This is a genomic window from Marinobacterium ramblicola, assembly GCF_019084545.1.
Taxonomy (GTDB): Bacteria; Pseudomonadota; Gammaproteobacteria; order Pseudomonadales; family Balneatricaceae; genus Marinobacterium_D; species Marinobacterium_D ramblicola.
The window spans coordinates 172,779-223,464 of record NZ_JAHREP010000005.1 but is presented as its reverse complement, the minus strand read 5'-3'; the positions used below and the strand labels follow the sequence as shown (position 1 = coordinate 223,464).

The following is a 50,686-nucleotide window of genomic DNA, read 5'->3' as shown; positions in this document are numbered from 1 at the left end:
AAGTCGGTTTATTGATGCCTCGGTGGAGGGGACATCTCAAGTTGCGATTTTGGGGACTTTAGCAACCGGCACTGACACCAGGTGTTCCAGCTACTCGACAGCGCCCAGTCCGGACGTTCGATATGGCAGTTGGGCAGCCGGTAATGAAAGGTCGGGCGGGATTTGATGCGCGGATCATCGACCACCGACCGGACCCGCTGCTCGTCGATGTGGGCCAGCAGCGGCAGCAGATCGAGCGCCCGGTTGCGGGTGGCATTGTGCTGCAGATAGTCAGCGAAGATCCGTTCCATATCCGGCGCCTTCCTATCCAGCACCCACTCTACGTAGGCCTCCGGATAGAGGTCGATATAGGGGCTGATCTTGCGTGCCAGATTGACCTCATGGTGCTCCACCAGCCACCACTGCAACAGGCAGAATGCACGCAGGTAGGCACTGAGCACGGGCGCATCGAGGGCCGGCAGCTCAGGGTTAATATGCACACCATAGGCCGCCAGCAGCGACTCTTCGGTACCCTGAGCGCCCGCCGCACGCAGCGCACTCACTAGCGGATCCAGCCGATCCAGCTCCGCGACGGAGATAGGGGGGCAAACAACCTCCACCGGCACCAGCACCTCGGCGGCCTGGCTCAGCGGCTGCACCCAGTCCGGCCCCGACTCGGTGGACTGTTCAGCAGCGACCCGTTTAAGAAACGCCCAGTCCAGCTCGACCTGAAACTCGCCCAGGTCAGGGACCTCGATCCTCTGCTGCGCCGCCGTGCCCTCGCCGGGCGTCGCCTTCAGCGCCTGGCAGATGGCGGATACCGTCTGCTCCAGACCTATCCCGGAGAACTCCAGCTCAAACCCGACCCGGCGCCAGCCGCCATCGGATCGATGCGTCAACGCCGGTAATCGATAACCTGAACGGCTAACCATTGTCGCTTGCTCGCGTCATTCGAACCTGTCCGTAGAGCCTTAGAGGGTAAAAAGCCACCACCGGTCCGCCACGGCCTGCAGCCAAGTCTGGAGACCATACATGGGGTGCTCTTCCTTGCTCGCGGAACCCGTTCGTGCAGCCTCCAGGTGCAGACAATCAGGTATCAGTATGGTTGAGAGTCACTGCACTGTCAGACCCGGTCGCAGAGCAGAGAGGTCGGCGGTGCTGACAAGATGGCGCTAGCGGGTACACTTAGACGCATCAACGATGCCCTTGTAACAGGAGCCTGTTCGGACGTGCGCACACTCACTCTGCGCACACTCACTCCGACCCCGATTATGCCGATTATGACGCCCTCAGAGACACCCACGCTGCCCTCCCCGGCCCTGATCGAGGCACTCGATCAGCTTGGCACGGCTGAATTTTACGAGCCCTTCCTGAGCTGGCTGCACGACGCTTTCGGCACCGAGCAGTGCATGGTGTTCTTCTGCCGCGACGGTCAGAATGTCTCCACGCTGCTGTACAAGGATTTCGCCCAGGATGAGTCGGCCCGCGAACTGGCGGAGCGCTACGTCAGCGAGCGCCACTATCTACAGGATCCGAACTTCGACACCCTGCGCGCCATGAAGGCCGGCGACACCGAGGTCGCCCGTCTCGACGATCTGACCACCGACATGAACCGGCGCTACCGCGAGGCTTTCTTTAAAAAACCCGGTTTTATGGACAAGCTGGCGATCATCCGCGGTACCGATAATGGCAACTTCTACATCAATCTTTACCGCCGTGCGGAGAGGCTGGATGCCCGCTTTGATGACCCGGCGTTCACCCGACAGGCGACCCGGCTGATCGCGGCGATGATCAGCAAGCATTTTCAGCTCAACGAGCAGCTGCTGCAGGAGGGACCGCTGGCGTTCCTGTCCGAGCGTGAACAGCAGGTGTGCCGCGCAGTGCTGCGGGGCAAAAAGAACGAAGCGATCGCCGCCGAGCTGGATATCGCCGTCAGCAGCGTGATCACCTATCGCAAGCGCGCCTATGACAAGCTGGGGATCTCCAGCCGCGGCCAACTGTTCGCTCTCTGCACCTGATCTGCCGCTGAGCAAAGGCAATGTCGGCCACCAATTCGGCAGCCGGGCAGCGCCTTGAGTTAATGCCTGAAGCCGACCACCAACTCATTCATCTGACCGGCAACACCACGCAGCTTGTGCATCATGTTGGACGACTCTTCAGTCTCCTTCAGGCTATGTGCCGAGATATCGGCAATACTGGTGATCTGGCGCCCGATCTCCTCTGACACATGCGCCTGCTTCTCAACGGCCGTGGCCATCTGCAGCGACATATTGGCGATATTGGCCATCATCTCCGAGATTCGGGTAAGTATCTGAGTGGTCTCTTCGACATTGCTCAGTCCCTCCTGAGCCCGGCTCTGCCCCTCTCCGGCCACCCTCACCGAGTTCTCGACGCTACCTCTCAACGCCGTCAGGATCTGGTGTATCTCAGCGGTGGAGTTCTGCGTACGCTGCGCCAGTTGCCTCACCTCGTCGGCAACAACGGCAAACCCCCGGCCATGTTCACCGGCGCGGGCGGCCTCGATCGCGGCGTTGAGCGCCAGCAGATTGGTCTGTTCAGCGATCTGCTCGATGATGCCGGCGGCGTTGGCGATCAGGTGTGTCTGCTGGGCCAGATCACTTATCGCCTGAGCGATCTCATCCACCGTGCGGCGCAGCTGGTCGATCGAGGCCCGCGCGGTCTGCGCAAACTCGTTGCCAGAACGCGCCACCTGGTTGGCGCTTTCCGCCTGGTGCGCGGTTTCCTGGACATGGCCGGAGACTTCGTTGATGGTGGCCGTCATCTGATGCACTGCGGCCGCTACCTGCTCGGTGTCATCCTGCTGGCGGCCAAGTGCAGCGTGGGAGGACTGCGACAGCTCCTGAGCCGACTTCGCCTCAATCGACACGCTGTGGGCGGCGTCTTCTATCCGGGTCAGCGCCGTTTCCAGATGGGCCAGCTCACTGAGGATCGCGACCTTGAGCTCACCTATCGCGCCTCGATTGTCGGTGTAGGTCGCCACGGCAACCGGGTGGCGGAAGGCGTTGGCAACCAGCGCCAGGGTGCCGCTCAGCGCGCGCTGGATCGAGAACTGCTGAACACCCAACGCAGTGACCGCACCCAGCGCCATCAACACAACCGCCGCCGGGTAATACTGGTTCAATGCAAGGATCAGTGTTGCAAGCAGCGTACCCCCCAGAATCCACCAATGAGGCAGCGGGAGTTTGAAGGAGAGCGCGGCCTTGCCGCGGTTCAGACGGTCGTACACGCGTTGTGCTCGCTCCACATCGGCCCGTTGCGGGCACACCCGCACCGATTCGTAGCCGACGATCTTGCCGCGCTCGGTAATCGGCGTGACATAGGCGTTCACCCAGTAGTAGTCGCCATTCTTGCAGCGGTTTTTCACCAGCCCCATCCAGGGTTTGCCCGCTTTCAGATGCTCCCACATGATCTGGAACGCGGCCGGGGGCATATCCGGGTGGCGGACCAGGTTATGCGGTTGGCCGATCAGCTCCTCCTTGGTAAAACCGCTGACCTCGATGAACGCCTGATTGCAGTGCACGATCATGCCCTTGGCGTCGGTGGTCGAGATCAGTTTCTGCTCGGGTGTAAAACGTCTCTCTTGGGCGGTAACGGGCTTATTGATACGCATCCAGACCCCTATCCCCTTCGTCTGAGAACCTTGTTATCAACTGTAGATTGCGTTTTCTGAAAAAGCTAAACGCAGTTGAACAGGTCGACTCGGTGGTGAGCGGTACCGCTCTACGGCATTGGCCGCGGCGACGCAGGAGTCGCCAGCTCGGTCAGGTACCTGAGAATATCGAGCGTGGTCACCACACCGCACAGGCTTTTGCCTTCGGTAATGAAGATACGGTGTATCCCCTTTTCACACAGGGTTTCCGCCAGCTTCATCACCGGCGTCGACAGCGGCGCGGCGATGATCGACGGAGTCATGATCTCGCTGACCCTGTGGCTCAGATGCGGGTTGCTCTCCTTGATCCCCAACTCGTCTACGCTGGTCCCCTCCAGCGCGCTGTAGTAGTAATCCGCCATCGGGTTCTCGCCGGGGCTGTGCTCCGGTTTGCCATCGAAGGTCAGAATGTCGGTCAGGCTGACTACACCGACCAGCTCTTTGTTGTCGCACAGAACCGGGGCGCCGGTGATACGGTAACGGATGAAGAAATCGATCAGCGTCTGCAGCGACCAATGCTCCTGCGCGGTGAGCAGGTCGCGGGACATGATATCGCTGGCGACGAGCGGTGAATGGGCACTCATGATCCGGCTCCTCATACTGTTATCAGGCCGGGCAACCGCCCGATAGCTCAATCCCGGCCGGGCGTTAACACTTCGCTAGTCAGTCTGGCACAAAACTGCCGATCCAGCCGTCAAACTCAAACCTCTGCGCTATCAGCATAGCGCACACTCCGGCTGAGTCAGTTTGTTCAAATGCTTGAGAATATCGAGCGTGGACACCACACCGCACAGCTGCTTGCCGTCGGTGATGAAGATCCGGTGTATCCCTTTTTCACACAGGATTACCGCCAGTTCAGTTACCGGCGTCGATGAGGGTGTCGAGATTATCGCAGGTGTCATGATCTCGCTGACCAGATGACTCAGATGGGGGTTCGACTCCTTGATGCCGAGTTCATCGATGCTGGCCCCGTCCAGCGAGGAGTAGTAGTACTGCGCCATCGGATTTTCACCGAGGCGATGTTCCGGCTTGCCATCGAAGTTGAGCAGATCGCTCAAGCTGACCACGCCGACCAGCTCCCGCTTGTCGGAGAGTACCGGCGCGCCAGTGATCTTGTGCTTGATCAAGAACTCGATCAGCGTCTGCAGCGACCAGTGCGCCTGTACGGTATGCAGGTCGCGCGACATGATATCGGCTGCAATCAGGGTCTTGGGTATCGTCATGGTATCGATCCTCTGGTTGTGGAAAGGTCGGCCCCACAGGGCTGAGTTCACACTCCCACAGCAGCTGCAGGCCAACCATATCTCGGAAGTGGTACAACGAGGTCCCGTGGGACCAATACTTGATCCAGGTTAAGTTTTTGCGTTGAAAAACCGCTTCGTCGTGCATCGTTCAGAGAACAGGAGGGCGCTTGATATCGGTCAATCAGCCTGGCGTGGCGATCGGCTAGAGTGCAGGTAAACGTCCTTTCCTTAATCTGCAGGTACCCGCATGACGCTTCTCTCCACCGACACCCTGCCCCAGGTCGAACTCGATTTTATGAACGAGGATCATGCCGAGGCCAGCGCACTGATCAACCTCCTCAATGCAGCGCTCGAGCAACTGATCAGCGGTGGCAGCCAGGACCGTACAGCGGTCACTGCGCTACTGGATCAGTTCTATGAGCACAACCGCGACCATTTCGCTCATGAGCAGGCGGAGATGGAGCGTACCGGATTTCCCGCCTACCCGGTGCACAAAGGCGAGCATGAGCGGGTACTGAAGGAGTTCAACGGCGTGATTGAGGCCTGGCGCGAGGGTATGCCCGCAGAGGCTTTGCAGAACCACCTGGCCAACAGTGTCGTGCCCTGGTTTATCAACCATATCGGCACCATGGACAGCGTCACCGCGATGTTTATCGAGCGTCAGGGGTAAAACACGTTCTCGACGACCTCAAGCACTGGCCCGGAGCTGTTCCGGGCTGTTCAGATTGAGCAGCCGAGGGGCCTGCTCATCCACCGCCAAGCGCATGACCGGATGTTGCGCATACCAGCGTCTCACCGCCTGTTGGCCCGATTCCAGCCAGAGATCCAGGCTGTCGCGGTAGCGGCAGGGGATTACCGCGTGCAGATAGTGCGGCTGCCCCTCGCTCTGCAGATGCACGATATGGTCGGGGTTGCGCCGGGCGGCATCGAGCAGACTACGCACCAGGTCGCGACTGATCAGCGGTGTATCGCAGGGCAGCACCAGCAGATGACTGATCTCGGTATCCAGCGCCGCCATCGCCGCCTGAACGCCGCTCAGCGGTCCGTTAAAGCCTGCCTGGCGATCACACACCAGCGGCACCCCCAGGCGGGCATACTCCAGCGGGTTGCGGTTGCAGCTGATCAGCACCCGGGCCACCTCCGCTTGGGCCGCGGCCAGGCTCCAGCTCACCATCGGCGCCTGACGGAAGGGCACCAGCCCCTTGTCACATCCTCCCATGCGCCGCCCCTGCCCGCCGGCCAAGATGACCGCCGCAAATGCCGACACGCTCAGCTCCTTTACGCCATCCATCGCGTCAATCCAACAGGCCGTGGAAGGGATAGAAGTTCAGCAGCTGCCCCTCTGCCACGCACTCACCGGCGGGGATCAGCAGCAGCCCCCCGGCCTGACTCGCCGAGCTCAGCACCCCGGAGCTCTGGTTATCCAGCGGCGCCGCCTGCAATCCCCCTTTGCCCTGCACCAACCGGGCACGGATAAACTCATCGCGTGGAATCGCACGTTGGCGGTTAAATCCGGCCGGCAGCTGGAAGCAGATCGGTTGCAGCGCCGTGCAGCCCTGCTGTTTCAGCAGATAGGGCCGGGCCAGCATCAGGAAGGTGACCAGCACCGCCGCCGGATTACCGGGCAGGCCGATAAATGGCGTCCTGCCGACACGCCCGTAGGCCAGCGGCTTGCCGGGCTTGATCGCCAGCCGCCAGAGACCGAGTTCGCCCAGGCTCTGCACCGCGGCCTTGACGTGGTCCTCCTCACCGACCGAGACGCCGCCGCTGCTCAGGATCAGGTCGCCCTTCTCCGCCGCCAGCGCCAGCGCATCGCGGGTGGTCTCGAACCTGTCCTCGACCACGCCGGAAAAGATCACCTCGACACCGAGCGGCTCGAGCAGGCCAAGCAGGGTGAAGTAGTTGGAGTTGTAGATCTTGCCCGGCTGGTTCGGCTGCCCCGGCATCAGCAGCTCGTCGCCGGTGTTCAGCACCACCACCCTGAGGCGGCGGTAGACCGGCACGCGATCGATACCCACCGAGGCGATCACCCCCAGGTGGCGGGCATCGAGCCGGGTACCGGCGGGTACCACGCATTGGCCGGGGCGAATATCCTGGCCGGCCGGGCGGATATGGTCGCCGGCCTGGGGTCGGCGATTGAGCTGCACATATTCACCCTGCTGTTCGCACTGCTCCTGCATGATCACCGCATCGGCACCGGGCGGAATCTCCGAGCCGGTAAAGAGGCGTGCCGCCGTGCCGGGGTGCAGCGACGCACCCTGTACACCGGCCGGTATCCGCTGGCTGACCGGCAACAGCAGGTTATCGGGCAAACTGGCCGTATTGACGGCATAGCCGTCCATGGCGCTGTTGTCCGCCGGTGGCACCGCTATCGTGGAGAGCAGATCCAGCGCCAGCACACGGCCCCGCGCCTGCTCCAGCGGCACGCTTTCGCTTTCGCACAACGGCCGGACATCCGCCAGCAGCCGCTCCAGCGCCTGACTCAGCGGCATCAGGCCACCGCTGTCGCATCCGCAGCCGCTCATGATCTTGGCCCGCAGGCGCTGGCCACATCGGGCAGCACCATCTCGACGAAGTTGCAGGGGCGGTGACGGGCATCGAGCTGCTCACGGATCACCCGCTCCCAGGCGGTACGGCACGCTTTCGGCGAGCCGGGCATGGCGAAGATGACGGTGCGGTTGGCCACCCCGGCCACAGCGCGGGACTGGATGGTGGAGGTGCCGATCTCGTCGTAGGAGAGTTGGCGGAACAGCTCACCGTAACCCTCGACCTGCTTGTCGAATAGCGGCAGCAGCGCCTCCGGCGTGTTGTCGCGCAGGGTGAAGCCGGTACCGCCGGTGACCAGGATCACCTGGATTTCGGCGTCGGCGATCCACTGCGACACCTGCGCGCGCAGCTGGTAGATATCGTCGGGGCGGATCTGGCGGTCGGCCAGGCGATGCCCGGTCTCCTCCAGCGCCGCATGCAGGGTGTCACCGGAGGTGTCGGTCTCCCGGGTGCGGGTGTCCGACACCGTGAGTACGGCGATATTGAGCGGTACAAACACCGCGTTCTCTTTGGCATGTCCCATCGTGATTACTCTCGGTTATTCAGCTCAACAGTTCTGTTCCAGGTTTAGCAGCTCGATCAGTCCCTCGACATGGGCGGTGACTTTTTCGACCTCTGCTGCGTCCGCCCTGCGCCCGATCCGCTTCCTGTAACCCTGCTCGTACAGCCGCACATGTTCATCCGCCTCGACATCGCAGTTGGCCAGGCAGGCGGCGGCACAGTGCAGCGGACAGCCGTCGATGGCGATGATCGGCCGCCCGGAGCGGGCGATCCTGACCAGCGCCGGCACCCCGCCGCCGACACCGGAGATGCAGGACATCTCCGCCTTGCCGCTGTGATCCAGTCGTACCGCCACATCGTTGGCCAGTTGCGCCACATCGGAGCAGCCGGAGCAGGCGTAGACCAGCGGCAGATCGCGTCTCCTCGTCATACCGCCCACTGTCTTAAGCCAGCCACGCTGGGTATGGTCAGCCTGCCGCCATTTACCTGCAGCAACCCCTTGTGCTTCAGTGCCGCAATCACCCGCGAGAAGGTTTCCGGCTGCATCGCCAGCCGTGCCGCGATCAGTTGCTTGGATACCGGCAGTTCGACCACCACCTGTCCGCTCTCCCCCTTGTCCACCAGGTCGAGGATGAAGCGGGCGACCCGGTGCGCCGCGTCCTGCTGGGTCAGTGTCTCGATCTCGGCCATGCTGCGCTGCAGGCGGCTGGCCATCGCCGCCATGACGCCGAAACAGCTGTCCACCGACTGCCGCAGCAGGCGCTGATAGACCTGGGCGTTAAATGCCAGCAGGCAGCTGCCCTCGATGGCGCTGGCATTGGCCGGGTAGTGCTGCTCCGACATGAACATGGCCGCTTCGGCTACCGGGTCGTTGCGGCCCAATACGCTGATCACGATCTCCCGCCCGCTGGCGGAGATACGGAAAAACTTGATCCGTCCGGCCAGCACAATGAACACCCGCTCGGCCGCTTCGCCCTGCTGGAACAGGCTCTGCCGTGGTTCCAGGTCGATCAGTCGGGCCGACGCCATCAGCTCGCTGAACTGACGTTCGCTCAGTGCCGACAGCAGGAGGTGCTGTCGCACCTGCTGGGTCCAGTTCGTTTGAAGCTCAAAATGAGTCGCTCGACATCCCATGGCTTATCCACCTGTCATGTTCATGAAACGCAGTACCTGGGGCGCATCGCGATCGGCAAAGCTGTGCCCTGCGGGCTTACGCCGTATCGCGTCGCGCACCCTGTTTTCGATCCGCCTTTCGTCGCCGGGATAGCGACGCAGAATTTCACGCAGATCCACCGAGTGCTCTTGCCCCAGGCAGAGCAACAGGCGTCCCTCGGCGGTCACCCGCAGCCGGTTGCAGCTGTCGCAGAAGTTATGGCTGTGGGGGGAGATGAAGCCGACCCGGCCCGGCAATCCGGCGATCCGGTAGTAACGGGAGGGACCGCCGGTGCGGTCGGTACAGGGCATCAGTTGATAGCGGGTTTCGATCTCCCGCTTCACATCGTCGCTGGAGCAGTAGGCCTGTCGGCGGTCGTGGCTGTTGACCCGGCCCAGCGGCATCTCCTCGATGTAGCTGATGTCGATGCCGCGCGCCTGGGCGAATGCCAGCAACGCATGGATCTCGTCATCGTTGTGGCCCTTCATGATCACGCTGTTCAGCTTGATACGGTGGAAGCCCGCCGCGACGGCGGCGTCGATGCCGGCGATCACCTGGCACAGTTTGCTGCGCCGGGTCATCGCTGCGAAACGGTCGGGCTTGAGGCTGTCCAGGCTGATATTGAGCCGTTTCAGCCCCGCCGTCTTCAACGGTTCGGCCAGGCGGTAGAGTTGGGAGCCGTTGGTGGTCATCACCACCTCGTCCAGCCCCGGCAGTGCCGCCAGCCGCGCCACCAGGTCGACGATGCCCCGGCGCATCAGCGGTTCGCCGCCGGTCAGACGGATCCTCTTGATCCCCATCGCCACGAAACTGCGGCCCAGGGTCTCGATCTCCTCCAGCGAGAGGATGCGGGCACGGGGCAGGAACTCAACGTCCTCAGCCATGCAGTAGACGCAGCGGAAGTCGCAGCGATCGGTCACCGACAGGCGGATATAGTCGATCTTTCTGCCCAGACCGTCGATCAGGCCGTTGTCCGCCTGTGTCGTCGTATGTGTCGTCGGCTGCGTCATCGCAAGGGTCCTCTGCTTCAGGTTCAGTGATTATTGCGGGCCGCATCCGGCCTGCCCTATTCCCCTATGGAGGTACCACCCACCCCTAACGCCACCAAAGTTGATCTGGCTCAATTTTTTGGTGGGCGGTTACGCCTGCAGCGCCTCCTGCCGCAGCGAATAGATCGCCGGCATGCTGTCGACGCAGTCGATATCGACCTTGAGATCCTTGATCAGGCCATCCTCGATGCTGTAGATCCAGCCGTGAATGGCCAGCGACTGGCCACGCTGCCAGGCTTTCTGCGCGATGCCGGTGTGGCAGATGTTCTCCACCTGCTGCAGCACGTTGAGTTCGCACAGGCGGTCGACCCGGTGCTGCTCGTCCGGTTCGGCATCGAGAATATCGCGGCAGTGGTAGCCGATATCCTTGATATGGCGCAGCCAGTGATCGATCAGGCCATAGTCCTGATTGCTCAGCGCTGCGCGCACGCCGCCGCAGCCGTAGTGACCACAGACGATAATGTGCTTGACCTTGAGCACATTGACGGCGAAATGGATCACCGACAGGCAGTTCAGGTCAGTGTGCAACACCAGGTTGGCGATGTTGCGGTGCACGAACAGCTCGCCCGGCAGCATGCCGACGATTTCGTTGGCCGGTACCCGGCTGTCGGAGCAGCCTATCCACAGATACTCCGGCGTTTGCTGCGCCGCCAGTCGCTTGAAGAAACCGGGCTGCTCGCGTTCGATGCGCGCGGCCCAGTCACGATTGTTGCCTAACAGGTCGGTCAACATCTCGACCACCTCCGCATTGTTCTACTGCACCAGCAGCGAGTCGGCCCCCTGCAGTTCGAGCCCCTCGATCTGCGCATCGGATACCAACAGCTGGATATACTGGTTCACCGCGCGGCGGTAGTTACGTTCGATCAGATAGCCGCGGATGCGGTTCTCGACCGCCTCGTAGGGCAGCGGCTCGCCGTCGATGCGTTTGTCGATACGGGTGATATGGAAGCCGTAGCGGCTCTCCAGCGGTCGCCCGGCCAGCCCCTCCGGCAGGGTAAAGATCTGCCGCTCGAACTCGGGCACGGTCTGACCCTTGTCGATCTGACCCAGTTCGCCGTCCAGCTCCTTCGACGGGCAGTCGGAGTGTTGGCGGGCGATCTCGGCGAACAGTTCCGGATCCTGCTGCAGCGCGTCGATCAGCACTTCGGCCTGCGCCTTGCGTTCGGCGCGCGTATCCAGATCGTCCGGCGCCGCGGCGAGCAGGATGTGGGACACCGCGAGCAGCGGTTGGGTGCAGAACTTGTCGCGGTTGGCTTCGAAGTAGCGATAGCACACCTCGTCGGTGGCCTGCGGCAGCTCGACTTCGTGTTCGATCAGTTTCTGAATCAGTGTTTCTTCGTCGTCTGCGTCATCGCTCGACACCTCCAGCCCCAGTTCCGCTATGCGTTGCAGCAGCAGTTCGCGGATCACCAGCGCCTGCACCGCCTGGGCGCGGGAGGCTTCCAGCGAGTCGGCCGGGTAGTACTGGATCTCCTGGGCGATGCGCTGTTCGTCCAGCGTCTTGCCGTTGACGATTACCGCAGCGAACTCGGGGGTGGTGTCGTTCACCTGGGTCAGTTCGATCATCTGCATGGCGGGTACCTCTTTCGCTTTCTATGAGTCCGGTTGTGTTCGGAGTGTCGTACTTGCGGTGCCCGGCGAGGAGGGGTATTACTTTCCGGGACTCGCTGTGAATACATCCCTGTACGCTCGGCGTCGGCATCCATGCCTCCGACGGTCCCGGAAAGTAATACCCCTCCCCGCCTTGGAAAGTTCGGTGCCTCGCTCTCCGGTCAATCGGCACCGTGCTATTGAAAGTCGATAGCGACTCTCACTTTCAGAGCTGCCCGGAATCTCGCATCGAACCCTCCAGACGGTTGGCACCGCGCTATCGAGGGTCGGTATAGCCTCTTATTTAGAGCCCGCCTGGAATCTCGCGCAGGACTCTCCATGACAGGGTGGGGCGTCGCTTTCCGGGACCGTCTGCCGCCAGGGATGGCGGCAGTCGAGCGGTCAGGATGACGCAAAGCGTGTCCCGGAAAGCGATGCCCCACCCTGTCCGGCACCATGAGCTACCTACCCCATCCGGCACGGCACCGTCAGTCAGCGCTGCCGCACAATCTGATAGTTACGGGCGAAGTACTTCACCGGTACGCTCCAGATATGCACCATGCGGGTGAAGGGGAACACCACGAACATGGTCAGGCCGATGAAGATATGCAGCTTGTACACCAGCCCCACCTCGGCCAGATGACTCGCGGCATCGGCCTGGAAGGTCACCAGCCCCTGAGCCCAGTGCGCCAGGTCGATCATCACGCCGCCATCCAGATGCTGCATGGCGAACGGGATGGTCAGCAGACCGAGGCTCACCTGCACGAACAGCAGCGCGATGATGAACAGGTCCGCCTTGGTGCCGGTAGCGCGCACGCGCGGGTCGGTCAGGCGACGCTTGAGCAGCAGCAAAGCACCGATCCAGCAGGAGAGTCCCGCGATGCCGCCGACGATGATCGCCATCAACTGCTTGTTGCCGGCGGAGATGAACGGCGCATACAGGGCATGCGGCGTCAGCAGGCCGACCAGGTGACCGAAGAAGATCACCAGCACGCCGGCATGGAACAGGTTGCTGGCACGCCGAAACCCCTTGTTGCTCAGCATCTGACTGGAACTGGCGCGCCAGGTGTACTGCTCGCGGTCGTAGCGGATCCAGCTGGCGATCAGGAAGATCGCCCCGGCGATGTAGGGGTAAACGCCAAATAACAGATCGTTCAGATAGGACATTTCTCTTCTCCCGGACTCAGAATGAACCCGCTGTTTCGGTACGGACTTCACGCGTGGGGGACTGGATATTCAGCGGCCTGACCTGGTCCAGCTCCCGGCGGCGCTGGGCGATAACGCCGTCGCCGCACTCCTGGGCGCTGTTTTCGGTGAAGCGCACCATCTCCTCCTCCCACACCTGATCCAGCGCCTCGGGCGTGTCGTCACGCGCCTCGGCAGCCACCTTCTCGCGCAGCTCTTCACGCTTCTGCTCGATTTCGATACCGGCCAGGGCCAGCAGCGACTCGAACAGCACCGCGTAACCGCTGTCGCGCTGACGCAGCCGCTCCTCCAGCAGCACCAGGATATGACCGACATCGGCCAGCCACTTGCGCGCCTCGCTCTCCGGCCGCTGGGCCAGGAACTCGAGGAACAGCGGCAGGTAGTCGGGCAGTTCGCGCACGTTGATCTGGAACCCTTCGCGCTCGTAGATCGCCATCAGATCCACCATCGCCTGGCCGCGGTCGCGGCTCTCGCCGTGGACATGCTCGAACAGCAGCAGCGACAGGGAGCGGCCACGATCGAACAACGCCACGTAGGACTCCTGCGCATCAAGCAGCTCGGTTTTGCACAGCCGGTCGATAAACACCACCAGCTTGTCGCGCATCGCTTCCGGCAACGCCGCATCGGCGCGAACCTCATCAATCAACACCTGACGGGCATCGACCAGTTCGGTCTCGGGATAGCCCAGCAGGGCCGAGATTACGCTCAGACTACCTATCTTCGAACTAGGCATCTTCCACCTCCGTATCCTGCAGCAGTTTCGGGTCCACCTGCTTCACACCGCTGATCTTCTCGACCATGGTGACGTTCTGCTTCTTGGCGCCGAACAGGTTGAACTCGCTCTCGCCACCGGCGCAGCCGTTGCCGAAGCTGAAGCCACAACCGTTGCGCTCGGGGAAGGCTTCCTTGGCCAGCTCGCGGTGGCTGGTCGGGATCACGAAGCGGTCCTCGTAGTTGGCGATCGCCAGGTAGCGGTACATCTCCTTGGCCTGATGCTCGGTGAGACCGGCGTCCTCCAGTACCTGCAGGTTGATCTTGCCCTCGACCTGTTCGTCGCGCTTGTAGGCGCGCATCGCCAGCAGTTTCTTCAGCGCGGCGACCACCGGCTTCTCGTCACCGGCGGTGAGCAGGTTGGCCAGGTATTTCACCGGGATACGCAGGCTGTCCACATCCGGAATCGCGCCGTTCATGCCGATCTTGCCGGCGTCGGCGGCGGACTGGATCGGGCTCAGCGGCGGCACGTACCAGACCATCGGCAGGGTGCGGTATTCCGGGTGCAGCGGCAGCGCCAGTTTCCAGTCCATCGCCAGCTTGTACACCGGCGAGTTCTGTGCCGCCTTGATCACGCTGTCGGTGACGCCGTCGCGACGTGCCTGCTCGATCACCGCCGGGTCGTGCGGGTCGAGGAAGATCTCCAGCTGCTTCTGGTACAGGTCCTGCTCGTTGCCGGACGCGGCCACCTCGGCGATGCGGTCCGCATCGTAGAGCATGACGCCCAGGTAACGGATACGGCCGACACAGGTCTCGGAGCAGACTGTGGGCATGCCGGATTCAATACGCGGGTAACAGAAGATGCACTTCTCGGATTTACCGGTTTTCCAGTTGTAGTAGATCTTCTTGTACGGGCAGCCGGACACGCACATGCGCCAGCCGCGGCACTTGTCCTGGTCGATCAGCACGATGCCGTCCTCGTCGCGCTTGTAGATCGCGCCGGAGGGGCAACTGGCGACACAGGCCGGGTTCAGGCAGTGCTCGCACAGACGCGGCAGGTACATCATGAAGGTGTTCTCGAACTGGCCGTAGATATCCTTCTGCACGTTGTCGAAGTTCTTGTCCTTCGAGCGCTTCTTGAACTCGGTACCGAGGATCTCCTCCCAGTTCGGGCCCCATTCGATCTTCTTCATGCGGTCGCCGGTGATCAGCGAGCGTGGCCGCGCCACTGGCTGGTGCTTGCCCTCGGGGGCGTTGTGCAGGTGCTGGTAGTCGAAGTCGAACGGCTCGTAGTAGTCGTCGATCTCCGGCAGGTCCGGGTTGGCGAAGATGTTCGCCAGTACCCGCCACTTGCCGCCGATGCGCGGCTCGATGCTGCCGTCCGGTTTGCGCAGCCAGCCGCCCTTCCACTTGTCCTGGTTCTCCCACTCTTTCGGGTAGCCGATACCGGGTTTGGTCTCGACGTTGTTGAACCAGGCGTACTCCATCCCTTCACGGGAGGTCCAGACGTTCTTGCAGGTGATCGAGCAGGTGTGACAGCCGATGCACTTGTCGAGGTTCAGCACCATGCCGACTTGAGAACGGATTTTCATTTCGCGGCCTCCTGAACAGGATCCTGTACGTAGTCGTTGTTCTCGCCATCCAGCCAGTCGATGTTCTTCATCTTGCGCACGATGACGAACTCGTCGCGGTTGGAACCGACGGTGCCGTAGTAGTTAAAGCCATAGGACTGCTGCGCGTAGCCGCCGATCATGTGGGTAGGTTTCGGGCAGGCGCGAGTCACTGAGTTGTGGATACCGCCACGGGTGCCGGAGGTTTCCGCGCCCGGTACGTTCACGATGCGCTCTTGGGCGTGGTACATCAGCGTCATCCCCTCGTTGACACGCTGGGAGACCACCACGCGGGCGGCGATGGCGCCGTTGGAGTTGAAGATCTCGACCCAGTCGTTGTCCTCGATGCCGACCTTGGCCGCGTCCACCTCCGACATCCAGATGATCGGGCCGCCGCGCGACAGCGTCAGCATGATCAGGTTGTCGCTGTAGGTGGAGTGGATGCCCCACTTCTGGTGCGGGGTGATCCAGTTCAGCGCGATCTCCGGGTTGCCGTTGGGCTTGTGGTTCAACATCGGCTTCACCGACTTGGTGTTGATCGGCGGTCGGTACACCAGCAGCGATTCACCGAAATCACGCATCCACGGATGATCCTGGTAGTACTGCTGACGGCCGGTCAGGGTGCGCCAGGGGATCAGCTCATGGACGTTGGTGTAGCCGGCGTTGTAGGAGACATGCTCATCTTCCAGGCCCGACCAGGTCGGCGAGGAGATGATCTTGCGCGGCTGTGCCTGCACGTCGCGGAAGCGGATCTTCTCCTCCTCCTTCGGCAGCGCCAGATGGGTGTGGTCGAGGCCGGTGGCCTTGCCCAGCGCTTCCCAGGCCTTCACCGCCACCTGACCGTTGGTCTCCGGCGCCAGCGCCAGGATCATCTCGGCGGCGTCGATGGCGGTCTCCAGCTTGGCACGGCCCTCGGCGGCACCCGGCTGGGTGTGGGTCCAGTTCAGTTGCTTGAGCAGCTCGACCTCTTTCTTGGTATCCCAGTTGATCCCCTTGCCGCCGTTACCGGCGGACTCCAGCAGCGGGCCCACCGAGGTGAAGCGGGCATAGGTGTTGGGGTAGTCGCGCTCGACCAGCGCCAGATTCGGCATGGTCTTGCCCGGTACCGGCTCGCACTCGCCTTTCTTCCAGTCTTTCACATCGTAGGGCTGAGCCAGCTCGCCGGCGGTGTCGTGCAGCAGCGGTACGGTGACCAGATCCTGCTCGACGCCCAGGTGACCGACGCAGACCTCGGAGAACTTCTGCGCGATCCCCTTGTAGATATCCCAGTCGGAACGCGCTTCCCAGGCTGGGTCGGTGGCGGCCGACAGCGGGTGGATGAACGGGTGCATATCCGAGGTGTTGAGATCGTCCTTCTCGTACCAGGTCGCGGTCGGCAGCACGATATCGGAGTAGAGGCAGGTGGTGGACATGCGGAAGTCCAGCGTCACCAGCAGGTCTACCTTGCCTTCGGCGCCCTGCTCGTGCCACTTCACCTCTTCCGGCTTGGGACCGTCCTCGGCGCCCAGGTCCTTGCCCAGCACCGAGTGGTTGGTGCCCAGCAGGTACTTGAGCATGTACTCGTGGCCCTTGCCGGAGGAGCCGAGCAGGTTGGAGCGCCAGATAAACATGTTGCGCGGGAAGTTCACCGGGTTGTCCGGATCCTCCGCGGCGAAGGCGATCTTGCCGGATTTCAGCTGCTCGACCGTGTACGCCTGCGGCGTCTTGCCGGCTGCTTCGGCGGCCTTGGCCAGGTGCAGCGGGTTGGTGTTCAACTGCGGTGCCGAGGGCAGCCAGCCCATGCGCTCGGAGCGCACGTTGAAGTCGATCAGGCTGCCGCTGTACTTGGCGCTGTCGGCCAGCGGGGAGAGGATCTCGCTCACCTCCAGCTTCTCGTAACGCCACTGGTTGGAGTGGTTGTAGAAGAAGGAGGTGCCGTTCATGTGACGCGGCGGACGCTGCCAGTCGAGGCCGAACGCCAGCGGCAGCCAGCCGCACTGCGGACGCAGCTTCTCCTGACCCACGTAGTGCGCCCAGCCACCGCCGGTCTGGCCGATACAGCCACACATCACCAGCAGGTTGATCAGGCCGCGGTAGTTCATGTCCATGTGGTACCAGTGGTTCATACCGGCACCGACGATGATCATCGAGCGACCCTTGGTCTTGTCTGCGGTATCGGCGAACTCGCGGGCGATCTGGATCACCTGGTTGCGGTCGACACCGGTGATCTTCTCCTGCCAGGCCGGAGTGTAGGGGGCGTTGTCATCGAAGCTCTTGGCGACGAAATCACCACCCAGGCCACGATCGACACCGTAGTTGGCCAGCATCAGGTCACCCACGGTAACCAGCAACGACTCGCTGCCGTCGGCCAGCTTGACCCGCTTGGCCGGCAGGTTGTGGTGGATCACGTCGCTGAACACGTTATTGGTGAAGTATTCGTTTTCCACCCCGCCGAAGTAGGGGAAGCCCACCGATACCACCTCGTCGTGGTTGTCGATCAGGCTCAGCGCCAGCTGGGTATCGGCGCCCTTGCCGCCCTCCTTCTCCTCGATGTTCCACTTGCCCTGCTCGCCCCAGCGGAAGCCGATGGAGCCGTTCGGCACCACAAAGCTGTTGCTCTGGCTGTCGAAGGCGACGGTTTTCCAGTCCGGGTTGTTGTCCTGGCCCAGGTTGGCATCGAAGTCGGCGGCGCGGATAAAGCGACCGGCGGCATAGGAGCCGTCCTCACGCTTGTCCAGCTGCACCAGGAACGGCATGTCGCTGTACTTGCGCGCATAGTCGTTGAAGTAGGCGCTGGGCTTGTCGACGTAGAACTCCTTCAGGATCACGTGGCCCATCGCCATCGCCATCGCCGCATCGGTGCCCTGCTTCGGGTTCATCCACTGGTCGCACAGCTTGGCGACTTCTGAGTAGTCCGGCGTCACCGCCACGGTCTTGGTGCCCTTGTAGCGCACCTCGGTGAAGAAGTGGGCATCCGGAGTACGGGTCTGCGGAACGTTGGAGCCCCAGGCGATGATGTAGTTGGAGTTGTACCAATCGGCCGATTCCGGCACGTCGGTCTGCTCGCCCCAGGTCATCGGCGAGGCCGGCGGCAGGTCGCAGTACCAGTCGTAGAAGCTCAGGCAGGCACCGCCGATCAGCGACAGGTAACGGGCGCCCGCGGCGTAGGAGACCATCGACATGGCGGGGATCGGCGAGAAACCGATCACCCGGTCGGGGCCGTACTGCTTGATGGTATAGGTGTTGGACGCGGCGATGATCTCGTTGACCTCGTCCCAGTTGGAACGCACGAAACCGCCCTGGCCACGCACCGACTTGTAGGACTTCGCCTTGTCCTGGTTCTCGACGATAGAGGCCCAGGCTTCAACCGGATCCTGATGCGTAAGGCGTGCCTCGCGCCACAGCTTGAGCAGGCGCTTGCGGATGGTCGGGTACTTCAGCCGGTTGGCACTGTAGATATACCAGGAGTAGCTGGCACCACGGGGGCAGCCGCGCGGCTCGTGGTTGGGCAGGTCGGGCCGGGTACGCGGATAGTCGGTCTGCTGGGTCTCCCAGGTGATCAGACCGTTCTTGACGTAGATCTTCCAGCTGCAGGAGCCGGTGCAGTTCACGCCATGGGTGGAGCGCACGATCTTGTCGTGCTGCCAGCGCTGGCGGTAACCGTCTTCCCAGTCACGGCTCTCGTCCGTGGTCTGGCCGTGGTTGCCCGCGAAGCTCTGCGGCTTCTTCTTCAGGTATCTGAGTCGATCAAGCAAATGGCTCATATTTAGGTCTCCTGAAACCTCTTGCCCAGGACAGGATTCATCACGGCGATGCATCCCACATGTGTGGGGTGAAAGTACGGCAGCAGCGCTTGGCGAATGTTGACCTGGATCAACGCTCGACAGGGGGTAAAAAGCGGCAGGGGCGGCATATACCACTAAAGTGATACCAACCGTATCAATCGCTAATTTATTGTTTTTAATTGATTATTCAGGAGGCGCAGGTGAATGACCGGAGGATGATTATTACCCTGCGGGTTTTTATGGGTATCCCCTCGAAAGCGGGGGTCGAAACCCTACGGATTTTTCACCGATTTGCCTTAACCGATATCAACCACCCGCCGTTTATTGCACCTCGCTTGACCCGCCGCAAACCGACGTGAAAGACGTACTTAAGTAGCATTCTGGATACTTCATTACCCTTGCTAGGGTGAATCCGTAGCTCCCGAATACACGGGCGGCTGTCATCCAATAACAATGAAAGGAGGTTCCCATGAAGTGGACCGATCCCGCGTACTGCGACCTGCGTCTGGGCTTTGAAGTAACGGCTTACGTCTTCGTGCGTTGACGCCCTTTCAGCCGGAGGGTCCCTCCCCTTCCGGCTGTTTTCCCGCCCTTTGCAACGGAGCGACTGCCATGACATCGCCAACCCTGCCGACCCCGGAGCACCGGTACGTCATCAACCCGCTGTTTCTGTTCCGCTGGGAAGCCTCGCAGAACGCCCATGTGCTGCTCTACCCGGAAGGGGTGGTGAAGCTGAACGCCAGCGCCGCGTCGATCCTCAAGCTGTGCAACGGCACCTATAACGTCACGCAGATGGTCGACCACCTCAGCGAGCGCTACGACGGCTCGCCGCGCGAGCTGATCGGCCAAAGTCTGATCAAATTTCTGGAGGCCGCCGATGCCAAAGGCTGGATCAACGCTGTCGCTTGACGGCGAGGGCAAGCCGCTCTGGGTCTCCCTGGAGCTGACCTATCAGTGCCCGCTGAACTGCGTGTTCTGCAGCAATCCGGTGGATTTCGACGACTACCGCGAGGGCGAGTTGAGCACCGAGGAGTGGAAGCGGGTGATCCGCGAGGCGCGTGAGCTGGGCGCGTTGCAGATCGGTTTTACCGGCGGCGAACCGGCGCTGCGCAAGGACCTTGAGGAGTTGATCGGCTACGCCGATTCGCTCGGTTTCTACACCAACCTGATCAGTTCCGGCATCGGCCTGACCCCGACGCGTCTGGTCGAGATGAAAGCGCGCGGCCTGAAACATATCCAGCTCGGCTTCCAGTCCTGCGACGAAACCACCGCCAACCTGATGGCCGGTGCCGACGCCTTCCGCCGCAAGCTGGAGATCGCCCGCGAGATCAAGGCGCTGGGCTTTCCGATGGTGCTAAACGTGCCGGTGACACGGCACAACCTGCCGCAGATCCCGGAGATCCTGAACCTGGCCGAAAGCCTGGGCGTGGAGTATATCGAGCTGGCCAATATCCAGTACTACAACTGGGCACTGATCAACCGCGACCAGCTGCTGCCGACCCGGGAGCAGCTGGAGTGGGCGGAGGCGGAGGTGGCCAGGTTCCGCGAACGGGTCGGCGAGCGGATGACGGTCTACTTCGTTATCCCCGACTACTACGACGGTCGGCCCAAGGCGTGCATGAACGGCTGGGGCGCGATCCACCTGACCATCGCCCCGGACGGCTCCGCCCTGCCCTGCTCCCAGGCCCGCTCGATCGACACGCTGAGTTTCCCCAACGTGCGCGATCACAGTCTGGCCTGGCTCTGGCAGGAATCGGACACGTTCAACCACTTCCGTGGCGACAGCTGGATGAAGGAGCCCTGCCGCAGTTGCGACGAGAAGGAGAAGGATTTCGGCGGCTGCCGCTGCCAGGCACTGGCACTGACCGGCGATGCCGCCAACGCCGACCCGGCCTGCAGCAAGTCGCCCCACCACAGCCGGATCCTGGACGCCATCGACCGGGCCGCCGCTACGCAGGACCGCCCTGAGGCATTGATCTACCGCGACGCCGGTTTCAATTGCGAAGGGGGTGAACGATGAGACTGCCGCACGACTCCCTGCCCGGCACCGTGCTGGCGGGCGGTACGCTGACGCTGCTGCTCTACCTGCTGGTGGATCTGCTGATCGCCCGCCCGTTCTGAAACCGGAGGCAACGCGATGGATACCCCCTGGCTGGATCTGCTGTTTCGCTGGAGCCACTTCGCCTTCGCACTGATCTGGATCGGGCACAACTACGCCAACCTGGTGCAGAACCCGCGCTTCAGGCCGTTCGACCCCGGCACCAGCGAGGATGCCTGCAACCACGCCGTTGAGCAGCGGATGCAGCGCGAGCACGGCACCTTCCGCTACGCCTCCATCGTCGTCTGGCTCTCCGGCATCGGGATGCTCTGGCAGCGCGGCTGGCTGGCGGATGCGCTGCTACTGCGCGGTGATCTGGCGGTGATCGGCATGGGCGCCTGGATCGGCACACTGATGCTGCTGAATCTCTGGCTGATCATGTGGCCGCACCAGAAAAAGGTGCTCGGCTTCGTTCCTGCGCCGCTGGAGGAGCGGGTCCGCTGCTCGCGTATCACCTTTCTCGCCTCGCGCAGCAACACCATATTGTCGATGCCGCTGCTGTTCTTCATGGCGGCCGGCAGCCACGGTCTGGCCCTCTTCCATTGAGATAGAGAGCATTGACCAGACTCCACTGACCGGGAGGACTCTGACCATGACGAGTGCACCGATCTACAACTTCGCCGCCGGCCCCGCGATGATGCCGCCTGAGGTGCTGCAACGGGCGCAGGCGGAGCAGCTCGACTGGCAGCAGCGGGGCTACTCGGTGTGGGAGATGCCGTTCACCGGCAGCGAGTTCCAGCAGATCGCCGACCAGACACGCCAGGATCTGCGCGAACTGCTGCAGGTGCCCGATCAGTTCCGCATCCTGTTCATGCAGGGCGGCGCCTCGGCGCAGTTCTCGCTGGTGCCGCTCAACCTGCTCGGTGAGCATCCGGCACCCTGCGCCGACTACATCGCCGGTGGGCACTGGTCACGCAAGGCGATCCGCGAAGCGCGGCGCTACTGCCGGGTCAACGTGGCGGCCGACAACGGCGATTACAGCGGACCGGTTCGTCTGCCCAACCCTGACGAATGGCAGCTGGATCCGGGCGCGGCCTACTGCCACCTGACCAGCAACGAAACCGCCGAAGGGCTGCAGTTCGCCGAACTGCCCGACACCGGGTCGGTACCACTGGTGGTGGATATGACCTCGGATTTCCTCTCCCGGCCGCTGGATTTCTCCCGCCTCGACCTGGCCTATGCCGGGGCGCAGAAGAATATCGGCCCGGCCGGACTGACCTTGGTGCTGATCCGCGACAGCCTGATCCGCGAGCCGCTGCCCGCCACCCCCTCCGCGTTCAGCTACAAGGTGGTGAATGACAGCCACGGCCGCTTCAACACACCGCTGACCTATGCCATCTACCTGGCGGGGCTGGTGTTCCGTCACTGGTTGCAGCAGGGCGGCCTGCCCGCCATCCAGTACCTGAACCGGCGCAAGAGCACACGCCTGTACCAGGCGATAGACGACAGTGAGTTCTACCACTGCCCGGTGGAGCCGCAGAGCCGCTCGCGGATGAATGTCTGCTTCCAGCTCGATGCGCCCCAGTTGACGGCCCGGTTTCTCGCCCAGGCCCAGGCAGCAGGGTTACTGAACCTGGCCGGTCACCCGGCCTGCGGCGGCGTTCGCGCCAGCCTCTACAACGCCATGCCCCTGGCCGGGGTCGAGGCCCTGATCGACTTCATGCACAGCTTTGCCAGGGAGCACGCCGATGCGATATGACGGCCCGCTCGGAGCCCTTCGCCGGCACTATACCCGCCTGACCCAGAGCCTGAACTTCGCCGCTTATGCCGCCCGCCCGGCGCTAACCGCTCTGTCCGGTGCAGGCAGAACACCCCCTGCCCATCCACCGCACCACGCCATGGGGCTGACCTTCCGCAACCCGATCGGTATCGCCGCCGGGTTCGACCGCCGCGGCCTGCTCGCCCCCTACCGGGACCGGCTGGGTTTCGGCCATATCGAGCTCGGTACCCTGTGTCGTTATCCACAGCCGGGCGCCTACCCCGGTATCTCCACCCTGGCACGCCTGCGGCGACACCCCTCGTCCGACTGTCCGCTCGGCATCAATATCGGCCTGAACCCCGGCCGGAATCCGGCACAGGCGCAGGCCGACCTGCTCTACTGCCAACGTGTCGCCTGGCGGGTAGCCGACTATCTGTGTCTGAACCTGGGGAACGCCAATGCCCGTTGGCTACTGCAGCCGGAGCATGAGGCGGAGCTGAACGACACCCTGCGTGCCCTGACCGATCAACAGCGGAGGTTGAGTGCCGTAAACGGTCGCGCCGTACCGCTGGTGGTCAAACTGGTGCTCGATCTGGAGCGGCCCGATCGGCTACCGGCGCTGCCGCCGATTCTGCCGCTGCTGCCGACTTTCGGGATTGCGGGTGTGGTGTTGGCGCTCGACAGGGGCAAACCCGTTACGGCTGAAAAGATACACGCCTGGCGCCAACGAACCTGGCAGGATCTGGCCTGTGAATTGACCCGCCAAGGCCGTGCGCTGCTTGGCGCCGACACGGCGCTGATCGTTGTCGGCGGCATCGGCAGCGAGCAGGATATTCGCCACCGGCTGAACGCCGGGGCCGACCTGGTGCAAGTGCATAACGGCCTGCTGCACAGCAGGCGCACCCTTCTCGACAGCCTTGCCAAACCGTACGGATAAACTCGTCCGAGCCGTGGTTGATGGCAATATGCTGTTCGCGCTTGTGCCGATCATCTACCCTATACAGCCCACTCCATGGATAGATCATATGACCCAGCAGCAGATGAGGCGCCTGGCCCTGGCCAGGCAGGGACTTGCTTCACCCCAGCCCTTCGGCAGCGGATGCCAGGCCGTTCTGCGCGCAATCGAACACCTGGGCTATGTACAGATCGATGCGCTATCGGTGGTAGAACGCGCCCATCACCACACGCTCTGGGCTCGGGTAGCCGACTACGCACCTGCCCAGTTGAATCAGCTGCTCGGTGAGCGGCGCATCTTCGAATACTGGTCCCATGCCGCGGCCTATCTGCCGATGCGTGACTACCGCTTTGCCCTGCCACGCATGAACGCCATCCGTAACGGGACTCACCCCTATTTCAGCAACGTCGATGCCCGACTGATGCGGGAGATCCTCGCCCGCGTACGCGGTGAAGGCGAATTGCACACTCGCGCCCTCAGCGGTAGCCGCAGCGACAAGGGCAGCTGGTGGAACTGGGGACCGGGCCGTCGGGCTCTGGACAAGCTGTTTATGCAGGGCGATCTGATGGTGAGCGAGCGTAACGGCATGCAGAAGGTGTACGACCTGGCCGAACGCGTCCTTCCAACGGGTGTGGATCTGCGCGAACCCACGCGGCATGAGTACGCGGCCTATCTGCTCGATGGCACGGTGCGAGCACATGGCCTGGTCACCTTTAAGCAGGTTATGCATCTGAACCGAGACAAGGCGCTGAAGGCAGCGATGCGCGATCTGTTGACCGAGCGTATCGACGCGGGCCAACTGACCGCAGTTGAGAATAAGGCGCTGCCCGACAGCTATATCGATACCCGGTTGCTGAACCCTCCATCCTCCGAAATCCAGCCCGGCCGGGTACAGCTGCTCTCGCCGTTCGATAACGCGGTGATCCACCGCGATCGGCTGAACAGGCTGTTCGGCTTCGACTACCGGCTCGAATGCTATCTACCGGCCACCAAGCGGGTATACGGCTACTTCTGCCTGCCCATTCTGTTGGGTGACAGGTTCATCGGCCGTATCGACTGCAAGGCACGTCGCGCCGAGCAGCGCTTTGAAGTGCTGAGCCTGCATATCGAGGATTCGACTGTGGATAAGACGGAGCTCGCCCCACTGCTGGATGAGGCGATCAGGGAGTTTGCCAAGTTCAACGGCTGCGAATACTAGCCGCGGTACGGCGCCGCTCAGCTCCCCGCTCCTGCGCCCATGGGATACCGTACATCCCTGCACAAACCCTGCTCCAGCACATCCATGTGCTCGCAGGATAAGTACATCCCTGTACAAAAAAGCGGGGCACCCGGCCCCGCAACACGCTCAGTAACTCAATACATTACCCTTAGGGATTCTTGTACTCCGCCTTCGGCCCCAGGTAGTACCACCAGTTCAGCACCAGGCAGAGCAGGTAGAAGACGGCGAAGCCGTACAGGGCGTTCTCCGGCGTGGCCAGCTTGATCTGCTCGCCGAACACCTGCGGGATGACGAAGGCGCCGTAGGCGGCGACCGCCGAGGTCCAGCCCAGCGCGGGGCCGGCCTGCTCCTTGTCGAACACCATGGCGATGGTGCGGAAGGTGGAGCCGTTGCCGATACCGGTGGCGGCAAACAGCACCAGGAACAGGATCAGGAAGGGCAGGAAGAACTCCTCCGGCGTGGCGGACTGGTACGCCTGCTTCAGGTAGTAGGCCACACCCAGGGCACTGGCGATCATGATCACGGAAACGATCTGGGTCACCTTGGCACCGCCGGCCTTGTCGGCGATCCAGCCGCCCACCGGGCGGATCAGGGCACCGATGAACGGGCCCATCCAGGCGTACATCAGTGCCGACGGACCGGCGGCGTTGACGGTATCGTGGGTCAGCACGCCGTCGACCATCAGGTGCTGGTAACCGAACACCACCTTGATCGCCAGCGCGAAACCGGCGGAGTAGCCGATGAAGCTACCGAAGGTCATGGTGTAGATCACGCTCATGATCCAGGTGTGCTTGTTGCTGAAGATCTTGAACTGGCGCTGCAGGTTGGGCTTGATATCGCCCGGCACCATCTTCATCAGCACCACGGTCAGGAACAGGATACCGGCGATCACCGGCCACTTGGCCCAGTCAGGCGCGCCGAGGCCCGTCGGCGCCGGCAGGATGATGTAGAGACCGGCAGCGGCGGTGAAGAAGCCGATCAGCAGCAGCCCCAGCACCTTGCCCATGGCGCCCGTGGCACTGCCCACGTCCGGGGAGACGGCGTCGGTCTTGATGTTGTGCATGCCGAACCAGCTCATCACCGCCAGCGGCACCAGGAACAGCAGCCAGACGTAACCGGCGTTGTGGATATAGGTCTCGGAACCGGCCGGGATCTTGCCGATCAGCGTGCCCGAGGTGTTCTCCAGGATCATCGGCGTGCCGCCGAAGATGCCGAAGGTCATCACCAGCGGCACCAGGATCTGCATGGTGGTCACCCCGGCGTTGCCCAGCCCCGCGTTCAACCCCAGCGCCAGCCCCTGCTGCCGCTTCGGGAAGAAGAAGCTGATGTTGGACATGGACGACGCGAAGTTACCGCCGCCGATACCGGACAGGAACGCCAGCAGCTGGAATATCCACAACGGCGTATTCTTGTCCTGCAGCGCAAGGCCGGTACCGATGGCGGGCACCATCAGCAGCGCCGTGGTGAAGAAGATGGTGTTGCGTCCGCCGGCGATGCGGATAAAGAAGCTGCTCGGTATGCGCAGCGTCGCCCCGGTCAATCCGGCAATGCCGGCCAGGGTAAAGAGTTCTGCCTTGGCGAAGGGGAAGCCCAGGTTCAACATCTGCACGGTGATGATGCCCCAGTACAACCAGACCGCGAAACCGCACAACAGACTGGGGATCGAGATCCACAGGTTGCGGTTCGCAATTCTCTTGCCTTCGTTCTCCCAGAACTTGGTGTTCTCGACATCCCAATTCATTATATCGGACATGACTCACACTCCAGGCTGAAGCAGCGGGCACCTGACGCCCGGCTGATCTTGATATCGAACCCGCCCCGGACCTGCAGAGCAGCCGATCGGGGAAGCGGACGGTTGCCGCTCAGGTCAGGCATCCAGGTTCTCCTTCAAAAAGTTGGTGCGTATCGCCTCCTGCAGCCGGTTCTGCTTCTCCTGGACCGAGACGCCGTAGTACATGGTGATCATGCACAACGCCAACAGTCCGTAGAGCAGCATGAAGCAGGAGCTGCGTACGCCGAACAGGTCCGTTACCAGACCAAAGAGGATCGGCAGCACGAAACCGCCGATCGCACCGAGCAGCCCCACCGCGCCACCGACCGTACCCATACGATCCGGGTAGTAGTCGTAGACGTTGCGGAACACCCCGGCTTTTCCGAACCCCATCGCCACGCCCATCACCATGACCAGCAACGTAAACAGCCAGACCGGCATCTCGAGCAGAAACCTGATGTCGCCGTCGATGCCGTGAATGGTCATGGTGGTGGGTGGATAGGAGAGGAAGAAAAGACAGACCAGGCAGACCCAGAACACGCCCCAGTTGACCCGCCGCGCACCGAGGCGGTCTGCGCACCAGCCGCCGATCACCCGGGTCAGCGCACCGGGTACGGTAAACAGCAGGGTCAGAAAGGAGGCGCTTTTCAGGTCCAGCCCATAGTGGTGGACGTAGTAATCCGGAAGCCAGAGTGCCAGCGCCACGTAACCACCGAACATGAAGAAGTAGTACAGGCCGAAGCGCCAGACCCGCGGCTCCAGCAGCGGAACCAGCATCTCGGTCAGCGAGGGAGCCGCCCGGCGGGTACGGGACTGATGCACGGGATCGTCCTGGGTCAGCAACCAGAACAGCAGCGCCAGCAGCACCAGCACGAAGGCGTAGGCGATGGGGGCCATGCGCCAGCCGTAGGCGATGATGATCAGCGGCGCGATCAGGTTGGTCAGCGCCGCGCCCAGGTTGCCGGCACCGAATATCCCCATCGCCAGCCCCTGGTTGTCGCGCGACGCCCAGGAGGAGACATAGTGGATACCGATGGCGAAACTGCCGCCCACCAGTCCGATGCAGAATCCCAGCACCAGGTATTGCCAGTAACTGTGCGCCTGGGAAAACAGATAGAGCGGTACACTGACCAGCAGCACGCCCCCCGACAGCAAGGCATGACCACCGAAGCGCTCGGCCAGCAGTCCCAACGGCAGGCGCGCCAGCGCGCCACTGAGGATCGGCATCGCCACCAGCACACCAAACTCGGTTTCGCTGAGCTGCAATTCATGCTTTATTTGCAGACCGATAACCGAGATCAGCGTCCAGGTGGCAAAACAGGCCGCGAACACCAGGGTGCTCATAACAAGCGCTGAGATCTGTTTCTGGGTGGTCTGGGTCATCGTGATACAGTTTGGGTCTGACAATTTGAGCCAAACCTAAACCCGGACCGATCCCCGGATATTGACGCGCATCAACGTATAACTGGCTGAAAAAGTTAACCATTTCAGCCTATACCACTATGGTGGTACCACTTCTTTTCTTTGTAACAGACTGTTTTAACTTATATTTTCGACGATTGGCGCAAGGCGGGGTAAAAACCTTGGCTGTAACACGATTCTTTGTGAGTAACCCTGCACAGCACAACGGAGTGCCAGGATGAATTTTCTCAAGCAGTCGATCATCACCCGTTTGGGCACGGCAATGTTCGCCATCAGCCTGATGGCACTGATCAGCATGATCAGCTCGGTGATTGTTGCAGAGAGTACCCAGGGCGATGCCGCCGGGATCAACCTGGCCGGTTCCCTGCGCATGATGTCCTATCGCATCATCGCCGAGACTCAGCAGCATGCCGGTGAAGGCAGTCAGATCAGCCGCGACAAGGTACTGGCGTCGATCGGCGAGTTCGACCGCCGCATCAACGATCCGATCCTGACCAACGTGCTTCCTAAAGACAGCCAGCAGCAGCTACGCCAGGCCTACAGCGCCCTGATCGACGAGTGGCGCCACAACTTCGAGCCCTCGCTGAAGGCCGCCATCCTGACCGACCAACCAGACCGTTCGGCCTATCTCAGACAGCTGGAAAACTTCGTCCCCCGCATCGACCAGATGGTGCATCTGCTGGAGGAGAGCACAGAATCGAAGATCAAGCTGCTGAGCCTGATCCAGGGGATCAGCTTGTTCATGACCGTGATGATCATCTTCATCGCCATGTACGACATCAAATCCAACGTGGTCGAGCCCCTGGCCCAGCTGCTCAACGTCGCCCGCGATGCCGGTCAGGGTAAGCTCGACACCCGCGTGCACTACCGCAGTGACGACGAACTGGGCCTGCTCGGCACCACCTTCAACCACATGGCGGAGGAGCTGTCGAGAACCTACGCCGATCTGGAAAGCCGGGTGCAGAGAAAAACCGCCGAGCTGCGCGAGTCCAACAAGAGCCTGCAGCTGCTCTACAACGCCACCCGCCGCTTCAACCGCGACGAAGATATCTGCCGCCGCCTGATGCCGGTCATGAAGGAGCTGGAGGATGTGCTGGCGGTCGGGCCGATCGAGGTCACCCTGTGCGACCCGCACCAGCGCTCGAGTTACCGTCAGCTGACCACCCAACTGTTGGAGCGCCCGACCGACTGCAGGAACACCCGCTGCAGCGACTGCATAGTGCCTGAGCTGGATAAGCGTCAGCATGACTCGGTCACGCTGCCGATCCAGACCCGCGAAGCCTATTTCGGCGAGTTCAAAGTCAACTTCCTGCCCAAGCAACCCTTGGGTGAGGAGCAGGTCGCGCTGCTGCGGACACTGGTGGAAAACCTGGCCATCGTACTGTCGCTGGAGTTGAAGGCCAGCCAGGAGCAGCACATGTCGCTGATGGAGGAGCGTGCGGTGATCGCCCGCGAACTGCACGACTCCCTGGCGCAGTCGCTCTCCTACCTGAAGATGCAGGTGGGTCGGCTACAGATCCTGCGCAAACAGAAACGGGACGACGAACAGATCGACGAGGTGGTCGGCGAGCTGAAGGAGGGGCTGAACAACGCCTACCGCCAGCTGCGCGAACTGCTCACCACCTTCCGCCTGACCCTGGATCAACCCGGCCTGCAGCCGGCGCTGGAATCCACCGTCAAGGAGTTCTCCGAGCGCCTGGGCTACGATATCCCGCTGAAGTACAACCTGCATCACCAGAGCCTGACCGCCAACGAAGAGATCCATGTCCTGCAACTGGTGCGTGAAGCCCTGGCCAACGTGGTCAAGCACAGCGGGGCCAGCGAGGTCTCGGTACAGGTTATCCGCGCTGGCGAACGGGTCGAGGTGCGGGTGGAGGACAACGGCGTCGGTCTGCCGCCATCGCTGGATAGCCAGGGCCACTACGGCCTGTTGATCATGCGCGACCGGACCCTTACCCTGAACGGCGATCTGAGTGTGGATAACCGCGAACCCAGCGGCACCCGCGTATTGATGACATTCAAACCCAAACAGTCTTAACTTAGTGGCAAACCAAGCAGCGAGCAGCCCCATGACCGAGATGAGCACCGTCACCCCCGCCTCCATCCTGCTGATCGACGACCACCCCCTGCTGCGTACCGGGGTCAAGCAGCTGATCGCCCTCGACGACGAACTGGAGGTGGTCGGTGAAGCCAGCAGCGCCGAAGAGGGGGTCGCCAAGGCCGAAACGCTGGAACCCGACCTGATCCTGCTGGATCTGAACATGCCGGAGATCAACGGCATCGAGTGCTTGAAGATGCTGCGCGAGGCGGGCGTCGACTCCAGGGTGGTGGTGTTCACCGTCTCCGACAACGAAGAGGATGTGGTCGCCGCACTGAAGGCCGGCGCCGATGGCTATCTGCTCAAGGATATGGAACCGGAGGATCTGCTCGCCAAACTGAACCAGGCGGCCCTGGGCAAGATGGTGATCAGCGATCGGCTGACCACCCTGCTCGCCCAGGCACTGCAGAGCAACCGCAGTCGCAAGGGCCCCGATATCACGACGCTGACACCGCGCGAGCGCCAGATCATCAAGCTGATCGCCGGCGGCATGTCGAACAAGATCATCGCCCGCAAGCTCAGCATCACCGAAGGCACGGTGAAGGTGCACGTCAAACACCTGCTGAAGAAGCTGGGGCTGAAGTCACGGGTCGAGGTCGCGGTCTGGGCGGTGCAGGAGGGGTTGGGTTAATTTCGATCATTCAGTCCCTTGCCATCGAGAATCCTCGGCGCCAGTTTCTCGATCCGCGCTTCCCGCGTTTTCGCCTGTTTGGCACCGGAGATATGCAGGATGTAACCCCTCTGACGCCCCGGCGTCAGGGCCTCAAATGCGGACTTGAAGGCCGCGTCCCGATCCAGTTTTTCCTGTAGTTCCTGCGGTGTTTCGAACACTTCGGTGTTTTTGAACGCTACCTTCGCACCGGATCTCTCCATCTCAATCGCTTCATCGATATAGCGTTTCAGGATCGCCTCCATCTCCTCGATCTGCTGAACGCTGCTGAATCGAATCTGCCGCGCTGCCTGTACGTTCTCCGTTTGCGCAACCAGTATGCCCGCGTCATCCTTCAGCAACGCGCCTTTCATGAACAGCAGTGCACAGTAATCCTTGAACCCGTGTATCAGCAGAACATTCCTGCCCTCAAAGGTGTAGCAGGGTTTACCCCATTTAAGCTCCTCATCAAGCCGGCAAGCGAGAATGATCGCCCTGAGCGTCCTAAACTCATCCCGCCATCTGTCGGCTTCACTCAAAAATGCATCAACCTTGGGATTCATACCTGTCACTCGTTATTGCTCAACGCGCTATTCAAGCTCCGGCCACGTTCTGACGCTCAGGCCACCTGACTATTCACATCGTCCACGCCATCCTTTACCTCCTTCAGTGCCGCCAGTATCGGCGCGGGTTTTCCCGCGCTGACCGCCGCTGCCAATACGGCCAGATCCGTCACCAGATCGATGAAACGGGCGATCTCCTCGATCTGCTCCCTGGCTTTATTGACGGCAGCGAGCAACCCCTCTTGCGGCTCCGTCAGCCCCTCGACGACAGACTTGGCGGCATCGATGTATAAACCGTTGGCACGCTGGCGCAACAGATTCTCCTCCTGAAACATCGCCTGCGCCTGATCCCGTTCTATCTCGCGGTGCTTGATCGCCGCCTTGATACGCTCATGAACTGCATCGGCACACTCGGTCAGTGATTGGGCAAGTGCCTCAACTTCCATTTCATTTGCCAGCGCCATCCTGTTGCCTCCTTTCTGAATTGATCTCAGCCCTCAATGGCCTGGATACTCTTTCTGATCGCCTTGATATCCCTGGCGAGACGTTTGATGCTGTCTCTCGCCGCCTGACTCGTCAGATCATCGATATTCTCCACCAGTTTCCGGTGCCCCTCGGCAATACGCTCGCCCCCCCGTGCCGCCGCTTCGTACCGAGGCTGAGCAGCCCTGTACTCCGCCTCTTTCGACTGCAGGTGCGCACGGGCCAGGGTGGCCAGGAGTCTGTGTTGCGGATCTTCCACGTAGGGCAGCTCAACCTCAAAGAAGCCCAGCACCGTTTTCTGCTCGTTGTCATGGGTTGCCCGGTAATAACGCACAAGCGTCTTCATGCCCTGCAAGGTCGTCTGTAATGGCGCATCGCCCTCTTGGATCATCTCGCGCACGGCACGCTGCTGCCGTGCAGAGGTCGCCCACTTGGTGATCGCTTTGCCGATATCGGCGATGGCATCGACCTGCTTTTTGTCGATACCAAGATCAGGGTGCTCTTTGATGCCATCGGCAAGGGAGTCGAGGTTTTCCGAGAGGTCGAACCTGTCCTCACCCGACAGTCTGGCAAGGGTCTGCATGTACAGCGTCACCCGTTTGTGAATCGTCAGCAGGTCTTCGTATGCCGCTTTGCGCTTGAGATCGTTTTCCTGCGCCAGTTGCTGCGCTTCGCCAGTCAGGTAGGGTTGCTCCCGGTAATAGGTGTCGCGGAAGCGGGTGGTCAGCTCCGTATAAGCGGAGAACTTGGCGGATTCGCCGGCGTACTCACCTACCTCCTTGAGATTGACACACCCCGTCAGCGTAAGAGTCAGCAGTAACGCCCAGACAGGTCCCTTGATATTCATCGACTTCATTCCCTTGAAATACTTCCATTAATTTACATCACCAAACAGCAACAGCATCGGAAACAACCGCTCGCTGGGTTAACAGTCTGGACCAGTGACCCGCGATGCGCCAGCTTGCCCGCCCTGCTTTGGTATTCTAGCCCCGGCTCAGGCATCGCCCCTCGCGCCTGAGACCTGGATACCCCTTATTACCCGGCATCTGACTTATCCGCTTTATCCCCATCAACAAGCACCCTATTATCTTTTAAAAATCAAATATTTAAATACCAAACTCCCGCATACCTCGATAGTGGTATACACCAAATTCCCCGATCCAACACCCTAAATCCCAGTTGACCTGCATCAACATTCACCCACCCCGAAGGGCCTATTTTGGCGCTAACGCAAACTCCATGAGCCCGGAGCACATCTGATTGGATCCTGCCGTGGCGACGGAGTCTCGTGTGATTACAGCCTCGACCCGTTTTTTAAGCTGCCAACAGATCAGGAGCAGTCAAATGTCTACCAACAATCTGAGGTTGCTCGATTTTGGCGATCCCAAGATCAAGACCCTCCATGTGACCTGGTTCGCGTTCTTCCTCACCTTTGTGGTGTGGTTCAGTCATGCGCCGATGATGGCGTACATCAAGGAGGCGTTCGATCTGACCAGCGCCGAGATCAAGGCGCTGTTGATTCTTAACGTGGCGCTGACGATCCCGGCGCGAATCGTGATCGGCACGCTGGTGGATAAGTACGGTCCACGCGCGATCTACAGCATGCTGCTGGTGATCGGCGGCTTTATCTGCCTCGGCTTTGCGGCGGCACAGACCTATGAACAGCTGGCGATCATGCGCTTCCTCAGCGGCTTTATCGGCGCCGGATTCGTGATCGGTATCCGTCTGGTCGGCGAGTGGTTCCCGGCCAAGCAGGTCGGTGTCGCCGAGGGGGTTTACGGCGGCTGGGGTAACTTCGGCTCCGCGGCCGGTGCAATGACGCTGCCCACCATCGCCCTGCTCTACGGCGGCGACAACGGCTGGCGTTACGCCCTGGCCACCGCCGGCGTGCTGGCCATTGTGTACGGCTTTGTGTTCTACCGCGTGGCACGCAACACACCCAAGGGTTCCACCTACTTCAAGCCGAAGAAACATGGTGGCCTGGAGGTGACCAGCAAGGGCGACTTTGTCTTCTACATCCTGATGAACCTGCCGATGTACGCCGCGCTGGCACTGCTGACCTGGAAACTGTCGCCGACCAACCTGGGACTGCTTGACGAGTTCGGTACCAATGCGATCTACGTGGTGCTGGTGGCGCTGTTCCTGTTCCAGCTGCGCGCGATCTACCACGTCAACGAGGAGCACCTGAAGGAGGGCGTGCCGGAGATCCAGCGCTACAAGTTCAAACAGGTAGCGGTGCTCGACGTGGCCTACTTCGTCACCTTCGGTTCCGAGCTGGCAGTTGTGTCCATGCTGCCGCTGTTCTTCCTGGAAACCTTCGAAGGCCTGGATCCGGTCAAGGCGGGCCTGCTTGCCTCCGGCTTCGCGTTCATGAACCTGGTTGCACGTCCTACCGGCGGTCATCTGAGCGACCGTATCGGCCGGCGCAAGACGCTCGGCATACTGATACTGGGGCTGGCTGTCGGTTACTTCGTGCTGAGCCGGATCGACGGCGGCTGGTGGATCCCGGCGGCAGTGATCGCCACCATGGCCTGCTCTTTCTTTGTCCAGGCCGGTGAGGGAGCGGTGTTCGCCGTGGTGCCGCTGATCAAGCGGCGCATGACCGGGCAGATCGCCGGCATGGCCGGCGCCTACGGTAACGTCGGTGCGGTGTTCTACCTGACCGTGCTCAGCTTCGTCGACTACTCCACCTTCTTCATGGTGATCGGCGCCTCCGCCGGCCTGGTGTTCCTGCTGGTGCAGTTCATGGATGAACCCAGCGGACAGATGGCCGAGGTGCTGCCGGATGGCACCGTCGAGCTGATCAGCGTGGAATAGACCTCTAGGCAGACAAGACCCGGGTGGCATCGGCAGCGGTGCCGCCCGTTTGTGTTATGGGAGGATAGCAGATGAGCGACCTTAACCTGCAGGCGATGTATCTACGGGATGAGATCCAGCTGTCCGCCGGACAGTGCAGCGACAAGGGGCGCAAGGAGCGCAACGAGGACTGCCTGGGTTTCGTCCAGCCCGAGGGCAACCTGCTGACCACCAAGGGCGCGGTGGCGGTGATTGCCGACGGTGTCAGTACCGCCGAAGCCGGGGGAGAGGCGGCCGAGATCTGCGTGCGGGAGTTCCTCAGCGACTACTTCGACACCCCCGATATCTGGACCGTGGGCAAGTCCGCGCAGAAGGTGCTCACCTCGATCAATCGCACGCTCTACTCGCGCAGCCACGAATACCTCTCCAGCGCCCGCGGCTACGTCTGCACCCTGTCGCTGCTGGTGATCAAGTCACGCACTGCGCACCTGTTCCATATCGGCGATAGCCGCATCTACCTGATCCGAAACGATCAGCTGGAAGCGCTGACCGAAGACCATGTCACCCAGCTCAACAAGCGCGAGGGCTGCCTGTCGCGTGCCATGGGCATGGATACCCACCTGGAGATCGATTACCGGCCGCTGGAGATCCAACAGGGTGACCTGTTCCTGCTCACCACCGACGGCGTGCACGACTCGCTGCCGCCGGAGGAGTTGTTGCGCCTGGCCAGCAGCAGCGATGAGCTGCAGCGCTGCGCTGAGGCGCTAGTCGACGCCGCCTACCGCGCCGGCAGCCGGGACAACCTGAGCTGTCAGCTGGTACGTGTGGATCGGCTGCATGATGCCTCGCTGGACCGGCTCACCGAACAGCTGACCGCGCTACCCTTCCCGCCGGAGCTGGAACCGGGGATGAAGATCGACGGCTACCTGATCGAGGAGGAGCTGTACGCCAGCAGCCGCAGTCAGCTGTACCGGGTACAGGATCTCGACAGCGGCGAGCGCTGGGTGATGAAGACGCCGTCGCGCAACTTCGATGATGACGCCGCCTATATCGAGCGTTTCATCATGGAGGAGTGGGTTGGCAGCCGGATCAGTAACGATCATGTGGTTCGGGTGCATATCGCGCACCGCCCGAAGACCTTCCTCTACTACCTGATGGAGCCGGTTGAGGGGATGGCCCTGGACCAGTGGATAAAACAGAACCCGGCGCCCAGACCGGCGCAGGCGATCGAACTGGTCCAGCAGATCGCCGACGGCCTGAAGGCGTTCCACCAGCGCGAAACCCTGCACCAGGACCTGAAACCGAGCAATATCATGATCACCCCCGACAATCGGGCGGTGATCGTCGATTTCGGCTCGGTGTTCGTGGCCGGCATCAACGAGATCTTCGTGCCGCTCAAGCGTGACCGGGTGCTGGGCACATTGAACTACTCCGACCCTGTGTTCCGTCTGGGCCAGAACACCGGCATCAAGGGCGATATGTTCTCGCTGGCGGCGATCACCTATGAACTGTTCACCCACCACCTGCCCTACGGCAACGGACTGGAGAACTGCGACAAGCCGCAGCAACTGCAGAAGCTCGCCTACATCCCGGCCGACCGCCACAACCCGATCATACCGGTCTGGTTCGACCGCGCCTTGGAAAAGGCGCTGGCGATCGATCCGGCTCAGCGTTATGACAGCCTGGAGCAGATGATGCGGGACCTGACCCAGCCCAATCCCGACCTGCTGGTGCCGCGCGAAGAGGCGCAGAAACACCCCAATGCACTGCTGTTCTGGCAGCTGATGTCGCTGGTCTGGTTCATGATCGCGCTGTTTACGCTGATTGCGTTTTGGTTGAAGTGATGGAGTTAATCAATAACCCCACTCCTCATGGCTAACCGGCAACCGGTTCAGTTCATCCTTTAAAAATCGCCACCGCGGCAGATGGGCGTCCATCAGTTCGACAAAACGGTTGTTATGGGTCGGCTCAATCAAGTGCATCAGTTCATGCACAATGATGTATTCCAGACACTGCGGCGGCTTCTTGGCGAGTTCAAGATTGATTCGGATAATGCCGGACCGGGGATTACAGCCACCCCAACGGGTTTTCATGCGTTGAACCAAGACTCGCGTGGCCGTAACACCCAGACGCTGCTGCCACTGGTTGAGCAGAGGTTGCATCGCAACCTTAAGCTGCTGTCGCATCCATTCATCCAGCACGGCTTTGCGCTTGTCTCGATCCGAGCCGGGACGTACCTGAAGCTCTAGCGTTGTCCGCGTCAAGCGTATCCGGGGAGGCGCATCTCGCTCCTGCACGCGCAGCAAATAGCGTTCACCATTCACATAATGGCTCTCGCGATCAATATACTCACGCGGGGTTTCCCGCTCCTGCTCTCTCAGTTTTTGCTGCTGTTTCTTGATCCAACCCAGCTTGGACAGAGCGAATACACGAATGGTATCCAACCCCATGCTGCCGGGGGCGGATATACGCACTGCACCCTGCGGTGGGTAGACGCTCAAGTGGATATTCTTGATCGCCTTGTAGGTCACTTCTGCGCGAATATCGCCCAGCTGTATGAACTTGGACATCAGTACTCTTGCTGCTGCATGACAATCAGAAACAGCCTTTCCGTCTCGGCTATGGCACGCTCTTGTTCGTACCCCTCGGCGAAGAGAACATCGTAAATCGCCCTTTTGACGATATTCTCCCGCGCCAGATCGCCACGCCAAGAGTCGGGACGCTGTGTTTTTACGGCAGTATCGAGAGCCAGAGCCAGCTTTAGATCCCGATCACCGTCTACGATATATGGAGCCGGAGTCAGTGCCACGCCATCGCTTGGCGCGGCCACCTTGAGATTGTTGTAGAGCGCTCGCTTACCCTGGGTATCGAGGGTTTCCGGTGTCTTCGCGTCCTGCCCCAACTGCACCTTTTTCGCCAGCTCCGCAATCCGTTTCAGATACTCCTCGTACTCGATCGCTCTCTCTTTGCGCGAGCGGATGATCTCGGCCAGCAACTTGGACATGCTGTCGTAGAAAGCCGGATCGTTCAGATGATCCTTGATGATCTTGCTGCGTACGTTGTTCTCGATCGTTTCCGCCACCGCATCCCGGTTGCCCTTGGTTCCCTCCGGCAGGGAATCCACGGCGTCGGCGATACCGGTTTTAACGATCAGTTCCAGCAACGGCATATCATCGAAGGGGGATATCTTGCGCGGCTCCCTGGCCTCGATGTAGGTATCGATCAGATGGCGCATATCGGCCTCGTACGCCTTCAGATCGATCGTCTCGCCACTGGCCCTGCGGATCATGTCACGCAGTTTAAGATAGTGATCGATCTCCTTCCTGATCGTTTCAACCTCATCGGACGAGTAGCCCGCCGCTTCCAACTCATCGGCAATATTGGCAAATGCTCTCACCAGAGCCGCGGTTGCCTTGTAGAGCGCGGCGCGTTGCGGTTCACGCTCCTTCAACTGCTCGGCAATCTCCGTGTTGCCACAGAAGTAGTGGATATACTGCAGCTCCTCTTTCGGCGCTTCCACCGGCTCGCACAACAGGGCAATCGCCTCGCGGGCCCCCTCCAGACGCTCACGTCCCTTGCTCAGTCGATCCTTCAGCAGAATACCCGGATCCACCGACTCGCCCTCTTCATGGGCCAGTTCGGAGGTGTACACCGCGATGCTGTTCTGCACCTTCTTGAACAGATCCTTGTAATCGATGATGACACCAACCTCCTTATCATCTCCGTCAAGGCGGTTGGTACGGCAGATCGCCTGGAACAGGCCGTGGTCCTGCATACTCTTGTCGATATACAGATAGGTGCAGCTGGGTGCATCGAAACCGGTCAGCAGCTTGTCGACAACGATCAGCAGCTTCATGTTTGCCGGCTGCTTCTTGAACAACTCCTTGGCCTGCTCCTCATAGGTTTCGGTTTTGCTCATGCCCGGGCGCGCATCGATACCCTTCAACAGCTCGGTATAGGTGTTGTAGATATATTCCTTCTCGGTTTCGGTATTGGCGCCGGTATCCTCGGTGGTGATGTCCTTGGTCTGCGGGTTGTACGAGGTCACCACCGCGCATTTGCCCTTGAACACGGTTTTCTGAAACAGTTCGAAATACTTGCACGCCTCGTAAATACTGGAGCTGACCAGCACGGCGTTGCCGCGCTGATCGCTGAGGCGCGGCTTGACGCTGAAGTCGAACACGATATCGTTGACCACCCGGTCCATACGCGAACGGGAGCTGAGCACCCGCTGCATGGTGCCCCACTGCTCGCGCAAGGCGGCCTTCTGCCAGCTGTTAAGCCCCTTGGTCTTGGCATCGAACCAGGCATCGACCCTGTCCTGCGAGCCCAGCGTCTGATCGATATCACGCGCTTCGTAGACCAAGTCCAGCACCACCTCGTCCTCCACCGCTTCGTTGAACTTGTAGGTGTGGATGTAGCCGCCGAATACCTCAAGGCTGGTCGCCTTGTCCTTTTTCAACAGCGGTGTGCCGGTAAAGCCGATAAACACGGCACCGGGCATCAGCGCCTTCATGGTGCGGTGCAGCTTGCCGCTCTGGGTGCGGTGGCATTCGTCGACGAACACGAACAGCTCGCCCTGAGTGACGGCAGGTTGGGACTCCAGATCACGCAGAAAGCCCTCGAAATCGTCCACGCCCTTGCGGCCGAACTTATGCACCAGGGAACAGAGCAGGCGCGGTGCCGTCTGTGCCAACTGCGCCATCAAATCGCGACCGCTGCTGGTGCGCTTGATCGCCACCCCTGCGTCGGTGAAGACGGATTCGATCTGCTTGTCCAGTTCATCACGGTCGGTGACGATCAGCACCCGCGCCGAGGAGAGGTTTTCCAGGATCCACTTCGCCAACAACACCATCACGATGCTCTTGCCGCTGCCCTGAGTGTGCCAGATGATGCCGCCCTGGCGTTTCCGCACATATTCCTGCGCGGCCTTGATGCCAAAGTACTGATGCACGCGGGGCAGCTTTTTCACGCCGCCATCGAACAGCACGAAGTCGTACATCAGCTCGATCAGACGCGGCTTGGCGCAGATCTTCAGCAGGTACTTGTCCAGCTTGAGGCGGCTGTTATCGTCCTCATCCTCTTTCCAGGTGAGGAAGTACTTTTCCTGGGTACCGATGGTGCCGTATTTCAGTCCCTCGGAATCGTTACCCGCAAAGATAAACTGCACCGTGGAGAAGAAGGCGCCGATAAACTCAGGACGTTGATTGACGATGCTCTGACGTATGCCGTCACCGATCGACACGCGGCTGTTTTTCAGCTCTAGCACACCAATGGCGATGCCGTTCACGTACAGCACGATATCCGGACGTTTCTCCCGGTTGCCGCAAACGGTCACCTCTTCGGCGATGGCGAAATGGTTTTTCTCCGGCTGCCGCCAGTCGATCAGGTGTACGGTCTCGGTGTTTTGTCCCGCCTCGGTTTTTACCGGCACGCCGTAGCGAAGCAGGGAGTAGACCTCCCTGTTGTTGTCGTAGAGGCTGCGGCTGTGGTTATCTGCCTCGGCATGCAGGAGGTCGAGAGCGCGGGCGATCTGGGCTGAGGTATAACCACGATCTTCCAGATAGGCGCTAAGCAGGCCGGACTCGATATTGCGGTTACCTTCGCGGTATGCCCAGTTGTCGAGGTAGGTGTAACCCAGCTCCTGCTGGAACAGTTTCACCACGCGGTTTTGGGTCACACGTTCCGGATTGCCTATGTTGTCCATACTTCTGCCCTGTGATTGGTGGCAACACCGCCATGCTTAAGGGTACATCAGGTCGGCTCGTTGAGGCTGGCCGGTATGAAGCCCTGTTCGGTCAGGGCTCGAATCACGCCCCTGATAAGATAGTTGTGGCTGAAGCCGAAGGTATACTGCCGCGAGCCCTCTTTAACCGGGCGCAACATGCCCGCATCCACCAGTTTCTTGATCTGATAGGTCTGCTGGGATGACTTCAGCCCCTTCATCGCTTCTTTCAGATGTGCCGCCTTGACGACACCGGTTTTCGCCGCAATCAGCAGTATTTTCTGTTCCTGCGGGGTAATCAGCTCACGCTCGCGCGCATGCTCCAGCGCCGGGATCAGAATTTTCTCCTGCAGATAACCGAAATCGGTCAATTGGTCGACCTTGCGCAACTCATCAAGCATCCCCTGGAGCACATAAATACACCAGACCTCCAATCCCTGATCGGAGCCCTTGTCCGCCTCACCGAGCATGGCGTAATAACGTTCCCGGTCATTGCAGAATACTGCCGTCGGGTTCAATACCCGGCCCCCGGTCTGCACGTTAAAGCCATATTTGATCAGCAGTGCATAGGTCAGCAGACGCACCACGCGGCCGTTGCCGTTCCCGAACGGATGGATCCAGCCGAAGCGGTGGTGAGCCAGTGCCACCTTGATCAGATCATACTTGTGGGGATGCTCTTCGTTGATGAAGGCGATCAACTCCTCCATATAGCCCGGCACCTGCACCGCCTCCGGCGGCAGATGCTCCGACTTCGCGATAGCAACCGAGCCCTGACGGAATTGGCCCGGTGTATCGTCGCCTTCACGTTCAAGATCCTGCACCGTCAGGGCGTGCAGCTCTCGCAGCCAGTGTTGGCTGATCGCGCTACCGGGCTCAACGGTCTCTTCGACATATGCCATCGCCCGCTCGATATTGACCATCTCACGCAGTTGATCGGCCGCCTGAGTCTCCCCTTCCAGTCGACTCTCCACGTAATCCGCCAGCGTCGTATGGTTGCCCTCGATGCGGGCCGAGCCGAGACTTTCCAGAATATGGAATATCTCCTTGAGCTGGAAAAACACCAACGGCGGCGTTGTGCCCTGCAACTGCAGACGGCGCAGATGCTCCAGTTCGGTCAACACGTCCACCAATGGCGAGTCGAACGAGGGGTTCAGCAGGCTCAGATCATAGTGCGTGAACTTGGGCATAGGTCGAAATTTTCTTTAATCATGGTTTTGGTTATCTCTAAAAAAATCACGAAAACCTTTTATAAACAATCAATTAAATAAAAACAAATATAGCATTATCTCGAAAAATCGCATCACAACATCTCTAGACAGGCTTACATCTATCTCTAAAGAGCAGAGAAAGCGCTCAGGCCGACAACTCCACCGCCGGCACATCTTGCAGCACATACTGCTTGAAGCTCTCGAGCCTGACCACGGTCGATAGGGTCGAGGATGGTGGAGATTTTCATATCAGGCGGATCCTTCCGGTCAGCAGCTCCTGCATCATGCCCTGCTTGAGCTGGCGGGTTTTGGCGAGCTTGGTTTCCAGCGTGGTGATTTCGGTGTCCATATCGGTCAATACAGTGGCAATAGCCTCCTGCTCGGCAAGAGTCGGCGGTAGAAATAGATCCATAGACGCATATTCATTACCATTTATTCCAGGCTGACCGCTTCTCATTGACATGATACGCACCCAATCCCAGTAACGATCAGTTTTCGTGTAAGCAGCCAGAAATGCTGGGCAAAGCATCATACGATTTACTCTCACCCGTATCAGAAAGCCAGCGAAAACGAGCGCACCATCCACTGGATTATAAAGATAAGATTTTCCGACACTTGCGCCCGTGCGAGCGAAAACGATCTCACCTTCCCCAAGTAAATATTCTTCGGACAGCGGATGATCAACAGCTACTCGATCATCAGGTAATAATCGCCCGTGATCATCAATATCAGTAATTCTTAGATAGACAGGCAGGCTACCGGTCTGAGGAACACCAGGCGCATTGATGCCATAGTCAGGTTTAGAAAGAAGAAAGTTTCCCAACACACCACCACACCACTCCCCGCTATACCCCGGAAGTCGCCGTTTTCCTGTCAGCAGCTCCTGCATCGTGCCCTGTTTGATCTGGCGCTTTTTAGCGATCAGTTGCTCCAGGGATTCGATCAGCGCATCGGTATCGCTCAGCGCCTTGGCGATGGCTTCTTGTTCAGCGTGAGTGGGGGGGAGAGGGAATTTAAACCCTTCCATTTCCCATTTCTGCGTATGCACCAGTGCGGACGCACCATGAGCATTATCTTCAATGAATTTCGTAAGCTGCTTTAACGCATAAAAAAAGAACTCTGGACTAACAGTCGCGCCAAGTACTTCTATCTTCCATGTATGGTAATTAAGAAGTCCTAGAGAACCAGTCCATACATGAGGGCCAAAAGACGTTCCACGGCTACCAGACCAAGCAAAAAGAAGCTGTCCATTTGGAACTTCCAGCTTCCTGTCATAAGTGCCTTGGAAATAATTAAATTCATCAGAGCCATTGAGGTTTTGAATCCGGATAATAGGAAGGCCTGTTGATTTCCATTCATGAGGTTTAAAACCTCGGCCATTGATCAGCCTGCATACAGAACGTATAGCTAAGGCTTCCCAATCCTCCGGAATCACCCCCACCTCGGTCTGCTTGTACCCCTCAGGACAACCCAAAACCTGCTCGACAAGATAGGTCGCATTCACCTCCCTTACGCCCATGCGAAACCCATCCGTTCCAGATGCGCATTGACCGCTTTCTCCAATTCCGCCACCCGCTGAGTCTGCTGCGGCAAGGGCGTTTCGTAACGCTCGGCCAGTTCCTTGACCCTCTGACTAAGGCGCTGGCTGATGCGGTCCATCTCGCCGTGGATTGCGGTGCCGAGGGTGGTCAGCCACTTATCCTCCACCACCAGGGTCTTGATCTCATCCTCGCTCAGCTTGGGATAGTACCGGTAGACCAGATCATCCAGTTCCGTATCGGCGGCCTTGATTGCGGATTTCAACTGGGTGATCCGGTCATTCAGTTGCTTCCACTGTTTGAGCACCCGCTCCTCATCCTTCGCGTCGGTGTCACCCTTCAGCTCTTTCAGACGAGCGGTGATATTGGCCTTGTTGATCTTGTCCAGTTCGGCAAAGGCGCCCTCATCACCGCCGTGTTCCTCTTCCAGTTCGGCCAGCTGCGCCTCCAGGGTTTCGCGCTCCGCCTCCTGCGCCTGAATCGCTGCCTGCTGTTCGGCAAAGTAGCTGTTGACCAGCTGCGGCTTGGGCAGCAGGTCGCAGGCCCAGCCCTTGTCCACCGTTTTGCCCTTTTTGTTGGTTTCCAGCAGGCGGTAGGTTTTCGCCTGCCAGCCATCAGCAGAGATAAGATAGCAATCGTCCTGCATCACCTCGGCCCAGTAATCCATCAGGTGCTGGTAGACGGCATAGGCGTCGATCAGCGGTTTGTTTTGATAGTGGTCGAGCAGATCTTCGGCCAAGGCGTGGATCACCTGCTTGGGGTGACATCCCGGCTGTAGCGCCTTGAGGGTGGCGGCGCTACGCTCGCGCCAGTCGTTGAACAGGGTCTCCATCTCGGCCATAAAGGCGGCGAACTGAGGGTGCCGGTAGATGGTCTCCTTGATGTCGCTCTTGTCCACCTTCAGATCCAGATAGCCGGGGCGGTTATCGCTGAACAGCGCTGACTTGAGGTCCGGGCACACCTGCCAGTAACTGTCCAGCGCATCGATATCGCGGGCGGGAATGCCGCCGCGCAGATGGCCTTCGATATCCTGAATATCCTCGGTCTGTTGGCTATCGATGTAGCGCGGGATATTGAGGTTGTAGTCGTTCTTGTCAGCGATCTCGCTCAGCGGCACATTCCGCGAATAACCGTCGATCTCTAGCCCCTTGTTGAACACATCGACGATTTTGTGGATATCGCGGCTGCGCAGGCGATTCTTGTTGCCGTCTTTGATAAAGCCCTTGCTGGCGTCGATCATGAACACCGACTGGCGCTGCTCGGCGTTCTCCTTGTCGATCACGATGATGCAGGCGGGGATGCCGGTGCCGTAGAACAGGTTGGCGGGCAATCCAATGATCCCCTTGATGTAGCCCTTGCGCAGCAGCTTGCGACGGATATCAGCCTCGGCATTACCACGGAACAGTACACCGTGGGGCAAGATGCAGGCGCCCTTGCCGCGCATGCGCAGTGAGCTGACGATGTGCAGCAGGTAGGCGTAGTCGCCCTGCTTGGCGGGCGGGACGCCGAAATGGTCGAAGCGGTCAAACGGGTCTTTCTCGGGGGAAAGTCCGGTGCTCCACTTTTTATCCGAGAACGGCGGGTTGGCGACGACGAAATCGAATGTCTTCAGGGTGCCGTGATCGGTCGTGAACGCCGGACTGGCCAGCGTGTTGCCCTGAGCGATCGATGCTGTGGGGTTGTCGTGCAGAATCATATTCATCCGCGCCAGCCCCGAGGTGGCGGAGTCCTTCTCCTGCCCGTACAGGGTGACCTTGGCGCGCGCTTCATCGCCAACCTTGAGCAGCAGGGAACCCGAACCGCAGGTGGGATCGTAGACCGTGGTGTTACTGCTGACCTCCGCCTCATGGATACCGATGATCTGCGCCATCACCCGACTGACCTCGGCGGGGGTGTAAAACTGCCCCTTGCTCTTGCCGCTTTCGGTGGCGAAGTGACGCATCAGGTATTCGTAGGCATCACCGAGGATATCGTCACCTTCGGCGCGGTTCTTGCTGAAGTTGAGCGCCGGGTTCTCGAAGATGGCGATCAGGTCGGTGAGTTTGTCGACCATCTCCTTGCCGCTGCCAAGCTTTTCCGCCGAGTTGAAGTCCGGCATGTTGGCGAGCTTGTTGGCGTTGGCCAGCGGGCCGATGATCTTCTTATTGATCTGGTCACCGATATCCGGCTTGCCCTTGAGGGCGACCATATCCTTGAAGCTTGCGCCTTCCGGAATCGTGATGGGTGCGAACGGTACCCCTGCATACTTGTCGCTGACGTACTTGATGAACAGCAGCACCAGCACATAATCCTTGTACTGGCTGGCATCCATACCGCCACGCAGCGCGTCGCAGCTGGACCAGAGGGAGGAGTAAAGTTCGGATTTCTTAATCGCCATGTGTGTTAATCGATTCCCTGTCGCAATACGTTCGCGGGTTTACGGGTAGACCCAATAGTGCGTGCAATTTTGCCTGACTCTCGTCGGACGCGACAGGGATTTGGCGTACGTTAGCCACTGCTTGGAAACACGATCCCGCGGAAATACTCCGTCAACTGCTCCATCACCAAACGTATCCGCTCGGTGCGGCGCAGGTCCGGGTGGGTCAGCAGCCAGAGTTCGCTGCTCTTGCCGGGCGGGAATTCGGCCAGACAGACGATCCCCTCCCGCGCCTGATCCAGCGGCAGAAACGCCAGCCCCTGGCCCTGTTCGGCAAAGTGGGACATCGCCGTCAACTCATCGCAGCGGGTGGCGATCTGCGCCGGGTAGTGCTGCTCCAGCCAGGCGAACGCGGGCAGATTCAGCATCAGCCCGGCACCGCCGATCAATCGGTGGGCTGCCAGGTTCTGCAGTGAGTCGAGCGGCGCCTGTCCGTCCAGGTAGTCGGGTGCGGCGAAGATTCCCCAGGGGATGGATATCAGCTTACGGCCGATCAGGTGTTCCGGCGGGCTGGCGGTGGCGCGGATCGCGATATCGGCGATCCGGCTGTTCATATTCAGTTCCAGATTACTGGACAGCACCTCGATCTCGATCTCGGGATAGGCATCCCGCAGGGGGGCAAGCGCCTGCGGCAGAAAGCGGTTGGCGATGTTGTAGGGGGCGGTGATCCGAACCCGCCCCTTCGGTTGCACATCCTTGCCGACGAGGCGGCGTTCGATATCGTCGAACCGAGTGGCGATCTGCCTGCCCTGGTCGAGCAACTCCTCCCCCAGCGGGGTCAGCAGGTAGCGGTTGTCGATCTTGTCGAACAGACGCCCGCCCAGCTCGGCCTCATAGCTCTGCAACCGCCGGAACATGGTGGAGTGGTTGACGCCCAGCTCCCGGGCCGCGCCCGCCAGCGAGCCCGACTCGGCGATCGCCAGAAAGCTCTTCAATGCGTTCCAGTCCACCACTTATCCCCCGTTACGCTGTTCACCTTGCACCCTGCGTCTGCGCCTTATGTCCCGTTACCACGATTTGCATCTATGCAAATATAGATTGCTTAAATTCGCAATTTACGCGCAGATACGCAAACACAATACTACCTCCATCAGGCAATGAGGAGGAATCGTCATGAATATCGCAGCCAGCCCCCGTCCGGCACCGGCCATCCACCGCGTGTCACATCTGCATCTGATCAGCCATAAGCTCTGCCCCTATGTGCAGCGCTCGGTGATTACGCTGATCGAAAAGGGCGTGCCCTACGCCCGTACCGATATCGATCTGGCGGCCAAGCCGGAGTGGTTCCGGGAGATCTCGCCCACCGGCAAAGTGCCGCTGCTGCAGATCGATAATCGGCACACGCTGTTCGAGTCCGCGGTGATCTGCGAGTATCTGGATGAGACCACCGAGACGCCACTGCTGCCGCAGGATCCGCTGGAGCGGGCTCGCCATCGCGCCTGGATCGAGTTCGGTTCGGCTATCCTGAACCAGATCGCCCGGCTTTACAGCGTGAATGACGAAACAGGGTTCGATGACGTGCGAACGACGTTGAGGGAGAGTTTTCAACGGTTGGAACCGGTCGTTGTCACGCCCTACTTCACCGGCACGGAGTTCGGTCTGGTCGATGCGGTGTTCGGGCCGATATTCCGCTATTTCGATGTGTTCGAGTCGGTGACCGATCTAGGGATCTTCGATGGGCTGCCCAACGTCCGGTACTGGCGGCAGTCGCTGCGGGAGAGAGAGTCGGTCAGGCAGGCGGTCGGTGCCGATTATCCACAGACGCTGATCGCGTTCGTGGAAGCTCGGAACAGTTGGCTCGCCCGGTTGCTGCAGGCTAAGAGCCGGAGTCCTGCTCAGCCATTATCCGCTGCAGTTCACAATAACCATCCAGCTCCGTAAGCAGGCGTCCTTTTTCCGTCCGGGCTATCGCCGTCCAATGCCGATCCTCCAATGCACCGACCAGTGCATACAGAAAGTTCATGCTGGGTTTAACGCTGCACTCCTGCTGCAGTTTAACGAAGGCGGCGACGGCTCCGGTCTCTCTTAACCGCTCCGGCGTATCGATGCCGACCTCACACAACCATGCCTCGGATTTTGGCCCCAACCCGTTTAAATCCCTGAGTCTCGGTTTTTTCGTCATCGGCGGGATCCTCGTTTGCATCGGCATCAGCGGTGGTCCGGAACGCCGATGACGGTCTCGAAGAAATGACCGATGCCGATATCCGGAGTGGTTTCGAAGCGCTCGTTCAGGCATCTAAGCGCCTCAAAGCGGTCGAAACGGAAGTTGCGATAATCTTGCCTTGTTTCGCACCAGGCAAGCAGGGTCCAGCGGCCTGTCCAGCCGATGATCCCCAGCGGCTATAACACCCGCTCCGTCCTGTTCCGCTGCTCATCGACATAGAGCGCACGTACCTTGCGCTGCGCTTCGCAGGCGACGCGCAGGGTGCGATGCACCTCTCTGAGTTCATCGTCCTGGGCAAGCACCGGTATACGGTAGGGCTGGTTTTCGGCACGCGCCTTGAGCGGCTCCGTCAGCACGGAGGTTATCTTCTGTTCCGCCTGTTGCGCCGCCCTGGCGAGATCGGGATCGGTAAACGCGCGCACCATGCGGATCCCCACCATCAGCGACAGCACCTCCTCGGCGTTGAACATCAATGGTGGCAGCTCGTAGCCGGGGCGCAGCAGATAGCCGACACCCGGCTCGCCCTCGATCGGCACGCCGGACAGCGTAAGCGCCTGCACATCCCGGTACACGGTGCGTACGCTGACCTCCAGCGCGGACGCAATGGCGTCTGCCGTTATTGCGGTCCGTCGGGCACGCAGCAGGGTATAGAGATTGAACAGACGCTCCGCTTTACTCATATCATTCCGACTTGATGGCGACGCGCAGTTCGCCGTGGGACATCTTGACCGAGGCCGGATCGATCATCGACATGAATGCGCTATCGCCCAGCGCGCTCATAAAGGTCTCACCGGCCCGCTTAGCGTCGCTCATCGTGGCCCAGTAGACAACATCCAGCCAGGTGTCATCTTCCAGTTGGGACAGGTCGCGGGTCAAAAATCCCGGCTGCTCGCGCGCCCAGGCGTTCACTTTCCCGTTTGCATCGATAAAAGCGGACAGGTCACTCCCTGCATTAAGCTTAAAAGTCACGGCTTCAATACACTTGCTCATAGTGGTTCCTCTACGAATGTTCCGTGCGATATGCACAGGTACGAAGTCTAGAAGGCGCCACTGTCAGACTCTGTCAGTAGTGGAGAGCAGGGCGGGTATGGGGGCGGCTCCCGCCAGCCAAATGGGCTCGCGTGATGCGACGCTACTCCCGCCACACGAACACCGGAAACAGCTCGTCCAGCCTGTCGCGCAGGTTCGCCAGCTGTTCGGTCGGCAGCGTGACCATCTGCTCCAATGCGGGGTCGAGGCAGTTGCGGGCCTGATTGATCTGTACGGCGTAATGTTCAACGCCCAGATCGGCCAGTTGGCAAGCCAGATCGTGCAGCTCGTCGGGGGGGAACAGGCGCCAGTCGACCGTGGTGCGGCATTCGAACGGGATGCCGGAGTCAAGCAGCAACTCCAGGCTGTTGCGGTTCTGCTGCGCCTGGTGGTTGCGACCGGTGACCTGTGGATAACGCTGGTAGGGGGCTTTGACATCGAGGCCGACCCAGTCGACCAACGGCAACAGCTGCGCCAAGCGCTCGGGGCTGACCCCGGCTGTGTGCAGGCCGACCTTGAAACCCAGCTCCCTGACCGCGGCCATCGCCGCGGCCAGGGCGGGTTGCAGGGTCGGCTCTCCGCCGCTGAACACCACGGCTTCGAGCAGACCCTGACGCCTGTGCAGGAACTCTTCAATTTCCGGCCAGGAGATCGACCCAGGCTGATCGCCAAAGGGGATCAGCTGGGGGTTGTGACAGTAACGGCAACGCAGCGGGCAACCTTGGGTATAGAGCACACAGGCCAGGTGGTCCGGGAAGTCGATGGTGGTCAGCGGCGTCATGCCGCTGACCCGCAGTTCCTCCGGTATGCGCAACCGCTTTTGCATCACACTTTCTCGACGAAGTGGCGGCGCTCCTGGTGCTCCGAGCGCTTGCCGGCATTGAACTGGGACACCGGCCGGTGGTAACCCATGACCCGGGTCCAGACCTCGCAACGCTGACGCTCTTCCGGTTTCAGTAGTTGGGCTGCGTTCATGATGACTCTCCTTGGTTTTGCTTGGTTTGGTTGCCCACGCCCGATCAGGCGCAGGCGGGTGCTTGTTGATTCTGTGTGAGTTTCTGCTGCAGACGCTCTTCGTCGCAGCGCGGACAGTATTCGTGCTCCCCGGCCAGATAGCCGTGGTGCGGACAGATGGAGAAGGTCGGGGTGATGGTGATATAGGGCAGCGCGAAGTTGCTCAGTGCCTGTTTCACCATCTGTTTGCAGGCGCGTACGCTGGAGATCCGCTCGCGCATGTACAGGTGCAGCACGGTGCCGCCGGTGTAGCGGGTCTGCAGTGCATCCTGCTTCTCCAGCGCCAGGAAGGGGTCATCGGTAAAACCCACCGGCAGTTGGCTGGAGTTGGTGTAGTAGGGGTGCTCACGGGTACCGGCCTGGAGGATATCGGGCCAGCGCTTTTGATCCTCACGAGCGAAGCGGTAGGTTGTGCCCTCAGCCGGTGTTGCTTCCAGGTTGTACAGATGGCCGGTCTGCTCCTGGAACTGGGTCAGCCGCTCATTAATATGGTTGAGCAGCCTCAGCGCCTGCGCCTGCCCCTCGTCAAAGGAGATGTCGATGCGGTCGTCGCTGAAGTTGCGCAGCATCTCGTTGATACCGTTCACGCCGATGGTGGAAAAGTGGTTGCGCAGCGTGCCCAGGTAGCGCTTGGTGTAGGGGAACAACCCCTCGTCCATCAGTTGCTGGATGCGACGGCGCTTCAGCTCCAGCGATTCCTTGGCCAGAATCAGCAAATGGTCGATCCGCTCGTACAGCCCCTCCCAATCCCCCCGGTAGAGGTAGCCCAGCCGGGCGCAGTTGATGGTGACCACACCGATCGAACCGGTCTGCTC

48 protein-coding genes (1 of these 48 running past the window's edge) are annotated in these 50,686 nt (G+C 60.6%); 14 read left to right on the top strand and 34 right to left on the bottom strand.

Annotation, left to right across the window (positions count from 1 at the left end; translation table 11 throughout):
- Positions 1–8: 8 nt before the first annotated feature.
- A complete protein-coding gene (locus tag KQ940_RS05700) occupies positions 9–911 on the bottom strand; it encodes an amidoligase family protein (protein ID WP_217412463.1) in 903 nt (300 codons plus the stop codon).
- 297 nt (positions 912–1,208) lie between these two features.
- Here KQ940_RS05700 and KQ940_RS23040 point away from each other — a divergent pair, with 297 nt between their 5' ends.
- The gene (locus KQ940_RS23040) at positions 1,209–1,997 is read left to right on the top strand and encodes a helix-turn-helix transcriptional regulator (protein WP_217412462.1); all 789 of its coding nucleotides are present in this window, start codon (positions 1,209–1,211) and stop codon (positions 1,995–1,997) included.
- 59 nt (positions 1,998–2,056) lie between these two features.
- On the opposite strand, the gene KQ940_RS05690 is transcribed toward KQ940_RS23040, so the two are convergent.
- The 3 genes from KQ940_RS05690 to KQ940_RS05680 form a co-directional block, all read right to left on the bottom strand.
- Positions 2,057–3,610 (bottom strand): methyl-accepting chemotaxis protein, encoded by a 1,554-nt coding sequence (locus KQ940_RS05690; protein WP_217412461.1) that lies wholly within the window; start codon positions 3,608–3,610, stop codon positions 2,057–2,059.
- A 110-nt stretch (positions 3,611–3,720) separates the two neighbouring features.
- On the bottom strand, positions 3,721–4,233 hold the full coding sequence (locus KQ940_RS05685; RefSeq protein ID WP_217412460.1) for a CBS domain-containing protein: 513 nt from the start codon (positions 4,231–4,233) through the stop codon (positions 3,721–3,723).
- Positions 4,234–4,365: 132 nt separating this feature from the next.
- A complete protein-coding gene (locus KQ940_RS05680) occupies positions 4,366–4,872 on the bottom strand; it encodes a CBS domain-containing protein (protein WP_217412459.1) in 507 nt (168 codons plus the stop codon).
- A gap of 268 nt (positions 4,873–5,140) precedes the next feature.
- On the opposite strand from KQ940_RS05680, the gene KQ940_RS05675 reads away from it, so the two are divergent.
- The gene (locus KQ940_RS05675) at positions 5,141–5,563 is read left to right on the top strand and encodes a bacteriohemerythrin (RefSeq protein ID WP_217412458.1); all 423 of its coding nucleotides are present in this window, start codon (positions 5,141–5,143) and stop codon (positions 5,561–5,563) included.
- An 18-nt stretch (positions 5,564–5,581) separates the two neighbouring features.
- Here KQ940_RS05675 and mobA read toward each other — a convergent pair whose 3' ends face one another.
- The 12 genes from mobA to KQ940_RS05615 form a co-directional block, all read right to left on the bottom strand.
- Entirely contained in the window at positions 5,582–6,160 is a 579-nt protein-coding gene (mobA, locus tag KQ940_RS05670) for a molybdenum cofactor guanylyltransferase MobA (protein ID WP_217412457.1), read from the bottom strand.
- 28 nt (positions 6,161–6,188) lie between these two features.
- Positions 6,189–7,418, bottom strand: coding sequence for a molybdopterin molybdotransferase MoeA (locus tag KQ940_RS05665; RefSeq protein ID WP_217412456.1), 1,230 nt, complete (start codon positions 7,416–7,418; stop codon positions 6,189–6,191).
- Positions 7,415–7,963 carry a molybdenum cofactor biosynthesis protein B gene (gene moaB / locus KQ940_RS05660; RefSeq protein ID WP_217412455.1) on the bottom strand — a complete coding sequence of 183 codons (549 nt, stop codon included), beginning with the start codon at positions 7,961–7,963 and terminating at the stop codon, positions 7,415–7,417. The genes KQ940_RS05665 and moaB overlap by 4 nt, the downstream gene beginning before the upstream one ends.
- Before the next feature lie 24 nt (positions 7,964–7,987).
- Entirely contained in the window at positions 7,988–8,371 is a 384-nt protein-coding gene (locus KQ940_RS05655) for a putative zinc-binding protein (RefSeq protein ID WP_217412454.1), read from the bottom strand.
- Positions 8,368–9,024, bottom strand: coding sequence for a Crp/Fnr family transcriptional regulator (locus KQ940_RS05650; protein WP_217412453.1), 657 nt, complete (start codon positions 9,022–9,024; stop codon positions 8,368–8,370). Before KQ940_RS05650 ends, KQ940_RS05655 begins: the two co-directional genes overlap by 4 nt.
- Before the next feature lie 54 nt (positions 9,025–9,078).
- Entirely contained in the window at positions 9,079–10,104 is a 1,026-nt protein-coding gene (moaA, locus tag KQ940_RS05645; protein ID WP_217412452.1) for a GTP 3',8-cyclase MoaA, read from the bottom strand.
- A 129-nt stretch (positions 10,105–10,233) separates the two neighbouring features.
- Complete coding sequence (gene can, locus KQ940_RS05640; protein WP_217412451.1) at positions 10,234–10,875, bottom strand: carbonate dehydratase; 642 nt, start codon at positions 10,873–10,875, stop codon at positions 10,234–10,236.
- Between the two features lie 21 nt (positions 10,876–10,896).
- Positions 10,897–11,715 (bottom strand): peptidylprolyl isomerase, encoded by an 819-nt coding sequence (locus tag KQ940_RS05635; protein ID WP_217412450.1) that lies wholly within the window; start codon positions 11,713–11,715, stop codon positions 10,897–10,899.
- 510 nt (positions 11,716–12,225) lie between these two features.
- On the bottom strand, positions 12,226–12,900 hold the full coding sequence (gene narI / locus KQ940_RS05630; RefSeq protein WP_217412449.1) for a respiratory nitrate reductase subunit gamma: 675 nt from the start codon (positions 12,898–12,900) through the stop codon (positions 12,226–12,228).
- 16 nt (positions 12,901–12,916) lie between these two features.
- Positions 12,917–13,672 carry a nitrate reductase molybdenum cofactor assembly chaperone gene (narJ, locus tag KQ940_RS05625; RefSeq protein WP_246589747.1) on the bottom strand — a complete coding sequence of 252 codons (756 nt, stop codon included), beginning with the start codon at positions 13,670–13,672 and terminating at the stop codon, positions 12,917–12,919.
- On the bottom strand, positions 13,665–15,242 hold the full coding sequence (gene narH, locus KQ940_RS05620) for a nitrate reductase subunit beta (RefSeq protein WP_217412448.1): 1,578 nt from the start codon (positions 15,240–15,242) through the stop codon (positions 13,665–13,667). The genes narJ and narH overlap by 8 nt, the downstream gene beginning before the upstream one ends.
- The gene (locus KQ940_RS05615) at positions 15,239–19,003 is read right to left on the bottom strand and encodes a nitrate reductase subunit alpha (protein ID WP_217412447.1); all 3,765 of its coding nucleotides are present in this window, start codon (positions 19,001–19,003) and stop codon (positions 15,239–15,241) included. The genes narH and KQ940_RS05615 overlap by 4 nt, the downstream gene beginning before the upstream one ends.
- A gap of 490 nt (positions 19,004–19,493) precedes the next feature.
- On the opposite strand from KQ940_RS05615, the gene pqqA reads away from it, so the two are divergent.
- The 7 genes from pqqA to KQ940_RS05580 all read left to right on the top strand — a co-directional run bounded on the left by pqqA (position 19,494) and on the right by KQ940_RS05580 (position 24,974).
- Entirely contained in the window at positions 19,494–19,568 is a 75-nt protein-coding gene (gene pqqA / locus KQ940_RS23185; RefSeq protein ID WP_217412475.1) for a pyrroloquinoline quinone precursor peptide PqqA, read from the top strand.
- Between the two features lie 68 nt (positions 19,569–19,636).
- The gene (gene pqqD / locus KQ940_RS05605; RefSeq protein ID WP_217412446.1) at positions 19,637–19,933 is read left to right on the top strand and encodes a pyrroloquinoline quinone biosynthesis peptide chaperone PqqD; all 297 of its coding nucleotides are present in this window, start codon (positions 19,637–19,639) and stop codon (positions 19,931–19,933) included.
- Positions 19,902–21,044 (top strand): pyrroloquinoline quinone biosynthesis protein PqqE, encoded by a 1,143-nt coding sequence (pqqE, locus tag KQ940_RS05600; RefSeq protein ID WP_217412445.1) that lies wholly within the window; start codon positions 19,902–19,904, stop codon positions 21,042–21,044. Before pqqD ends, pqqE begins: the two co-directional genes overlap by 32 nt.
- A 117-nt stretch (positions 21,045–21,161) precedes the next feature.
- On the top strand, positions 21,162–21,668 hold the full coding sequence (locus tag KQ940_RS05595; protein ID WP_217412444.1) for a urate hydroxylase PuuD: 507 nt from the start codon (positions 21,162–21,164) through the stop codon (positions 21,666–21,668).
- Between the two features lie 46 nt (positions 21,669–21,714).
- Complete coding sequence (gene serC, locus KQ940_RS05590) at positions 21,715–22,821, top strand: 3-phosphoserine/phosphohydroxythreonine transaminase (protein ID WP_217412443.1); 1,107 nt, start codon at positions 21,715–21,717, stop codon at positions 22,819–22,821.
- On the top strand, positions 22,811–23,758 hold the full coding sequence (locus KQ940_RS05585; protein ID WP_217412442.1) for a beta/alpha barrel domain-containing protein: 948 nt from the start codon (positions 22,811–22,813) through the stop codon (positions 23,756–23,758). Before serC ends, KQ940_RS05585 begins: the two co-directional genes overlap by 11 nt.
- 88 nt (positions 23,759–23,846) lie before the next feature.
- Positions 23,847–24,974, top strand: a complete 1,128-nt coding sequence (locus KQ940_RS05580; protein ID WP_217412441.1) for a winged helix-turn-helix domain-containing protein — start codon at positions 23,847–23,849, stop codon at positions 24,972–24,974.
- A gap of 169 nt (positions 24,975–25,143) precedes the next feature.
- Here the strand turns inward: KQ940_RS05580 and KQ940_RS05575 are convergent, their stop codons facing one another.
- Together KQ940_RS05575 and KQ940_RS05570 are read right to left on the bottom strand one after the other, a co-directional pair.
- Complete coding sequence (locus KQ940_RS05575) at positions 25,144–26,748, bottom strand: MFS transporter (protein ID WP_217412440.1); 1,605 nt, start codon at positions 26,746–26,748, stop codon at positions 25,144–25,146.
- A gap of 114 nt (positions 26,749–26,862) precedes the next feature.
- A complete protein-coding gene (locus KQ940_RS05570; protein WP_217412439.1) occupies positions 26,863–28,149 on the bottom strand; it encodes an MFS transporter in 1,287 nt (428 codons plus the stop codon).
- A 256-nt stretch (positions 28,150–28,405) separates the two neighbouring features.
- On the opposite strand from KQ940_RS05570, the gene KQ940_RS05565 reads away from it, so the two are divergent.
- Both KQ940_RS05565 and narL read left to right on the top strand, forming a co-directional pair.
- Entirely contained in the window at positions 28,406–30,226 is a 1,821-nt protein-coding gene (locus tag KQ940_RS05565) for a type IV pili methyl-accepting chemotaxis transducer N-terminal domain-containing protein (protein WP_217412438.1), read from the top strand.
- A gap of 31 nt (positions 30,227–30,257) precedes the next feature.
- Positions 30,258–30,917, top strand: coding sequence for a two-component system response regulator NarL (gene narL, locus KQ940_RS05560; protein ID WP_343222618.1), 660 nt, complete (start codon positions 30,258–30,260; stop codon positions 30,915–30,917).
- Here narL and KQ940_RS05555 read toward each other — a convergent pair.
- Genes KQ940_RS05555 through KQ940_RS05545 form a run of 3 tightly spaced genes read right to left on the bottom strand, consistent with a single transcriptional unit; the run spans position 30,914 to position 32,837 of the window.
- Positions 30,914–31,498 carry a YdeI/OmpD-associated family protein gene (locus KQ940_RS05555; protein WP_217412437.1) on the bottom strand — a complete coding sequence of 195 codons (585 nt, stop codon included), beginning with the start codon at positions 31,496–31,498 and terminating at the stop codon, positions 30,914–30,916. The two genes, narL and KQ940_RS05555, sit on opposite strands and share 4 nt — an antisense overlap.
- Before the next feature lie 56 nt (positions 31,499–31,554).
- Positions 31,555–31,962: a hypothetical protein gene (locus tag KQ940_RS05550; RefSeq protein WP_217412436.1), complete on the bottom strand. Its 408-nt coding sequence runs from the start codon at positions 31,960–31,962 to the stop codon at positions 31,555–31,557.
- 26 nt (positions 31,963–31,988) lie between these two features.
- Entirely contained in the window at positions 31,989–32,837 is an 849-nt protein-coding gene (locus KQ940_RS05545; protein WP_217412435.1) for a hypothetical protein, read from the bottom strand.
- Positions 32,838–33,325: 488 nt separating this feature from the next.
- Here KQ940_RS05545 and KQ940_RS05540 point away from each other — a divergent pair, with 488 nt between their 5' ends.
- Both KQ940_RS05540 and KQ940_RS05535 read left to right on the top strand, forming a co-directional pair.
- Positions 33,326–34,798 (top strand): NarK family nitrate/nitrite MFS transporter, encoded by a 1,473-nt coding sequence (locus KQ940_RS05540; RefSeq protein WP_217412434.1) that lies wholly within the window; start codon positions 33,326–33,328, stop codon positions 34,796–34,798.
- Positions 34,799–34,869: 71 nt separating this feature from the next.
- Positions 34,870–36,621: a bifunctional protein-serine/threonine kinase/phosphatase gene (locus tag KQ940_RS05535; protein WP_217412433.1), complete on the top strand. Its 1,752-nt coding sequence runs from the start codon at positions 34,870–34,872 to the stop codon at positions 36,619–36,621.
- Between the two features lie 9 nt (positions 36,622–36,630).
- Here the strand turns inward: KQ940_RS05535 and KQ940_RS05530 are convergent, their stop codons facing one another.
- From KQ940_RS05530 to KQ940_RS05505, 6 genes are all read right to left on the bottom strand, one after another.
- Entirely contained in the window at positions 36,631–37,347 is a 717-nt protein-coding gene (locus tag KQ940_RS05530; RefSeq protein ID WP_217412432.1) for a M48 family metallopeptidase, read from the bottom strand.
- Complete coding sequence (locus KQ940_RS05525) at positions 37,347–40,484, bottom strand: type I restriction endonuclease subunit R (RefSeq protein ID WP_217412431.1); 3,138 nt, start codon at positions 40,482–40,484, stop codon at positions 37,347–37,349. Before KQ940_RS05525 ends, KQ940_RS05530 begins: the two co-directional genes overlap by 1 nt.
- 47 nt (positions 40,485–40,531) lie before the next feature.
- The gene (locus KQ940_RS05520; RefSeq protein WP_217412430.1) at positions 40,532–41,689 is read right to left on the bottom strand and encodes a Fic family protein; all 1,158 of its coding nucleotides are present in this window, start codon (positions 41,687–41,689) and stop codon (positions 40,532–40,534) included.
- Between the two features lie 265 nt (positions 41,690–41,954).
- Positions 41,955–43,214 (bottom strand): restriction endonuclease subunit S, encoded by a 1,260-nt coding sequence (locus tag KQ940_RS05515; RefSeq protein ID WP_217412429.1) that lies wholly within the window; start codon positions 43,212–43,214, stop codon positions 41,955–41,957.
- Between the two features lie 5 nt (positions 43,215–43,219).
- On the bottom strand, positions 43,220–45,625 hold the full coding sequence (locus tag KQ940_RS05510; RefSeq protein WP_217412428.1) for a type I restriction-modification system subunit M: 2,406 nt from the start codon (positions 45,623–45,625) through the stop codon (positions 43,220–43,222).
- Positions 45,626–45,735: 110 nt separating this feature from the next.
- On the bottom strand, positions 45,736–46,617 hold the full coding sequence (locus KQ940_RS05505) for a LysR family transcriptional regulator (protein ID WP_343222617.1): 882 nt from the start codon (positions 46,615–46,617) through the stop codon (positions 45,736–45,738).
- Positions 46,618–46,777: 160 nt separating this feature from the next.
- Here KQ940_RS05505 and KQ940_RS05500 point away from each other — a divergent pair, with 160 nt between their 5' ends.
- Positions 46,778–47,545, top strand: a complete 768-nt coding sequence (locus tag KQ940_RS05500) for a glutathione S-transferase family protein (protein ID WP_217412427.1) — start codon at positions 46,778–46,780, stop codon at positions 47,543–47,545.
- Here the strand turns inward: KQ940_RS05500 and KQ940_RS05495 are convergent.
- From KQ940_RS05495 to KQ940_RS05465, 7 genes are all read right to left on the bottom strand, one after another.
- The gene (locus KQ940_RS05495; protein ID WP_217412426.1) at positions 47,481–47,786 is read right to left on the bottom strand and encodes a TfoX/Sxy family protein; all 306 of its coding nucleotides are present in this window, start codon (positions 47,784–47,786) and stop codon (positions 47,481–47,483) included. The genes KQ940_RS05500 and KQ940_RS05495 overlap by 65 nt on opposite strands.
- Positions 47,787–47,812: 26 nt before the next feature.
- Positions 47,813–47,992, bottom strand: a complete 180-nt coding sequence (locus tag KQ940_RS23180; protein WP_425515623.1) for a WYL domain-containing protein — start codon at positions 47,990–47,992, stop codon at positions 47,813–47,815.
- A 12-nt stretch (positions 47,993–48,004) separates the two neighbouring features.
- Positions 48,005–48,508, bottom strand: a complete 504-nt coding sequence (locus KQ940_RS05485) for a helix-turn-helix transcriptional regulator (protein ID WP_217412425.1) — start codon at positions 48,506–48,508, stop codon at positions 48,005–48,007.
- Position 48,509: 1 nt separating this feature from the next.
- A complete protein-coding gene (locus KQ940_RS05480) occupies positions 48,510–48,818 on the bottom strand; it encodes a hypothetical protein (protein WP_217412424.1) in 309 nt (102 codons plus the stop codon).
- 142 nt (positions 48,819–48,960) lie between these two features.
- Positions 48,961–49,683: an anaerobic ribonucleoside-triphosphate reductase activating protein gene (locus KQ940_RS05475; RefSeq protein WP_246589745.1), complete on the bottom strand. Its 723-nt coding sequence runs from the start codon at positions 49,681–49,683 to the stop codon at positions 48,961–48,963.
- The gene (nrdD, locus tag KQ940_RS22930; protein ID WP_217412423.1) at positions 49,683–49,832 is read right to left on the bottom strand and encodes an anaerobic ribonucleoside-triphosphate reductase; all 150 of its coding nucleotides are present in this window, start codon (positions 49,830–49,832) and stop codon (positions 49,683–49,685) included. The genes KQ940_RS05475 and nrdD overlap by 1 nt, the downstream gene beginning before the upstream one ends.
- A gap of 44 nt (positions 49,833–49,876) precedes the next feature.
- Positions 49,877–50,686 carry the 3' portion of a ribonucleoside triphosphate reductase gene (locus tag KQ940_RS05465; RefSeq protein WP_217412422.1) on the bottom strand. It continues 918 nt past the right edge of the window, so only the last 810 of its 1,728 coding nucleotides appear in the window; the start codon falls outside the window, past its right edge; its stop codon occupies positions 49,877–49,879.

What these genes read in the sequence shown, in the direction of transcription:
- KQ940_RS05700 (WP_217412463.1), bottom strand. Translation starts at nt 911, where the DNA reads ATGGTTAGCCGTTCAGGTTATCGATTACCGGCGTTGACGCATCGATCC.
- KQ940_RS05690 (WP_217412461.1), bottom strand. Translation starts at nt 3,610, where the DNA reads ATGCGTATCAATAAGCCCGTTACCGCCCAAGAGAGACGTTTTACACCC.
- KQ940_RS05685 (WP_217412460.1), bottom strand. Translation starts at nt 4,233, where the DNA reads ATGAGTGCCCATTCACCGCTCGTCGCCAGCGATATCATGTCCCGCGAC.
- KQ940_RS05680 (WP_217412459.1), bottom strand. Translation starts at nt 4,872, where the DNA reads ATGACGATACCCAAGACCCTGATTGCAGCCGATATCATGTCGCGCGAC.
- KQ940_RS05675 (WP_217412458.1), top strand. Translation starts at nt 5,141, where the DNA reads ATGACGCTTCTCTCCACCGACACCCTGCCCCAGGTCGAACTCGATTTT.
- KQ940_RS05665 (WP_217412456.1), bottom strand. Translation starts at nt 7,418, where the DNA reads ATGAGCGGCTGCGGATGCGACAGCGGTGGCCTGATGCCGCTGAGTCAG.
- moaB (WP_217412455.1), bottom strand. Translation starts at nt 7,963, where the DNA reads ATGGGACATGCCAAAGAGAACGCGGTGTTTGTACCGCTCAATATCGCC.
- KQ940_RS05655 (WP_217412454.1), bottom strand. Translation starts at nt 8,371, where the DNA reads ATGACGAGGAGACGCGATCTGCCGCTGGTCTACGCCTGCTCCGGCTGC.
- moaA (WP_217412452.1), bottom strand. Translation starts at nt 10,104, where the DNA reads ATGACGCAGCCGACGACACATACGACGACACAGGCGGACAACGGCCTG.
- can (WP_217412451.1), bottom strand. Translation starts at nt 10,875, where the DNA reads ATGTTGACCGACCTGTTAGGCAACAATCGTGACTGGGCCGCGCGCATC.
- KQ940_RS05635 (WP_217412450.1), bottom strand. Translation starts at nt 11,715, where the DNA reads ATGCAGATGATCGAACTGACCCAGGTGAACGACACCACCCCCGAGTTC.
- narI (WP_217412449.1), bottom strand. Translation starts at nt 12,900, where the DNA reads ATGTCCTATCTGAACGATCTGTTATTTGGCGTTTACCCCTACATCGCC.
- narJ (WP_246589747.1), bottom strand. Translation starts at nt 13,672, where the DNA reads ATGCCTAGTTCGAAGATAGGTAGTCTGAGCGTAATCTCGGCCCTGCTG.
- narH (WP_217412448.1), bottom strand. Translation starts at nt 15,242, where the DNA reads ATGAAAATCCGTTCTCAAGTCGGCATGGTGCTGAACCTCGACAAGTGC.
- KQ940_RS05615 (WP_217412447.1), bottom strand. Translation starts at nt 19,003, where the DNA reads ATGAGCCATTTGCTTGATCGACTCAGATACCTGAAGAAGAAGCCGCAG.
- pqqD (WP_217412446.1), top strand. Translation starts at nt 19,637, where the DNA reads ATGACATCGCCAACCCTGCCGACCCCGGAGCACCGGTACGTCATCAAC.
- pqqE (WP_217412445.1), top strand. Translation starts at nt 19,902, where the DNA reads ATGCCAAAGGCTGGATCAACGCTGTCGCTTGACGGCGAGGGCAAGCCG.
- KQ940_RS05595 (WP_217412444.1), top strand. Translation starts at nt 21,162, where the DNA reads ATGGATACCCCCTGGCTGGATCTGCTGTTTCGCTGGAGCCACTTCGCC.
- serC (WP_217412443.1), top strand. Translation starts at nt 21,715, where the DNA reads ATGACGAGTGCACCGATCTACAACTTCGCCGCCGGCCCCGCGATGATG.
- KQ940_RS05585 (WP_217412442.1), top strand. Translation starts at nt 22,811, where the DNA reads ATGCGATATGACGGCCCGCTCGGAGCCCTTCGCCGGCACTATACCCGC.
- KQ940_RS05580 (WP_217412441.1), top strand. Translation starts at nt 23,847, where the DNA reads ATGACCCAGCAGCAGATGAGGCGCCTGGCCCTGGCCAGGCAGGGACTT.
- KQ940_RS05575 (WP_217412440.1), bottom strand. Translation starts at nt 26,748, where the DNA reads ATGTCCGATATAATGAATTGGGATGTCGAGAACACCAAGTTCTGGGAG.
- KQ940_RS05570 (WP_217412439.1), bottom strand. Translation starts at nt 28,149, where the DNA reads ATGACCCAGACCACCCAGAAACAGATCTCAGCGCTTGTTATGAGCACC.
- KQ940_RS05565 (WP_217412438.1), top strand. Translation starts at nt 28,406, where the DNA reads ATGAATTTTCTCAAGCAGTCGATCATCACCCGTTTGGGCACGGCAATG.
- narL (WP_343222618.1), top strand. Translation starts at nt 30,258, where the DNA reads ATGACCGAGATGAGCACCGTCACCCCCGCCTCCATCCTGCTGATCGAC.
- KQ940_RS05555 (WP_217412437.1), bottom strand. Translation starts at nt 31,498, where the DNA reads ATGAATCCCAAGGTTGATGCATTTTTGAGTGAAGCCGACAGATGGCGG.
- KQ940_RS05550 (WP_217412436.1), bottom strand. Translation starts at nt 31,962, where the DNA reads ATGGCGCTGGCAAATGAAATGGAAGTTGAGGCACTTGCCCAATCACTG.
- KQ940_RS05545 (WP_217412435.1), bottom strand. Translation starts at nt 32,837, where the DNA reads ATGAAGTCGATGAATATCAAGGGACCTGTCTGGGCGTTACTGCTGACT.
- KQ940_RS05540 (WP_217412434.1), top strand. Translation starts at nt 33,326, where the DNA reads ATGTCTACCAACAATCTGAGGTTGCTCGATTTTGGCGATCCCAAGATC.
- KQ940_RS05535 (WP_217412433.1), top strand. Translation starts at nt 34,870, where the DNA reads ATGAGCGACCTTAACCTGCAGGCGATGTATCTACGGGATGAGATCCAG.
- KQ940_RS05530 (WP_217412432.1), bottom strand. Translation starts at nt 37,347, where the DNA reads ATGTCCAAGTTCATACAGCTGGGCGATATTCGCGCAGAAGTGACCTAC.
- KQ940_RS05525 (WP_217412431.1), bottom strand. Translation starts at nt 40,484, where the DNA reads ATGGACAACATAGGCAATCCGGAACGTGTGACCCAAAACCGCGTGGTG.
- KQ940_RS05520 (WP_217412430.1), bottom strand. Translation starts at nt 41,689, where the DNA reads ATGCCCAAGTTCACGCACTATGATCTGAGCCTGCTGAACCCCTCGTTC.
- KQ940_RS05510 (WP_217412428.1), bottom strand. Translation starts at nt 45,625, where the DNA reads ATGGCGATTAAGAAATCCGAACTTTACTCCTCCCTCTGGTCCAGCTGC.
- KQ940_RS05500 (WP_217412427.1), top strand. Translation starts at nt 46,778, where the DNA reads ATGAATATCGCAGCCAGCCCCCGTCCGGCACCGGCCATCCACCGCGTG.
- KQ940_RS05495 (WP_217412426.1), bottom strand. Translation starts at nt 47,786, where the DNA reads ATGACGAAAAAACCGAGACTCAGGGATTTAAACGGGTTGGGGCCAAAA.
- KQ940_RS05485 (WP_217412425.1), bottom strand. Translation starts at nt 48,508, where the DNA reads ATGAGTAAAGCGGAGCGTCTGTTCAATCTCTATACCCTGCTGCGTGCC.
- KQ940_RS05480 (WP_217412424.1), bottom strand. Translation starts at nt 48,818, where the DNA reads ATGAGCAAGTGTATTGAAGCCGTGACTTTTAAGCTTAATGCAGGGAGT.
- KQ940_RS05475 (WP_246589745.1), bottom strand. Translation starts at nt 49,683, where the DNA reads ATGCAAAAGCGGTTGCGCATACCGGAGGAACTGCGGGTCAGCGGCATG.
- nrdD (WP_217412423.1), bottom strand. Translation starts at nt 49,832, where the DNA reads ATGAACGCAGCCCAACTACTGAAACCGGAAGAGCGTCAGCGTTGCGAG.